Below are 43,391 nucleotides of genomic sequence, written 5' to 3' on the forward strand. Positions count from 1 at the left end.
TGCCATGAAAATGCCTGAATTCCTTTATGAACTGGAACTTAGGCTCTGTAAGACATAATTCCTCCTCGCAAGGTCAAAATCAGCGAACGTACAGGAAGAATGCCGTAGCTTTCTTCACGCAAAATACTGCCAACAATGTGTACTTTCCCTTTGCCTTCGTTGGCAGCATAGAACAGAAGTACAGGCGCATCAAATACCACAGCATCAGCTTTTTTTGTTTGCAGAGCATTGTAAGCTTGCTCAATTTTGGTAACTTCTAAAACTGAAATCTTATGTTCTCGGAGATATGCAGAGGCTGTGCTACCGGCGGTTGTGGCCACTACCTTACCAGGTAAATCGTCTATACTCTTAATATCTCCCTGAAGCTGTTGTACTGTCAATGAGGTAGTAGCACTGGCTGTAAAGTAGGCAACGAAAAGCACTCCAATGAACATCCAGACAATACCTACTAAGCGTCCCAGTACTCCTTTAGGCATTTCGTCAGCTTGGGTTGCTAATGTGGCAGCTGCCCACCAACAAGCTTTGAAAATACCAGGAAAGTATGATTTGGGAATCATCCCATCTTTATGATGCCGCTCAGATAACCAAATAATATGGGCTGCTAGGACAATTAATACTAGAGCAATGCCTATTACCTGCAAGAGGCTAGTAGAGAAAAATAATGGCAAAATATTTGGGAAGGCATTGTTGTTGGTTTCTGAGTTTCTTACCATAATTTGCAGCCCCCCAGCCAAAATAGGTAATGAGAAATCAAAATTATGCTGGCGTTCGGCTGTAATGGAAATAGCTCCAATCCCCAAATTAGCTTTGTTGTCTTTAATAGCAGAAAGCAGTTCTGGCACAGAAGAATATTCAATAAATTTAGACTCTACACCTATTTGCTTGGCGATACTGCGCCAGAGGTCGATACTAAATCCTGATAACTCACCTTTGTCTGGTATCACCAAGGGCGGTATAACTCGTGTAGCTACTAATAATGGTTGTTGGAGTTGTGGTTTTTGAGCCAGTCCTGGGGATGCTATTAACAACAATGCCAGAATCCCACCTATTAATCCTATGCAGCTATACAGGGCTAAGGAACGCCTGGTTTTGTTTTTACGGTCATATCTGCCTATCGGGTTTTTTCTTTGAGCTATAATTTGGGGAAATCTAGTAGCGATCGCATTTCTCATCAGAATTTTCTAGGGGTTGTATGCAAGTCTATTTCTCATCCCCACTCCATATCAAATATCATATTTATCATCCCCCTAAAACCAGTGATTGCGAATTAAGCATAGCCTAATGAAGCGATCGCAATGACAAATTATGTTTTTACACATTTGGGATGCTCCCCTGTAAGCCATATTCGCCAAGTTCTCGACCAATATGATTTAGACGCGTATCAGCTTATTATCTTTCTTGCTGTACAGCCCTCTAGATGGATTTCTTTATAAATTATTTATTTTAAAATACTACCTAGAGGTTGAGTCAACTATAATTATTGTGTCTAATCCACTTTGTAGAACTCGCGTTGTCAAAACAAACCTCTATCTTTTGAGCAATAGCTTTGAGATCAGCTTTTAGCATAGATTTGGGCTTATATCTGCTTAATTTTTCCTCTGGCGCGCGCGTTTTAGTTTTAGCAAAGTGAGCAACATGAATGTAGACGATTTTAGTCAAGAAATAGAAACATTTAGCTCACGGGTGACAGGATTATTGCAAAGCACTGCCAGTGAGCCTAACCCGCAACAAGAGCTAACGGCTGAAGCTTTTGAAGAACTTAAAATCACTTTGGAAGAACTGAAAATTGCCTCCGAGGAACTACAAGCAACGCGAATGGTAGTCGAGAAGGAGCGTCAGCGCTACCAAGAATTATTTGATTTTGCGCCTGATGGTTACTTGGTAACTGATACGAATGGTATTATCGGGGAAGCTAACCTTGCTGCTACCATACACCTCAATGTTTTACAGCGATTTTTGATTGGCAAACCGCTACTTACTTTCATTGCCAGGTCAGATCATCAACATTTTTTTAATTACCTAACTCAGTTGCAGCATCTCGACCGGGGCGGGGAATGGGAAGTATGTTTACAACCACGGGAAAAAATCTGTTTTGATGTTGCTTTGACAGTAGTTACTGTCCGTAACGAGGAAGGTAAGCCAGTTGCTCTGCGCTGGCTAATGCGCGACATTACCAAGCGCAAGCGTTTAGAGTCGGAGCGCGAAGAGTTATTTGCCAGCGAACGAGCCGCCCGAATTTCAGCCCAAGCAGCACAGAGGCGTTCTAATTTTTTGGCTGAAGCAAGTCGTGTATTGGCATCTTGTTTAGACTACCGGATCACTTTAACCAGCGTCGCGCAATTGGCAGTGCCTACCCTAGCCGATTGGTGTATTGTAGATGTCGTTGAAAATAATTCGGCAGTCTTCAATAACCCAGTGATAGCTGCATCTGAACCGCAGAAGGAAGCAATAGTAAGAGAATTGCGACAACGCTATCCAATTGCTGTTGATGCTGATTATGCGCCAGCGAAGGTTTTACGAACTGGTAAGTCGGAACTGGCTACAAACATTATTGAGTCGTCATTACAGAGAAATGCATCAAACGAAGAACACCTGAGTCTGCTGCACCAACTCCAACTTAAGTCTCAGATGACTGTGCCATTGCTGGTGCGTGAACGCAAGCTGGGGACAATTGTATTTGCATCTGCACAACCAGGACGGCATTACACTATTGTAGACCTGGCAATGGCTGAAGAACTTGCCCAACGGGCAGCGTTTGCCATTGAAAATGCACAGCTTTATCGGCAAGCCCAGGAAGCTAACCGAATTAAAGACGAGTTTTTAGCGATCGTTTCTCACGAACTTCGGACACCTCTTAACTCTATGCTGGGTTGGGTTCAAATTATCCGTAATCGAAAATTGGACGAGGCAAGTACCTTTAAGGCACTGGCGACAATCGAGCGCAATGCTCAACTCCAGAGGAAATTGATCGAAGATATCCTGGATGTTTCCCAGATTATACAAGGTAAAATCCGCCTAAATCTCCGTAAAGTTGACCTGGTAATTGTAATTAACGCAGCGATTGAAGCTATATATCCCACATCTGAAATTAAGGATATTCGAGTTGAGTCTTACCTTGATTCCTCAGTAGGTGAAGTTATAGGTGATTCAGAACGCCTGCAACAAGTCGTCTGGAATTTGCTCTCTAATGCTGTCAAATTTACACCCAGTGGAGGACGAATTGAAGTACATCTAAAGCAGGTAAACTCAAATGCCCAGATAACTGTGTCTGACACAGGTAAGGGAATTAATGCTGACTTTCTACCTTTTATATTTGAGCGCTTTCGTCAAGCTGATAGCACAACTACTAGAGCCGAGGGTGGTTTGGGGCTGGGACTGTCAATTGTGCGCTACATACTAGAAATGCACTCAGGCATTGTCCACGCAGCTAGCGAAGGAGAAGGACGGGGAGCAACATTTACAGTGCTGTTATCCACCATAGAATCGCAACAAGAGGAGCAAATTAAAGAGAGGGAAGTAAAAGCCGATAACCTCTTAGCGCTCAGAGGCTTACAAATACTTGTTGTGGATGACAATAGCGATACACGCGATTTAGTTTCCTTTATTCTGGAACAGTCTGGTGCAGAGGTGATATCGGTTAGCTCAGTAGCGGAAGCTTTAGAAGCGCTGGAACGATTGGAACCAGATGTTTTAGTCAGTGATATCGGAATGCCAAATGAAGATGGTTATGCGCTGATTCGCAAAGTGCGAATCAGCGAAGTAGCTCGATTCAAAAAAATTCCAGCTGTAGCACTGACGGCCTTTGCTAGAGATGAAGAGTCGAAGCTGGCTCTGCAAGCTGGATTCCACGTTCATCTCTCCAAACCAATCGAGCCAGAAAAGTTGGTGAGTGTGGTGGCGAACCTGGTTAAAGGCAGCTAACAAGTTTAATGTACAATTAAGCTTTTGGTAAAACCTGCCGCTAATATAGCAAATGACCTAACCCCAGTAGGGGCATGGCATTGCCATGCCCCTACGGTAATATATATAGCGGTTGTCGTTCATGTGAGGTACACCCGTAGGGGCAATTCATGAATTGCTCCTACACCTTGCGATGTAATTTTGTACCGCATCTGAATGGGAACCGCTATCAATACTACTCGGATAAGACTAAAAACCTTGTGTAGAGACGCGAAATTTCGCGTCTCTACAGGTCTAAGGGACTTCCAAGAAATAAATTACCCAATCTTGTGGGGTGGGCATCTTGCCCGCCCTTGTATATGGGCGGGCAAGATGCCCACCCCACAAGAAGTAGTTGAGTATTTTTTTATTTGGAAGTCCCTAAAACACTATCGAAAAATCCAAAAACCGAGCAGTATTGGAACCGCTATATATCAGGGTTTCCGTGAATTGGTATGATTTATAAGTTGCATAAAAAAAGGAGGTAGTGACTAACTACCTCCTGACAAATTAAAGCTTGGATGGACTGAGAAATGCTTTGACAGCAGGCGAGAAACTCAGCTAACTGCTCAAGAACATAATCAAGACCACTCCCAGGATAATCGATCCACCGCCAAGGATGAATGACCAAAAGCGATGGTAACTATTAACAATGGTGCCATTTTCACTTTGAAGTTGAATCAAATCCATCCAAGGTGCAATACCTCGACGGAACCAACCTACCGCCCCAACTTGTTCGCCAATCAAGCTTTTGACTCGTTTCATCCCAAACAAGAAATTGCCGATAGGGCCAAAGCGTGAGGCGTAACGCAGATAAAGCATCCCACTACGATCCTGAATTTTTAAATCGGAACCAAATTTATAACCAGCATCGCCACGACCAATTAGTTGACCTTTAAGTTTTGCTGGTTGTCCACGCAACGGACTGGCGTAAGGGTCTGACATCAGGGTGAGAATATCGGTTTCTGCTGCTTGTTTGTAGTCGGGGAACATCACCAAGGCTTTAACAATAATCCCCATCCCTAAGCCAATTAGTGGCGCACCAAATGCTAAACCTGTGTTTGGCGAACTTGACCACAGAATCACACCCATTACCAAGCCAATTAAGAAACATATAGTTTCAGCACCATACAGCACAACATCTAAAAAGAAGTTACTGTAAAGCCTACTCTTACTCAGAGTTTTGCCTTCTTTGATAACTCGCCCCATATCGAACTCAGTCGGTAAACCCAACTGTTCGGCATAGGTGCTTAATGCACGAACTCGTTTCCCTGTCAATGGATGAGTAGAATTTAATTCCATCCACCAGCCCCAAGGGTTAAACATATCCCACAAAAAGACGCGACCAACTTTTTGGGGATCGGATGCAAGACGGTAGGCGGTTCCTGTGGAAGCGGCGGCTTTATGGTCATAGATACCCAAGGCGCGAGTCCCTTCAATTAAACGGCTGGGTTCTTGTGTCCGTGAACCTTCTTCTAATATCCCGTAGGCAATCTTCACCAAAGCGCGGGATAATCCATTGGGATTACCTGTACTTTCTGCTGCAAAGTGGTCAGCAAAATATTCTCGTGTGCGAGAGAGGTACAGCAGTAAGTAAGTACCAATGAGATAAAACACGTAGGCGACTAAGGCAGCAGTTTGCATAGCATCTTTAATTTTGCGATCGCCACCACGCCCTAATCTTATAGCTGTGCTGTAAATCAGGTAGGAAATCTGCACTAAGGTAGAAGCTACTGTCATCACTGCGAAGTCCCAGTGGACGATATGCCCCAATTCATGGGCGTAGACGGTAGCAATTTCATCGTCATCCAGGTATGTGAAAAGTCCCTGACTGACTACTAAACGGGCGCTATTAGGTAATGAGCCATAAGTAAAAGCCGTGGGGTTTTGGTCGTTAATGATGCCCAAACGGGGCGTTTTTAGCTTTTTATGTTCACAGACTTGGCGAATAACTTTAGCGGTCTCTGGACTGAGGCTTTCAACTTCTGCTAACTCTACCCAGCGAGTTTGGTAAAGCCAGCTTTGGGTTAAGTCCATGAGAAATGGAGACAAGAAAAAGGCGGCGATATTAAAAACTAGAGTAATACCAATAGCGATCGCTAGTCCTTGCTGGGGATTGTCGCTACCCAAAATAAATACTAAACTCAAACCTAAAGCGAAGACCATGCCAAATAGCAAGGTCATGGTGACACCAGAAGCTAACGCCAAACTACCACCCACACCCCCCATCGCTAACTTCATCCCAGTAGTGGCGGCGCGACCGGCTTTTTGATTGGTGTTAGATGGCGTTTGGCCCAAGGATTGACTAGCTTTTTGCGCCCAACTGCGAGCCTGTGGGTTTTCACTCATGATTAACTTTTGACACAGCATCTTAGCTTTTTCGATTTCGCCTGTGGCTTGATAGGCTTTGATCAGCCACATCTGTGCTGAAAGATAATCTGAGGAATCACGTTCAACGCAATCGCGGCAGAATTGTTCGAGTAATTCAACCGCTTCTTGATAACGTTTCTGTTTTAAGGCATCTAATCCAGATTGCAATGACATAAAATCTCCCTAGCAAAGGAGTGGTATTTGATCGATCAATACTCAATAGATCCAGCGATCGTCATCACAATTTCGTAAAAATTAAAATATTGGCAGTATAAATTACTTACTTAAGGAAAAGACTAGAGAAACATACATTATGATGTCTCTCTAGTCTCCGGTACGCATAAATCATTTTTAAGACTTTCAAATAAGCTCTGTAACAATACTTATAATATTTTAAATGCTGTAAGTTTAGTACCTTTAATTTGTTTGTGTTCGATAATTATAGAATAAATGTTTTGAACCAAGTTTTGCTTCACCCGATTGGAGTAATCATTGATTACCCAGATGGTTCACCCGATTGGGGGAAGACGATAAGCAATGATGAACTGACATTGATAAAATGAGGAAAAGGTAAAGATTTGTACTATGACTATTCTTAACATTGCTTCTGGGCTAATTGCGATCGCAGGACAAACCCGCCAAGCTGCAAGTAAATTAGCGATTCTCTCCACTGAGGCAAAAAATCAGGCACTTGTTGCGATCGCTGAAGCTTTAGAATCAGCTAGAGATGAAATTTTACAAGCAAATGTTGCTGATTGTGAAGCTGCTGATGCTGAAGGAATTCCCCAACCGCTTTACAAACGCTTGCAGTTGGATGAACATAAATTAAGAGATGCGATCGCAGGGGTACGAGATGTTGGTAAGCTAGCCGATCCTATCGGTAAACTACAGATTCACCGCGAAATTGACACTGGTTTAATTTTGAAGCGAATTACTTGTCCTTTAGGTGTTTTAGGAATTATTTTTGAAGCCCGTCCAGAAGCAGCGATTCAAATTGTTTCTTTAGCGATTAAATCGGGTAATGGTGTGATTCTCAAATGTGGAAAAGAAGCGGTGCGTTCTTGTGAAGCAATAGTTAAGGCAATTAAACAAGGATTATCTCAAACTGCTGTTAACCCTGATGCGGTACAGTTGCTCACAACTAGAGAAGAAACTCTAGAACTTTTGAAGTTAGATAAATATGTAGATTTAATTATTCCCAGAGGTTCTAATTCTTTTGTGCGCTTTGTGCAAGAAAATACACGGATTCCAGTATTAGGCCACGCTGATGGAATTTGTCATCTTTATATAGATAAAGCAGCAGATATTTCTAAAGCAGTTCCGATTACAGTAGATGCAAAAGCCCAATATCCGGCTGTTTGTAATGCGATTGAAACTTTGCTAGTTCACCAATCAATTGCTAGAGAGTTTTTGCCAAAAGTTGCTGAGGCTTTGCAAGAACGGCATGTAGAATTAAGAGGTGATAAACGCACTTTGGAAATTTTATCTAGCATTGTAGCTGCAACAGAAATAGATTGGGAAACAGAATACAGCGATTATATTTTGTCTATTAAGATTGTAGACTCTATAGAAGGTGCGATCGCACATATTAACGAATATGGTTCTCGTCATACTGACGCGATTATTACTGAAGATTCAACATCTGTAGAAACTTTCTTTGGATTGGTAAATTCAGCTAATATATTCCACAATTGTTCTACCAGATTCGCTGATGGTTTCCGCTATGGTTTCGGTGCAGAAGTAGGAATTAGTACGCAACAAATGCCACCGCGTGGCCCTGTTGGTTTAGAAGGATTAGTGACATATAAATATCAAATGACTGGTGATGGTCATATTGTAGCTACTTACACCGGGGCGAATGCTAAAGCTTTTACTCATCAAGATTTAGTGTAAAGTATTCTCAGATATAGGAATCCGGTTTGATTTCTGAAAATATACGTAGGATGTGTTAGCGACAGCGAAACGCATCAAACCCTTGAGAATAGTGCGTTACGAACTCCGTTCTAACACACGCTACAATACCTAATTTCGTTCAGAAATCAAATAGTAATCCTATAGTACGCTATGAAAACAATAGAATTACACTTTTACCTACCTACTTAACTATCACATAACTAAAAAAAGTGGGTATTAGCGGTTGCATCTTACAGAGAATTCTTTATGACCGTTATGAGTGAAACTGTCTATATTGAAACCAGCATAGTAGGATATCTAACTGCTAGGCCCAGCAACAACTTGATTCTCATGGCAAATTTGGAAGCTACGCGCGAATGGTGGGACACTCGCCGAAATCATTTCAACCTCTATATCTCCCAAGTGGTTTTGGATGAGGTGGCGCGAGGTGATATTGAGATGGCGACTAGGCGACTTGAGATAGTCTCTGATTTTCCATTACTCGAAGTAAATAAAGCTGTACAAGATTTAGCAGCGCAATTTCTCACAAGAAGCAATCTTCCACCCAAAGCTGCTGATGATGCACTTCATATTGCTGTGACTACAGTTTACGGTTTGAACTATCTGTTAACGTGGAATTGTAAACATATCGCTAATGCTCAGATGCAGAAAAAATTATCACAGATTAGTCTTGAAGCTGGATACGAGCTACCGACAATTTGTACACCTTATGAATTAATGGGAGAGTAAAAATGTGGAAAGATGAAGTTCTGGAAGAGATTTACAGAATTCGAGAAGAACATGCCAAGTTATTTAACTACGATTTACAGGCAATTTGTGATGATTTGCAAAAGAAGCAAGCTGCTAGTGAAAGGCAAATAATCTCAGTACCACTCAAACAACCAATTCAGCAGTCTAACAAATAGCTGCACCCAACCCCAGTAAAAAACCTGAAATGGTGCGTTACGGAAGCCCTAACACACCCTACAGCTACTAGAAATACATCTGATAAATCGGTGTATTTTTTATGTTAATAGTTTTTCTGAGTTGTCAAAAGTTTTAATTGGGCCATGCCATCGGTCATCATTTAAAAAAACTTCGTCAAAGGCTCCATTAGTGTATTGATTAATTACCTTGCTCCAAAAGGCTTGTGCGCCTAAGTTAAAAGCAGTCTGCCGTACCTCCCAACTGCCAGGAAACTGGTCGAAAATTTGAGTAGCTACCTGTTCACCAATACCCTGGCTTCGATACCTTCTGAGGATAAAAAACTCGGCAATAGACATAGCATGGTTATCTTGATGAAGGTAGATGTGCTGATTAACAAGTACAAACCCTGCCAGCTTCTCATCAACTTTAACCAAAAATGAGTGTCGCTCAGGTTCTGTCCAATAGTAATCAAGATATCGATAGCCAAACAAGCCGGAAGCATCTACATCTTTAGCTTCTATTTCACTCAGGTCATACTGATATAGTTCCATTAAATTACACAGTACTGACTTTTGTTGTTGAGTAACTTTTACAACTTCGATTTTCATAAAGCATTACAGTTTAAACTATCTGTTAACGTGGAATTGTAAACATATTGCTATGCTCAGATGCAGAAAAAATTATCACAGATTAGTCTTGAAGCTGGGTACGAGCTACCAACAATTTGTACAACTTATGAATTAATGGGACATCGGTGGCTGATAAATTAACCATTAAACTAACGCTTTCAGTAACGCCTGAAGTTTCAGTTGCACCTCTGCAAATTCTTTGTCAGGATCAGATCCCGCGACGATACCAGCACCAGCATACAATCTCGCGCGATCGCCATCAATCAATGCTGAACGAATTCCCACAATAAACTCGCAGTTACCCTGAGAATCTATCCAACCCAGAGGCGCAGCATACAAACCTCTTTCAAAGTTTTCATAACGCCGAATTTCCGCACAGGCTACATCTCGTGCTGCACCGGCAACGGCTGGTGTAGGATGCAATTGAGCGACAATCTTTAATGGATGTATGTTTGCAGGAACTGTAGCGCTGATTGGTGTCCATAAATGCTGGATATTCGATAATTGTCGCAGCCGGGGTGCTAATATTTGGGGTAATAAACCTAGCTGGCATAGGCGTTGTGTAATGAAATCAAGCACCAGTGAATGTTCGTGCTTTTCTTTTTGACTATTAAGCAAGCGATTGGCATTAGCTGCATCTTCAGCAGGGGTTTTACCTCGTGGTGCAGAACCAGCTAAAGCATCAGTAATTAACTGTTGATTATTAATACTAATTAATCTTTCTGGACTTGCACCAATAAAGTTTTGTCCTTTGCCATTACTTATAGAAAAAATATAACAATTAGGATGTATTTGTCTAAGATTATTTAAGGATTTAACTAAGTCAAAGTGATTGCTTGATTTTACATCTAATATATCTGCGAGGACAATCTTGCTTAAATGACTAGACTTAATTTTCTCCAAAACAGATACTACTGAACGTTTAAACCCAGTAGCATTAGTGACAGATTTCTTGTAGAAGTTTGCTGGAAAACTATCAATATTAGCAGAGTAATATTCTAAAGATTGGATAAATTCAATTTTATTTTGCACATTCTCCAATAACCTTGGAATATTTACATTTTCATTGATAATTATATTTGTTACTAATATACAACGTTGATTTTTAACAGCTACTTGCCAACGGGGAAGAAAGATGGTAGCAGATGGAAACGGATAATCTATTTGGGCATTTTTATCAAAAAAGCTGAAATAACAAAAAAAGTGAGGGCCAGAAAAAGGTTGGTTAACGTTACCAAAGTTAATTATATTTTTTAGACAAGATTTGATAAAATGTTCAGCTTGAGTAAAACGATCTATACCATCAATTTGTAATTTTGCCACGGCATCAATTGCTGCGATCGCTTCTCCTTTACCTTTGTCCTCAAAGTAAAAATTTATTTCATTTGCTTGTGTTAGTTTATCTAATACAAGTAGAGGGTCAACTAAATCGATCTCCTGAGAGATACTGACAATTTGCCTGCAATTACTTTTGACGCACTTTTCTTGCACTGCTACCAAAAATTGATATAAATCTTTGTGTACAAAGAGGTTGCTACGACATGGTGAAACTGTCATGGATCTATAGTAAATTTTTTTTAAGTTAACTTCCTAAAGTGTAATTAATCGTGGTCGTATTTCTACAGGTGACATATTAAGTTATCATTTCACCAACGGAGGATTTGCGTTGTTTATGGTGTTCTCAGACCCTGACAAGCCAGTTATAGCCCAAGCCTGGAACGTGAGACTGCAATGATAAAGCTACCATTCCAACAGTTAAAAAGCCCAAATTATAAGTTTTTTAACTTTTGAATGCGTGAATGCCTGACTTTTGCGTAACGGTGCGTCTCTTTAAATTATAAAATCTCAAGTGTAAGTAATTTTCTGGCAATTTAATTAATTACGACTAATGACAACCAAGCAGATTTTATATCCCAACAGTAAGTTATGGATGGCAGCGATTAAACCGCCAATGTACAGCGTTGCCATTATGCCCATTTGGGTAGGAACAGCAGTAGCATTCGCCGAAACTAAAATTTTTAATAGTACAGTATTTTCTACTTTTATAGCTGCGGCAATCTTAATTCTTGCCTGGGAAAATATCAGTAATGATGTCTTTGATTCGGAAACAGGCATCGATCAAAATAAGCACCATTCTCTGGTTAACTTAACAGACAATAAGTCATTAATATTTTGGATAGGAAATTTGTGTTTAGGTTTGGGGTTGCTGGGCATACTAGCGATCGGTTTTTGGCAACAAGACCTAACTGTTATCGGCATCATTTTACTATGCTGTGGTTTAGGCTATATGTACCAAGGACCTCCCTTTCGCTTAGGATATCAGGGTTTAGGCGAGATTCTTTGCTTTTTTGCTTTTGGCCCCTTAGCAGTGGAGGCAGCATATTACAGCCAAACCCAAACTTGGTCAATGACAAGTTTAGCAGTCTCAGTCATTGTCGGGATTGCCACAACCTTAATTTTATTCTGCTCACACTTTCACCAAGTTAAGGATGACATAGCCGCAGGCAAGCGATCGCCTATCGTCCGTCTCGGAACTAAAAAAGGGGCCCAACTCCTAGTTTGGTTTACTGCTAGCATTTATCCCCTGACGTTGCTATTTGTGCTATTGGGAATTTCTCCACCTTGGACGTTATTGAGTTGGGTAAGTTTACCCTTTGCTGTCAAACTATGCCGCCATGTCCAAGAAAATCACAACCAGCCAGACAAAGTTAGTAACTGTAAATTCATCGCCGTAGCCGTGCATTTTTGTGCTTGCTTGCTGCTTGGACTGGGATTTATGCTTTAATGGCATGGAGCATTGGGCATGGAGCATTGGGCATTGGGCAAAGGGAGAATGACTAATGACTAATGACTACAGATTTGAATTTCGTCCTTATCAGCGAAGATTTGTGCAATCGGTTACCACCAATCATGGTAATTGGGATATTCGTAAAGGTATTATTCTCCGGCTTACCGATGAATCAGGTAAAGTAGGCTGGGGAGAAATTGCTCCCATTAGCTGGTTCGGTTCTGAAACCCTAGAACAAGCCTTAGATTTTTGTCGCCAACTCCCAAAAAAAATCGCAGACGAGATAATTTTCTCCATTCCAGATGAGTTACCTGCTTGTCAATTTGGCTTTGAGTCAGCTTGGGAGTGGGGGAGTGGGGAGTGGGGAGTGGGGAGTAGGGGGGATGGAGGGGATAATTTTATCACTCCTAACTCCTCCCTCCTAACTCCAAACTCCTCACTCCTAACTCCTAATTCACTCTTTTTCAGTGCTTTATTACCAGCTGGGGAAGGAGCTTTAAATCAATGGGAAACGTTGTGGGAGGAGGGATATCACACGTTTAAGTGGAAAATTGGTGTGTATGCGATCGCTGATGAGCTAGAAATTTTTGAGTCACTGATATACACCTTACCAGACTTTACCAAACTGCGATTAGATGCTAACGGTGGACTCAGCTATGAAGAAGCTAACTTATGGCTGCAAACTTGCGACAATTTTAAGGCGAATACAGAACTATCCTTAGAAATTGAATTTATCGAACAACCGTTACCCGTTGAGCAATTTCAGCAGATGTTGGAATTGAGTAAGAGTTATGAAACTGCGATCGCAATAGATGAATCTGTTGCTACACTTGGGCAACTCGCCGCCTGTCATCAACAAGGTTGGCGAGGGATTTTTACGATCAAGCCTGGGATAGTTGGATCTCCATCTCGTCTGAGAAAGTTTTGCCAGCAGCATAAAATTGATACTGTATTTTCATCAGTATTTGAAACTGCGATCGGTAGACTTGCAGCACTCCAACTAGCGGCGGAATTATCCCGAAACAATAGGGCAGTTGGTTTTGGCATTGACCATTTTTTTGAACAAGAAGAAACATGGCTTCAAAGTCTATGGAAGGACTTTTAAACTATCTTAATAACCTGGCTCAAAATGATTGGCTTATCGGTTATAATAGCCGTCAATTTAATCAAATAGTTCAAGACTTATATTTAGAACTAACACAATTATCAGCACATGGAATCCCACCAAAAATCATCTTAGCCGAACGCGAACCATTACGGTTTATAGCAAGTTTTATTGCCGCTTGTGCAGCTAATTGCCCAGTTTTTCTTTGTAACCCCGACTGGGTAAAACAAGAATGGCAGCAAGTCTTTGATTTAGTAAAACCAGATATTATTTGGGGAGTAGGTAATAGGGAGTGGGGAATAGGAAATCGAAATTGCGAAGAAATTACTATCATATCCCCCTCATCCCCCCACTCCCCACTCATCATGATTCCCACAGGTGGTTCATCTGGGCAGATTAAATTTGTCATCCATACTTGGGAAACTCTCATCGCATCTGTACAAGGATTTACAGAATACTTTCAACTAAAGCGAGTCAATTCTTTTTGTGTATTGCCGCTATATCACGTTAGCGGTTTAATGCAATTTATGCGCTCTTTCACCACCGGAGGTAAACTGGCTATTCTGCCATTTAAAGCATTAGAAACAAGTCAAATATTCAACATTAAACAATCAGAATTTTTAATATCTTTAGTCCCAACGCAGTTACAAAGACTCCTGCAAAATCCAGAATTAACTCAATGGCTATCTCAATTTAATACTGTACTTCTGGGAGGTGCGCCAGCATGGAACGAACTATTAGAAAAAGCTAGATTTCATCGCATCCGGTTAGCGCCTACTTATGGTATGACAGAAACAGCCTCTCAAATTGCTACCCTCAAACCCGATGATTTTCTCAGGGGTAAAATTAGCAGTGGTGAAATTCTTCCCCATGCAAAAGTAACTATTCGCAATCAGCAAGGCGAGATTTTAAATTCCAATCAAATCGGAAATATCACGATTTATGCTCAATCTTTAGCCCTTGGCTACTATCCGATAACTAGAGAAAATCAAGCAGATTTCCAAGTAGATGATTTAGGTTTTTTAGACGAGCAAGGTCATTTAAATATTGTCGGACGGAACAGCGACAAAATTATTACAGGTGGAGAAAATATTTACCCAGCAGAGATTGAATCAGCGATACAAGCAACTCAATTGGTTGTCGATATTTGTGTCATCGGCATCCTAGATAAACATTGGGGACAAGCCTTAACAGCGATTTATATTCCCAAAAAATCAAATACCTCTGCCTTAAAAATCCAAACTCTACTCCAAGACAAACTCAGCAAATTTAAAATTCCCAAATATTGGATTCCCCAGCAAAACTTACCCCGCAACTCCCAAGGTAAAATCAACCGCCAAAAATTACAGGAAATAGCCAAAGAATTCCTCCAAAATCCCATCACATAATCTCTCTCGCCTTTCTTCTCTCTGCGCCCTCAGCATCTGGGCGCTTCGTCTCCAACCACTGAATAATCTCATCAGGTAATTCCTGTTTAGTTGTACTACTCACATTAATACAAACATGCTTAGTAATAGCCTTAGCAACCACCACCTCAGCCACTGTAATTTCGTAACTAATTTCAAACTTATCACCACCTATTTTTTGAGGAATTAAACTAATTAGCAACTTGTCTCCCGCAAACATAGGGCGCAAAAAATCGACACTAGCATGAACAATCGGGAAAGCTACAGATGGATTAGTAAAAAAATCTTTAAGATTAATACTTGATGCTTCTAAAGATTCTTCATAAGCTTCATGGCAAATACCCAAAACATTACCAAAATAAACTACTCCAGCAGCATCAGTATCTTGAAAGCGAACCGTGCGGTTATAAGTAAAAGACATTTTTTATAGTTAAATATTGAAAAAACAGCAGGTTTATCGACTGTACAAACTATAGCGGTTCCCAATTGCATAGAATACAGACCTAACAAGAACAGCCCCTTCGCTTTTAGCGTTGGGAAGTAAGATTCAAAGCCTCTCTGATTTTAGGCTACGGTGTACACACAAGTCTGAAATAGCTGATTAACCAAGGTTTTACCCCATCCTAACCCTCCCCGATATATTGGGGAGGGAACTAGATTTATTGTTTCCCCCCTTATAAAGCTACGGTCTACACACAAGTCTTGTCGCAGCCATATCTTTATAGGGATAAATTCCATCTGTGAACTACCCCAACTTACCGAGTACGGTTGAAGTTGGGGCTTCTGTAATCACAGGGGAGTGCCTAAACTTAGACTTTCGCCCAAGAGTAGGACTTACCTTCCCTCCTACAGCAGAGACGGCTGAACCTTCCGCCTTTATCATTCTGATACCCTCTGCTCTAATATTTGCTGCGGCGTTCCCATCACGATCGTGATGAGTACCACAATGAGGACAAGTCCACTCACGGACTTCCAACGGCATCTCACCTATTTGATAGAAACAATTAGAACAGAGTTTGGAACTAGGGAACCATCTGTGTTTTCGTCGTCGCCCGGCTATCCATCCCCTGAGCTATAGACGGATGGGGAATTCCGCCGAATTCGTTAAAGACGGGGTATTCGTAAATCTCGTACTGCGTTTCTATCCCGCCTCGGAATAAATTCCGAGTCTCATAGCTGAAGTCCACGCTTTGTGGACTCAACGAACAATTTAGTCCACTTAGGGACTGACAAGAAATAAATTATTCCAATAAACGAACCTTATTAGACACAGAGAACGCAGAGAGAAGAAATAGAGAGAGTTTTTGCGTCGGTTTTGGAACATTTTTTTATTTGGAAGTCCCTTAAGTGGACTTCAGCTAAAAGCCAAAGAACTTAGGACTTACGCACTGTACAAACGAAACCTCTTGTGTATTGACGTAAATAGGTCGTTTCAGCCTTTTAAAAACCACCTGCGATCGCAAAAAAGTGGTTGAAAAATCTAGTCAAAAGCGTTGAAAAGCATATCTGCTATTTTGGTCTTTCTGTCAATGCGTAAGTCCTAGAACTAAAGTTCTAGGCGGGATGTCGGTTAAAATGCTACTCCTGGTTATAGTTCACAAGTACTAATGAACTTGTGACAGTTAGGGTGCCGAAGGTGGGTTGCATGATTAGCTGACTTTTCACGGTATCGGAAAAACCTCACTTCTATTTCTCTCTTCTTAAAGGAAGAGAGACTTTGAATTTTGCCACTTAGAGTGTCGGGAAGGAGGTTAAGGGGTTAGGTTTTCGTGGACTTTTCCACATAAGGTGAAAAATCAGGCATGATTAGCCTATATTGCAAAGGCTGGACGATGATGTATCCAAGGGTTAGCTGCTTCTAATTGTGCTGCTAGGCTCATCAGTGTGGCTTCAGCCGCAGGTTTACCAATTAGCTGCACACTCATGGGTAAACCATTACTATCAAAGCCGACAGGAATTGCGATCGCAGGTTGTCCAGTTGCATTCGCAGCCGGACAAGGGGCAACCCACTCAATAATATTTTGGAATGTCTCTTCTGGACTCAAAGAAGCCCATTCCCCAACGCGGATAGGTGAATGTAAATAAACTGGCAATACCAGCACATCCACGCTATCGAAAAACGCTACAATTTGCCGTGCTACTATCTGCATTTGAGAAACTGCTTGCAGGTACTGGGCAACAGAACCTGTGCGGGCAAATAACCAGCGATTCACTGGCTGCATGGCTTCAACCGGAAGTCCTGATGCAGCTACCCCAGCTTGCCAGACGATTTGAAATGGTTCAACTAAGCCGCTAAAATCTGGAGATTTCTGTTCAACGTGGTGGCCGAGTTGTTCTAATAACTCAACTGTTTGGCGGACTCCTTGCTGACAATTGGCGTCAGCTTCTCCCAAAGGAGAAATGCTAGTTTCAAAAGCAATTCGCAAAGCACCGAGTTTTGCCCCAGTGGCGGCGAGAAATGATGGTTCGGGATCTGGCAACCAGTAAGGATCGCCTGTTGTATAGCCAGAGATGGCATCCAAAAGGGCAGCAGCATCAGCCACAGTCCGGGCGATCGGGCCGTTGACGGCAATTCCGGCGAGGCGTTCGCCTACGGGTGCTTTACTCACCCTGCCCCTGGATGGCTTAATTCCCACCAAACCACAACAAGCCGCAGGCCCCCGAATTGAACCACCGCCATCAGAACCTTGAGCGATCGCACATAATCCCCCTGCTACCGCCGCCGCCGCCCCACCACTGGAACCGCCAGGGGTGTATTCTAAATTCCACGGATTTCTAGCTGGGGGAAAACCCATAGGTTCACTGTATGGAAACGAACCTAATTCAGAAGTGGCTGTTTTACCGAGAATAGTAAACCCAGCTTGCTTAATCCGCGTCACAACCCCATCATCATAATTAGGGATATTATTCAGTAATGCTGGATTTCCATAAGTGCAAGTAATATCTGCTACAGCATTAAGGTCTTTAATGGAAATCGGCACACCAAAAAATGGCGGTAGTTCTGAAGTAGTTGTCAATAATTCTGTTTTGGCTTTGGCATCTGCAATCGCTAATTCTGCCGTGACTGTAAAATAGCTTCCTAATTGGGGATTCAACCGCCCAATCCGTTCTAAATATATTTCCACTAACTCTAGCGGTGATACTTCCCGGCGACGAATTAATTGCGCCAACTCTAGTGCTGGGGTAAATGCTAAATCAACTTCATTCATAAGTTAGTGAATGGGTAGTTTTGGCCTTCTCTGGGATTTTTAAACTTAAATTGTTACTTTAGCAGGATTTGCGGGAACTATACATTTTATAGCTGCTGAGATTTGCCACTTAAGGAGCAGGGGAGGGGGGATGAGGGGGATAAGGAGAATTGGGGAGGGGAAAGAGTTGTTGCAAGTTCTTACCTCTTTAGGACTTAGGCAAGAGTTACGGAATAACGAACCTTATTAGGCAAAGAGTTGCCAGTGCGCCCTTGCGGGTTAAGAGACTTGAAGCAACTGGCGCGACACGGAGAAATAAGAGTTTGAGAGATATTTTGCGTAAGTCCTACTCTTGTCCCCTACTTCCTTGCCTCTTTTTCAAGCCATTTTAATTGTTTCGCACAAACTTTCGACAAATCCCTAAAGGGTATCTATGGCTAACCTAGAAATACTTGTTAGTGAATTGCCAACACTGATTCAGAATCTAAAACTGACTATTGGCGATTCTAATCAAATTATGGAGCAAATTATCCTGATCAATAATATTCAGGAACAACTACGGAATATTAAGAAATTAATTGCTCAGGAATTGAAATTTGAGAATATCAAAAATTCTGCGATCGCTACACTTCCTCGAATAGTTACTGTAGCTAGCTTGTTTATACCTAGTGTGGGATTAGTAGATCCTGCGATCGCAGGAAAATTTGGCCTCTCAAAAACTCAAATTTCCTTAACTGAACTAGAATCAAAAATTGATGTCTGGAGCGAATGGGGCTATTTTTTGCAAGCAATAGCTACTGATCTTCTCAGCGATCTTCAGTTGGTCAATCAACTAAATTCTGATATTAATCATTTCAGTCTCCGCGCCCAATTTCAGGTTATTGCTGAAAGTTTAAAGATTAACTTCGACTTTAGTAACTCTAAAATTTTACAAGGCCAAATTTACAAAATTAGCAATTATCAAAAGGAATTGTTAGAGTTGCAGGAAAAATTAAATTATATTTTTTATACTATCAAAAATAGTCATAATTTATTAAATATTTTATTAGGCGTGTCTGCTTTTTATGGTAAATATGGGTTTGCTTTAGAATGGTTAGATGATGACCACGAATTAATTATATCGAGTCAGGGAAAATTTCAAGAGCTGACAGATATTCTCAATGATTGTGATTATTTCCAAGAGCAAATTGCTGCTTTAATTATCCAGGCTGACACTTTAAGGGAACAGGCAGAACAAGCCCTAAAAAAGATTGAACAGGAAAGTAGTAAAGAGCCAATTATTAGCCAGGATGTAGAAATAGCAACAAAGTTTTCGACACAAAAAATAGTCCGTTCGGCTTTGTTCATAGCCTCAAGTTTACTAATCTTGGGTTTTGGTGGTTGGAAAATTAAAGAGCAAAAGATGAGTCTAAGTTTAACTCAAGAAGAGAGTGCGATCGCAAAGTTTAAATCTGCTCAAAAATTTGGTCTGGAGGCTGCTTCTTTAGTTCAAAAACCACCACATCCTCTAAAAGTTTGGCAACAAGCACAAAACAAATGGCATCAGGCAATAATCTTGTTAGATAGTATTCCTAATGAAACATCAGTTTCTGCTCGAGCAAATAAGAAATTGGCTTACTATCAAATTAACTATAAATCTATCACTCAAAAAGTGTTAATTGAAAAAAAAGCCTTAGCAAACTTAGAATCAGCCCAAAAACTAGCAACAGAAGCTAATTTATTTGCCCAAAATCCACCTCACTCGCTACTAATTCGCCAGCAAGCAAAAGATAAATGGAAACAAGCAATCAATTTATTAGAAGTGATTCCAGAGAGTACGTCTATCTCTATACAGGCTAAACAAACACTTCCTATTTATAAAACTAACTATGCGGCTATCAGATAAATATAGCCCTTATAAGTAAACCGCGTCTATCTTGAAACCTGTAGTTCTTCAGTGATGAAAAGGATTTGCCCTCATCCCCCAACCCCGAATCCCAAAATTGGGATTCGGGGAGCCAGAATTTCAAAGTCCCTCTCCCATATCTGGGAGAGGGATTTAGGGTGAGGGCAAAAACTACGGTTCTCAACTTAGATGAGGTTTAAGTGGGTCAAATTAAATATAAAACCTCATCCTCAATCCGGCTTCCACCATGAGCGACTAACGAACCTGTTGGGTAAAGACTTACGCAAAAAGGCACTGAAAGCCTTGATTTCTAGTAGGGGCAATTCATGAATTGCCCCTACATTTCCTACTTTAGCGTAAGTCCTACAAACAATAAAAATTACAGCTTAGAACGGTCAGTCAAAATCTCATAACCAGTCTCTGTTACCAACACTGTATGCTCAAACTGAGCCGACAAAGAATTATCCATTGTGACTGCTGTCCAACGGTCAGATAATGTCCGGGTGTGTCTAGAACCTGCATTTAAAATTGGCTCAATTGCCAGCGTCATCCCCGCACGGAGTTTAACATTTGGCATCTCGCGGGTACGGTAGTTGAATACTGAAGGTTCTTCGTGCAGATTACGACCGACACCGTGTCCAGTGAATTCTTCGACTATACTAAAACCGTTAACTTTTACATGGTCTTCAATTGCTCCAGCTAAGTCAAGTAGATATGCACCCGCCTTAACTTGTTCAATGCCCTTATATAAAGCTTCTTCTGCTACGCAAATTAATTTAGCAGCTTCTTGGGTCACTTCACCGACAGCAATTGAAATGCAAGAATCACCATGAAAGCCTTGATAATAAGCGCCTGTATCTACTTTTAATACATCCCCCACGCGAATCACTTTCTTGGGACTAGGAATGCCATGCACTGCTTCATTGTTAATACTGGAGCAAATAGAACCTGGAAAACCGTGATATCCTTTAAAACTCGGTGTTGCACCCATTTCGCGGATACGTTTTTCTGCATAAACATCTAAATCACCCGTGGTCATTCCTGGCTTTACTAGCTCGGAAATTTCTTTTAGGACAGTTGCCACAATTGTCGCTGATTGCCGCATGATTTCAATTTCACGCGGCGATTTAATTTCAATTCCTCGGCGCTGTTTTTTTGATGTTCCAGACTGAGTTGTTTGAGGAAGTAAGTTACTGAAAATGTTCATAGGTTAATAATTACTGGTGGCTCTGACGCTGAAGTATCAATGCTTTCTCTACATTAATTGAGAAATAATATCTATAATTTAAATTATTTTAATCCCTGATAGGGATTCTTCCATTTTAGCCGCTAACGTATATATAATAACACATTCGCCTACTCCTGATATGTTGGGCTTGAATCAAAATCGCCATAACTTATTATTTTCTGCACCTATGGGACTGAGATAAATTATCTTTAATTGAAACATTAGATCGCTGTCAAATACTTAGTGGAATAATTTTTAATTCTTGATGACAATTTCTCCAGTCATACCTGCTTCCGTATGTCCGGGTATTGGACAATACAAGCTATAAGTAGCAAATTTCAGAGGCGAATAGGTATTTTGCCTCAGCACCTGGCTTGAGTTCTAGTTCGTGAATGGCTCCTTTAATTTCTACTTTGCCTGCTTGGACTTTTTCTGTCCAGATGCCATCGACAAAATCTTTAGCAGTAAAATAGTGCTTCAGTTGGCTAGGATTCAGTTAACCACAAATGATATAAGTAGGTAGGCAAGATAAAACCAAACTATGTAACGAAAAGTAAAATCTCTATACTTGGCTCGTAGTTGCGCCCTCTTGCGCTTTAGCGCAACTACGAGCCAGTGATGATTATTTGCGCCCACTTACTTAGCAGTCCTAAATCATTTGTGAAAATTATATATCTCTTTTTTCTTTCTTCCCTTTGCGCCCAACTCTTACGAGACACTCTCGCGTTTGCGTACTTTGCGGTTCGTTTTCAAATTTTATATTTTTCACGAATCAAATAGGACTGCTATAGCATTTACCAATATAATTAATCAATTTCCTTCCAATCCAAACTGCTTATGACTTCGTATCCTCCCTTTATTCCTCAATCTGACCCTCCCCTTCCTCCTTGGGAAACCCTACCAACGATGTATGATTTACCAAGTGACAACCCAGAGGAACCAGGTTTGCCAGACGATTTTCACTTTTTACAGCCTTTACTTTTATACTTAACTTTTCAACCCACTATCTGGAATCCAGAATTAGTTTACAGCGCTGCTGATCTTAATATTTACTATGATCTCCAGTATCCTTTATGGTACAAGCGCCCTGATTGGTTTGGTGTGGTAGGAGTATCAAAACTCTACAAAGGGGAGGACTTGCGTTTAAGTTATGTAACTTGGCAAGAACCAGCAAATCCTTTTGTGGTAGTAGAATTATTATCTCCAGGTACAGAAGCGGAAGATTTAGGCATGAAAAAAAGCGCAGCCGATAAACCTCCTAGCAAATGGGAAGTTTATGAAAGAATTCTGCGGATTCCTTACTATATTGTTTTTAGTCGCTACACTGATGAACTCCAAGCTTTTCAGCTAATAGGCGGTCACTATGAACCGATGAATTTGACTAAGGGACGTTTACCAATGCCAGAGTTGGGTTTAAGTTTGGGATTATGGCAGGGGTCATTTCGAGACATTCCCAAGCTGTGGTTAAGGTGGTTTACCTTAGCAGGAGAATTAATTCCACTACCCACAGAAGAAGCGGCTACGGCTAAAGAAGAAGCGGCTACGGCTAAAGAAGAAGCGGCTACGGCTAAAGAAGAAGCGGCTCAAGCAAGACAAAAGGCAGAACAATTAGCAGAACGTTTGCGTCAGCTAGGCGTGAATCCTGATGAGCTAGATTAATTGTTGTCATTTGTCATTTATCCCCAATTAGCGAATACTCTTATCTGCTAAAACAGATGGGCCAGCAGTGACGACCACGATTTTATCTGGGTGGAGTAACTCACGAGCCGCTTGATTAACTTGGGTAAAAGTGACTTTCTGGATTTTGTCAGTGAAGGAGTGCAATTCTTCTTTATCTAGTCCATACACCTCATTCATCAGAATTGTATCTGTTAATTGCTCTGGGTTTGCCAAAGAAACATTGTAGTTGCTGATAAGCGTGCGTTTAGCTGTTTCTACTTCCAGCCCGGTAACGCCTTGTTGATGAATTTGCTGTAGTATTTCGCAGGTACTAGCGATCGCTTTACTGCTATCTTCAGGACTAGTTTGCATTTCTATCAAAAATGTGCCTGCATTCTTTCCGGCTTGGAAGGAGCTATAAATTCCATAGCTCAAACCTTGGCGATCGCGCACTTGAGCACCTAGTCTACTAGATAATGTATCGCCTCCCAAAATCTGGTTCAATACTAAGGCTGCATGAAATCGAGGATCATAACGGTTAATGCCTGTGTAACCCATATATGTCACAGCTTGGGCTTTACCTGGTAAAGCTGGGTTGACACTGACTATTTTTTGTGGTAACGACACTGGAGGATATTTTAATGTCGGTGCTTGGCCGCTAACTTCCCAGTTACCAAACTCATTTTTAATCAGCGATCGCACAATGTCTAGATCAAAATCTCCCACCAGCGCCAACACTGTCGTATCTGGACGATAATGTTTAGCTTTGAAATCAATCACATCCCGGCGCTGAATCTGCTGTAAACTCTCCTCTGTGGGAAAAGTATGTAAGGGGTGTTCTTTTGGGTAAATGGACTGAACAAATATTCTTCTGGCTACTTCTGATGGTTCATCTAATTCTAGTTGCAAGTCAGTTAAAGTTTGTTGGCGATGCAATTCCAACTCTTTGATTGGAAAGGTACTATTTTTAACAACATCTGCCAATATCTCAAGCAGTATCGGCAAATCAAGAGCTAAACTATCACCTTCGATATGCACCCCTTCGCGGTAGGTTTGAAAGTGGAGACTCGCCCCTCGTTCTGCCAAGAGTTTGGCAATAGTTAAATCATCCTTGCTATTAGTACCATTTAGCAAATTGTCTGCTACAAAAGCAGCCAGTCCAGCTTTATTCTCTCGATCAAATTCCGTCCCGGCTTGAATGTGTCCGCTCAAGGTAACGGTGGGAGTACTACGATCGGGTAACAGTAATAACCGCAATCCGTTGGTAAATTTAAATTCCTGTGGTAACACTTGGGCGATTGCATCTGTAACTAAATCCACAGGCGGTAAGTATTTCATCACCTCAGAAGGAAGCACAGGTACGCCAGGAGAAAAATTCTCTTTAGTTTGGGCTGAGCCTGGTTTGTCACCAACTTCTGTTATCTGCTTCTGGGTTGGTTCAAAAAAGCCTACTGTTTTGGCTTCTTTTTTGAGATATTTGTTAATCACAGCGACAACATCCGTCGGCTTCACCAGACTGACAGCTGCCAAATAGCGGTCTGTGTAGCGATAATCACCAACAGTTGTCTCATCAGTGCCTAAGCGCATTGCTTGAGAGGTGATATCACGGTTACTTAAAATTACATCTGCTGCTAATTGGGTTTTGGCTCGTTCTACTTCTTCAGATGTCACGCCTTTTTCTGCTACATTAGCGATCGCGCTACTCAACATTGAGTCAATTTTCTTCAAATCTTGTTTAGAACCAGCCGTCACCAACACTTCATACCAGCCAGATTCTCGCAAACTAGTAACAGAGGCTGTAACTTCACTAGCTAAACCTGATTCCACCAATGCCTGATAAAGTCTAGAATTGCGTCCCTCTGTCAAGATGTAATCCATCACATCCAGTGCCGGTACATCTGGTTGATTTGCATCTGGTAGCGGATACACAACTTGTAACAGCCGTCCTGCTCCCGCTTCTCGCAATATTATGGGGGATGAGGGAGATGAGGAAGAAATAACTCCTGCCCCCTGCTCCCTGCCCCCTGCCCCCTGCCCCCTGGTTACTTTGCCAAACACCTCTTTAATTGTTTCCAGGGTATTGGCAGATTGAAAATCTCCAACAACTACTAAGACGGCATTATCGGGACTGTAAAAATTGCGGTAATATTTTTCTACTTGCTCAACTTCAAATTTCTCGACATCAGCTTTCGTGCCACCTACAGGCAACCCATAAGCATGATTGGGAAACACTGCCTTCATAACGGCGCGGTTGAGGCGATATTCGGGGCTATTTTCGTAACCCTGCAACTCAGAAATTACTACCCGCTTCTCACTCGCCAGTTGTTCTGGCTCAATCTGGGAATTTTGCATCCTGTCTGCTTCCAGCACTAAGAGCGCTTTCAGCTTGTTTCGTTCCACAGTACCGTAATATGCAGTTTGATCGTAGCTGGTGAAAGCATTGGAATCACTACCTAAAGCACTAAACAAACGGCCAAATTGAATTGGACGGTTTAGAGTGCCTTTAAACATCATGTGTTCTAACTGGTGGGCAATGCCATTCACGCCCGGTTCTTCGTTGCGTGAACCAACCTTGTACCATACCTGCACCGTTACTACTGGCGCAGTATGCACTTCCTTTGTCAGGACAGTTAGACCATTCTCTAGCACTGTCTTACGGACATTTTGTGTCAGTGTTGAGGGCATTATTCTTTTTGCTAGCAAGGTTGATTGATATTTTTCTTTATTAAATATGGCTGCATGTTCGCTAGTAGCAGGTTTATTGCTTAACAAAAAAACTGCTACTAGCCATAAGCTTAAAAATAATAACGGCAAGCGATATTTATAAAATCGGAAAAATCCATACATGTATTTAGCAGATATATCTGTAAATTCAGTTACATGATGTTCGCCAAATCACCCATAATAAACAGTTTGTAGTGGGGACTTCAGTCCCCAAAGCCAGGACTAAAGTCCTTACTAGGAACATTTTTTATTCAGCTTGATTCACCGGACATGATATTATAAAGTTATTTTGGAAAGTGGCGATAGTTTAATCTGTCCAAAAAATCTGTTACCTCAGTAACAATACAGAAAAACAATATATTAGCAAGAAAGGTAATAAAAAAGCTAAATTATGGGAGTTTTGCTAAAACCCGAATGAATTCCAGAGGTAAGCCATCGGTATCGGCAATGAAAGCCACTTCGTAAATGCGATCGCCTATTTGCTGTTGTGTCGGTTCTAAAAGTACCTTCAACGGTTGTAATTCTTCAGGTTGGCTCTCAGATGCCACTAATACACTTTCTTGTAAATTTGTCAACCAGCTAGGTAAATCTGGTGTAATTTCAGTTAAATCGAACGAGAGATGATAATATCCCACATAATGCTCATCTGCAAAAGCATCTGGGGCTGGTTTTGGTTCGGGAATTTGGATCAGTTCAATTCTGCCGCCCAATCCTTCCATCCAGCAAGCTAGGGTGTAGCCTGTAGTAAAGCGTTCTGAGATTGTAAACCCTAAATGTTCGTAGAAAGCGATCGCTCGATGAATATTGGCAGTCCGAATAGAAGCGTGATGCATAACAAAAGTTAGGAGTTAAGAGTTATGAGTTTATGAATTGAATTTAACTCTTAATACCAATTCTTTGTGAAATTGGACAAAATCAAGCTTAGTGAGACAAGGTGCTTGAGGGGTATAACTCCTAACTCCTAACTCCTAACTCCTAACTCCTAACTCCTAACTCCTAACTCCTAACTCCTAACTCTATTCAAACAACCTGAAATAAGGGTAGCGTACAGGGACACCAGGCTCTTTTTCCAAGTCAAAATTGATCACTTCCCAACAGGGATCATCTGAGGTATCGGGGCTAAACTCCACGGGTAAGCCGTATAAACGCGCAGCAGTAACTTCTGGTTGTCCAGAACGCCAAGGTGTGCTGCGTTCCAAGTAGCCACTCATCAATTCCTGATAGCGTCGAGCAATAATTACTCTTGTTGCTCGAAAGCCTTGGGTATAGAGCTTATCTAATGCTTCGTGAATTTCAAACCGAATACCATCGGGATGAGTATGCTGTCTATACCATTCATTATTCCACCTCCGCCAATGACGCCCCGATTGCAAATGGACTAACTCTCCATTTTTAGGATTAGCTTCAAACGCGCCATGACGCGTACACAAATAGGTATCTGTTAATGTCAGCGCCGGAATAGTCTGGCGACAATGGGGACACTGTATTTCAGGCCCAAACATCGGGTACTGCAAGCCTGGATTCATCATGAAGTGCATACAAACATAATTTTGTCTTCACCAGCATTAGTGTATTGTATTATACACTAATACTCCATCACTTTGGGTTACTTGGTCACTGCTGCACAGACACGGAGTTGCGGCAGCCACAATGCTCACTAGTGTTTGCCTCAGTGTAGAGGCTTGACGCTGTGATATCCTAGTTGTGCAACCAGCCTCAAAGGTTGGAGTTTCTCCAGTGTTCCTGGGTACCATATTCATATTCTATCGTGTCTACCGTTTCTTACTGGACATCTCCTGATTTTTCTCAAGCTGCCTTCATCGCAGCCAATGCTGTTGTTATGGGTTCGGTAAATATAGCAGCAGGGGTGAGCATTTGGTATGGAGCAGTGGTTAGGGGAGATGTAGAACGAATTGAAATTGGCGAATGCACAAATATTCAAGATGGTGCAATTTTACATGGCGATCCTGGTTTTCCCACAATTTTAGAAGATCATGTCACTGTAGGACATCGCGCTGTGATACATTCCGCTTACATTGAGCGTGGAAGTTTGATTGGCATAGGCGCAGTGATTTTAGACGGGGTAAGAGTGGGCGCTGGTAGCATTATCGGTGCTGGTGCAGTGGTAACTAAAAATGTACCGCCTTTGTCCCTAGTTGTCGGCATTCCTGGCAAAGTACAGCGCCAAGTAACAGAAATTGAAGCCGCAGAACTCATTGAACACGCTAAACGTTACCAAAAATTAGCTTTAGTTCATGCTGGGAAGGGTACTGATATTGGGTTTAGCAAGGCTTAAATAATTCGTAATTCGTAATTCGTAATTCGTAATTCCTAACTAATGCCCCTCTTCCCAATGTCCAATGTCCACTGCCCAATGCCCAAGGTCTCTCTTCCCAATGCCCAATACCCTATAATTTAAACATTCTTTACATATCTACTTGGAAAAGTTGCCCACTTCAGCTAAAAATAAAAATGAGAGCAGTTGACAAAACTTTAATTTCTACTTAAGAGAGGGGTTCTAGATATGGATATCGATTACCGTATAGCGATCGTTTTAGCACCAGTTGTCATTGCTGCTAGCTGGGCAGTATTTAATATTGGCGCTGCGGCTTTAAGACAAATTCAAGGCTTTTTGGATAGAGAAGCTTAAATTCATTAATTAATCGGGGATGGGGCATGGGGCATTGGGCATTGGTTATTTCTCCCTCATCTCCCTTATCTGTCTCATCCCCCCACTCCCCACTCCCCACTCCCTTCTTTGAACATCGATTCTGTAATACAACCCCTGCAACGCTTTGGTGTCCATCTGGGACTCGATCGCATCCTCAGCCTTTTAGCAAATCTTGGTAATCCTCATCACCAAGTCTCGGTAATTCATGTTGCTGGCACTAATGGTAAAGGTTCAGTTTGTGCCTATCTTTCCTCAGTACTTACTGAGGCTGGTTATCATACAGGACGATATACTTCCCCCCATTTAGTTGATTGGACGGAACGTATTTGTCTGAATGAACAGCCAATTTCTTCTGAGGAATTGAGTCAATTATTCCAACAAATCCAAGCGGTTATTCGCCCTGAAGATGAATCGGCAACTCAATTTGAAGTAATTACGGCAGCGGCTTGGTTATATTTTGCCCAGCAACAAGTTGATGTAGCTGTGGTAGAAGTTGGACTAGGAGGGCGACTAGATGCTACAAATGTGTGTTTGGAACCCCTCGTTACGATCATCACTTCGATCAGCCGGGAACACTGGCAGCAACTTGGCCCTACGGTTGCTGACATTGCTAGAGAAAAAGCTGGTATTCTTAAACGTGGATGTGCCGTTGTGGTTGGAGCATTGCCACCTGAGGCAGAAAAAGTTGTGCGATCGCGTGCTTTAAAATTACAATGCCCGATTTTTACTCCTCAACCCGCCCGTCAAATCGCTACAGGATGGGCAGAATATCAAAATATCCAAAATTCAAACTTAATTAAATACCCTTTGCCATTAGCCGGACAAATTCAATTAGCAAATTCAGCTTTGGCAATAGCAGCTTTAGAAATTCTCCAACAAACAGGTTGGCAGATTTCTGAAGCAGCCATAACTAACGGTATGGCAAAAACTAAATGGCCTGGGCGGATGCAATGGACTACCTGGAACAACCATAAATTATTACTTGATGGCGCTCATAATACCGCCGCCGCCCAAGTTCTTCGCCACTATGTCGATAGCTTAGACGCAGTTAACCCCAAACCCGTCAATTGGGTTATGGGAATGTTTTCCGATAAGGATCATGCTGATATTTTTACCGCCTTATTGCGGCCAGGCGATCGCCTTTTTTTAGTACCAATCCGAATAGAATCTTGGCCAGGTAGAACTTCTGGCGATTTAGACTACTTAGCCAACCTAGCTTATAATATTTGTCCCCAATTAAGCGATCGCCAAATCCATCCAGATTTGTTCACAGCACTAGAAACCGCAACCTCAACCACAGAAAACTTAATCGTTTTATGTGGTTCCCTTTATCTAGTAGGCGATTTCTTAGCAACCGCTCAGACTCAGAGAAGTTAAGTAAGTGGGCGCAAATAATCATCGCTGGCTCGTAGTTGCGCCCTCTTGCGCTTTAGCGCAACTACGAGCCAAATACAGAGATTTTACTTTTCGTTACATAGTTTGGTTTTATCTTGCCTACCTACTTAGAAGTTTTGATTAAAAAACTCCTAACTCCTAACTCCAAAATCCTAACTCCTAACTCCTAACTCTACCTTTGATCCCACTCTTGCGCCGCATCCTCTACAGCTTTATCTACAGTCTTCTGCTCTAACATTGCTGCTTGCAAGTTTTCATAAACTGCCTTTTGCAATTTGTTGAAATCTTTCAAAGTAGGGGTTAATATTTCTGCCTTTGGCAATTCTTGAGCGCTCATGACTCGCGCTTTTTCTATTGTTGAAGCATTAGCTGGAACATCTTTAAAGTAACTATCAGATAATGCTTTGATTGTGGAAGGTAGGACATTTGCAGCTTTCGCAAAGGCTAACTGATTTTCGTCATTGGTAACAAATAAAGCAAACTTAACAGAAGCATCTGGTTGTTTGCTATCACGGGGAATAACCATATTCATCACCGCGACATTTTTCTTACCTGTGTCACCAGTGAGTTGAGGTGCAATTCCCGTAGCTTGAGCAATTTTCGGGGCATTGTTTGCGATCGTTTTCAAGAACTCTGGCCCAGAAGCTAGAAACGCAGTCTCTCCAGATTGATATAAATCGATTGCGTGGCGATGTCCTTGCGTCAAAACTTCTTTAGGAAGTAACCCTTTTTTATACAAGTCTACCCAATACTGAAACGCTGCCTTACCTTGTGCTGAATTAAACGCCGCTTTCCCATCAGCATCTATTAGAGTAACTCCCATTTGCACGAAAGATTCTAGCACTTCACCAGAATCTTGGGGTACGAAAGTCGCAAAAAAGGCATATTTGCCAGTTTTAGCTTTAATTTGTGGCGCTACTTCTGCCAATTCTGCGTAGGTTGCAGGTGGTTTATTGATACCTGCCTGTTTTAATAAATCGGTGTTATAAATGGTTAGCCGTGTGGTGAGATACCAAGGAATCCCAAAACTCTTGCCATTAAGCGTACCAGATTGCCAGATATTGGGTAGATAGGAGGAACGTACATCGTTTGGGACTTTCGCATCTAAATCTAACCACGCATTTCGTCCTGCAAGTTGGGAAGCAAAACCCGGATTCAGGTTAACTACATCAGGTGGCGTTTTTGCTGAGACAGCTGTTAATATTTTGTTCTCCATCGCCGCCCAAGGTACATCTACCCAGTTAATCTTTATACCTGCATTTTGCGATTCAAAATTCGCAATTAGGTTTTTGAAGTAGTCGGTGAATTGAGGTTGGAGTTGCATCGTCCAAAACTCAATAGTTGCCCCGCCGGAAGTAGCCTGTTTTGTAGCTGTACCAACATTACTTGTGCTGCAACTTACAATCCAAGTGGTTAATAAGCCAAGTAGTGTAAAAGCAACAAGTTGTTTAAATTTTCGTAATTGAATCATTTTCCCAGTATTTTTACGCTTGCTCAGTGTGAAAAGCTTAGATCAAAATTGTCGAGACTATAGGCTACATAAATTATCCGTAGAGACGTAATATATTACCTCTCTACGTACAACAAATTTAAATTTTCAATTTAGCAGTCCATCGGGCATAACTGTGGTAAAAAGCTTCAAAAGTCTGTTTGGCAAATCAAAAAAAGGAGTCGGCATTGAACTTGCTCCCGAACGGGTGAATGTAGTTCAGCTACGCAAGCAGGGTCAAGGCTTGAAACTTGAAACCTTTACATCGGTAGCAGTTCCAGATGGTGTAGTTACCGATGGTCAAATCACCGACCCCGCAGCAATGGCGCAATTAATCCAGCAGGCGCTAAGTGAGAGCAAAATCAAAACTTCTCGCGTTGCCACTGGTGTACCAGGGCGAGATTCTATCGTTCGGATCATACCAGTGCCAGCAGAGTTAGATGATAAAGAACTGCGAGAAATGGTTCTCAACCATGAAGCAGGTTTATATTTACCCTATCCTCGTGAAGAGGCTGATGTAGATTATCAGAAACTTGGGTATTTTGTAGATGAAGATGGCATTGAAAAAGTACACGTCCTCCTAGTTGCCACCCGTAAGGAGATAACGAATACCTATATAAGTACATTCGAGCAGGCAGGATTACAAATCGATGTTTTAGAAATTAACAGTTTTGCTCTGATTCGGACTATTCGTGAGCAATTGCGACAATTTGGGCCGCAAGAAGCAGCAGTACTAGTTGATATAGAGTTCGACAGTACAGAAATTGCCATCATCGTTAACGGAGTGCCGCAATTTTCGCGCACAGTCCCAATCGGCACTTTGCAAATGCAAACTGCCTTAGCAAGGGCAATGAGCTTACCCACATCACGAGATATGGAACTGTTACACGGAATGGTGATTCCCCCAAGTTCTCTAGACGGCGGGAAAACTGGGGTTACTGAAATCAATCCTGGTATGGCAGCCATATTGAGAGTATTGGGAGAACTAACGGATGAACTGCGCCGTTCCATCGATTTTTACCTCAATCAAAGTGAAAATTTGGAGGTAGCGCAGATTATATTAGCTGGCCCAGGAGGTGGACTTCAACAGCTAGATGAATTCTTTACCCAACGATTGAGTTTGCCAACTACCCAAATAGATCCAATCGGGGCTTTGTCTTTGGAAGTTGACACTGATAAATATCCACAGGTGCAACGCTCTGGTTTGGCGATCGTACTTGGTTTAGGAATGCGGGAGGTGTAACAAAATGTACAGCTTAGATGTTAACTTTCTTAAAGATCGCCCAGAATACCAGAAAAAGCCTGAGAGAAAGGGAGGAATATCCCTAAAGTTTCCTACGGGGGATTTGACACTACTGTATGTGGGAATTGCAGTAGGTGTAGGTATTCCAGCTTTTTTGGGAATTGGTTGGTGGTTGTTGCAAGGGAAAATTGTTGAATTAGATGGTCATTTAGCACAACTAGACCAAGAAAGCAAAAAGTTAGATACAGAAATAGGAAATATTAATAAAATCAAAGATGAGACGAAGGCAATTAAAGGGGAAACCCAAGCTTTAGTTACTGTATTTGATCAAATTCGACCTTGGTCAGCAATGCTGCAAGATTTGCGCGATCGCATTCCAGCAGCAGTGCAAATTAAGAGCATCAGGCAAACCCCACCGATTGTGCCAGAGGCAGGGCAGCCACGAACCAATCCCGCCGGGGGATTACAAATTATCGGATTGGCTCGTTCTTTTAACGATGTCAATGATTTTTTATTGAGTTTACAACAGTCTCAATTCTTGAAGCCCACAGAAAACAGAATTGTGACAGCAACGTTAGTAGATGCTCCCTTACCACCAGGCATGGGTAAACCTTTTAATGCTGTAACAATTAAGCTGCCCCAAGTAGTTGAATACACTATCCAATCAAGTATGAACGATGTTCCAGCTTCGGAATTAATCCAGGAATTGGAAAAAAAAGGCACAGTGGGGTTAGTGACTCGAATTCGTAGTATGCAACAAACAGGAGTCATTTCAAAATGACGCTGAGTGATGATTTAAATTTTGCCGAACAAAGTGGGGAATTCGAGCAGGCAACGCCAGCATCCCCTATGCTATTTGGTATTGCTTTCACGCCAAAAATTATTGGCATCATAGTGGCGGTAATTGGTTTAGCATCAGCAGGTTATATATTGTTAAACCTTCTGATGCCAGCTTTGGAAAGCTATCAGCAACAGCAAGTCAAAACCTCTGAACTGCAAGCGCAAATTGACCAAAAAAAAGCCAGTATCAAAGAGATTGCCAAAGTTAAAGATGAGCTAGCACAGGCAAAACAGCAAAAAGTTCAGGTTTTAGGTTTATTCGCTAACGAAAAAAGCTTAGATACATTGCTGTTGGATATGAACCGCTTAATTGAGTCTGGTAATACTCCAACTTCTATGAATGTAGTCAGAGCCAAACTGAAGAAATTTGTGCCAGTTTCCCAAAAACCAGAACCAGTTACCGATGGAACTCTAGGACTACAGGTTGACGGTAAGCTGCAACGCAGCAATATCAATGCTGAAATTACAGGAACTTATGAGCAAACACAATCGATAATTCGTAACATTGAGCGTTTACAGCCTTTGTTAATAATTAAAGATTATCAATCAACTTTGGCTCCAGTAGAGTCAAAATCCGAATTGGATAAAACGCCGGCGCAGGTAGGTCCAGCAGCGATTAATACATCATTCCAGTTACAGGTATTAATGCCACTTACTCCAGAAGAAATAGCCGCAGCAGCAGCCGCAGCAGCTAAAACTGCTCCGAAAAAGTAGTTAGGAGTTAGGAGTTAGGAGTTGGGAGTTGGGAGTTGGGAGTTGGGAGTTAGGAGTTAGGAGTTGGGAGTTGGGAGTTAGGAGTTGGGAGTTAGGAGTTGGGAGTTAAGTAGAGCAGCGTGAATAATTCAAGGTTTGTAGTGAGTTAGCGCGGTGTTGGGGGTTTCCTCCATGAGCGACTAACGAACCCGTTGGGTGAGGACTTTAGTCTTCATAAGATGGCTGAAAAGGTCACTACGAAATCATCTTAAGATTTTTGAAATTACTTAATTTAGTTTGATTTATTCTCGCCAACTTACTTATCATTCGTAACTCTTCACTCCTCACTTTTAACTACTTTTTCTCAACTTTTCAGAATTGTTTGTAAACAAGGTTTTATAAGGTGAGGAATGAACTGTGAAACAGCTTCACGGTAATAGTTTTATATTAGGTACTGCCGCTTTTGTATTTTTGGCAGCTCAACCAGTTTCGGCACAAATGACTCAAGTTACTAATGTACAGTTAAATCCAGTTAACGGTGGAATTAGCGTTGCTTTAAAAACTTCTTCGGGGTCGCGCCCCCAAGTTTTCACTACAAAAAGAGGTAAGACTTTAGTCGCAGATATCATCAATACTCAATTACGCTTACCACAAGGTAAGAGTTTTCGTCAAGATAGCCCAGCAGCAGGAATTGCATCTGTTGAGGTTAATCAGCTTGATGCCAATAGCATCCGGGTGACGGTAACGGGCAGCAACAACACACCTAGCAGTCAACCTGTGGTGCGATCGCAAAATGGAATTACACTCAGCTTTAGCCCATCTGCTGGCACTATAGCATCAGCACCAATGCCAACAGCGCCAACATCCACAGCACCGCCTGTTAGTACTCCAGCCCAACCTGGTCAAAAGCCGAATGTTCTGGTTCCTAACCCACAAATCACCATTGACGGACAACCGGCACAATCGTCTGGCTCAGGTCAAACTGTGAGTCAGGCTCCACCTTTCTTACCTAGAGCCGTCGCTCCACCAGTGGGAGATATTGCCATCTCTAATACTGATGCTTCTCCTAGCAGCATTGACTTAGGAACTCAAGAACGTGTACCCCGTTTAGTGCTGCGAGATGCGCCGGTGCGTGAGGTTTTGTCACTGCTTGCTCGTGCTGCTAATTTGAACCTGGCTTATATCGGAGGCGAGCAAGGTGCTGGTGCTGCTGCTAATGCCCAAGGAACCTCTCAAACAATCTCGTTAGATATAGAAAACGAGCCAGTGCAAGATGTGTTTAACTATGTCTTGCGTCTGAGTGGTTTGGAAGCTAACCGCAGTAATCGCACAATTTTTGTTGGGCCTAAACTACCTAATTCTACCCGTGACATGATTATGCGTAGCCTGCGACTTAATCAGGTGTCAGTGGGAGTCGCCCTGAACTTTTTGGTCGGCTTGGGAGCAGAAAGTGCCGTCAGCCGCGAACGACAAGTTACCAGCGTTAATGCTGTGCCTGTTGGGGCTGGAGCTGCGCCTATCACCCAAACTCAGACGACCACAGAAACCAGAGTTGAAACTCAACGTGTTACTTTTACAGACTCTAACCCATTACTGAGAGGTTTACAGGCATTAGGAGATGAGCGTACTAATTCTCTAACCTTGATTGGTTCTCCCCGGCTAGTTGAGATGGCGATGGCTCAACTAACTCAGCTTGATATCCGCCGTCGTCAAGTCGTAGTCAACGTCAAGATTATCGATGTTAACCTCTTGAATACCCAAGATTACAACACCAGCTTTTCCTTTGGGGTTGGTAACAACTACTTTACTAATGATGGCGGTGCAGCATCTCTAAATTTTGGCGGTTCCAGACCAGCTACTAGTGTTGAAGCGAGAACCAATATAAGCGGTGGTACACCTGTTACTGGTAATCCTTATAGTGGTAATAATACTTTCCTGGATTTAAATAACTCTACCGCTCCTATTCCAGGAACTGGAGTAGGCGACAGAACAATTGTGAATGGGCAGTTAACAAGCAATGTACCAGGACAAGCTCAATCATTCTTTAACTCTCGAGCAGGGGTTTCAGGGAATCCATTTCAAGCGGGTTTGACAAACGTTACCCAGGGAACACCAAATGTAACCACTATTACAGATATTCCTGCCGTTGCTGGTACTGCTGGTACTCCTGCCGTTCCTGCTGTTGTTAATGCACAAGGTATTGTGGTTGTTCCTGCCGTTCCTGCCGTTGCTGCTACTGCTGGTACTCCTGCCAGTAGAGTTACTACGTTCGCACCAGGAGTTTTGGGAACAGCAACATCTGCTCTACCATCTCTGTACCAGTTCCCCAAACGTCTTCTCACTAGTTTGCAAGCTCAGATTACAAATGGCAACGCCAAGATTTTGACAGACCCGACGTTAATTGTGCAAGAAGGTCAAACGGCTAATGTCAACCTGACTCAGGAAGTGGTAGGCAATATTAAAAGGGAAATCGTTCGTGATGCGAATCTTGCTACAGAAACGATTTCAGCAGAAAAAGACCGAGTGGGTTTAACCCTAGCTGTCAAAATTGAGCGGATTGACGATAACGGTTTCGTCTCTCTATCGGTAGCTCCTGTTGTCAAAGCACCCCAAGCTCCAGCTACTATCAACGTTGGAGGAGGTGGTAGCCAACAAATATTCTTGGTATCTGAGCGATCGCTTAATTCCGGCTTGATTCGCTTGAGAGATGGTCAGACGCTCATTCTCTCAGGTATTATTCAAGACACAGACCGGACTTCTATCTCCAAGATTCCCATCTTGGGCGATCTTCCCCTAATTGGTGCGTTGTTTAGAAGTACAAACAGACAGAACCAACGCAATGAGGTAATTGTATTGCTCACACCTCAAATTATGGATGACACTGATAACTCCTCCTACGGCTATAACTATACCCCCAGCCCAGAGGTGCGGCAAATCCTTGAACGTCGGGGGTTGAAGGTTCCTGGCAGGTAATAAAGATAATGAGCAGGTAAGTTACATTTGTCAAAGGCTCAGATCCCCGACTTCTTTAAGAAGTCGGGGATCTTCTTATTCACGAATTCTCCGCGCAGAGCAGATAAGCGGCTTAGGCGTTGGCGAAATGCTGTTCTCCAGATGTTTCTTGGGTAGAAAAATATCGTTGGGATGCTTTGACTAAAGAACAAAAATAAAAATTTATTCCCTTATGTTTTGATTTTGTAATTGAGATACTTTCGCCTAATGACAGCTTGAAAAAAACTCAGAACAAGATGCAAGAGTATATCGACAATGGTTGTCGTCTAGGTTGGTTGATCAACCGAAAAAAACAGGAAGTAGAAATTTATCGTCCAGGACAAGATGTGGAAGTTTTAAAATTTCCTCAAACTATTTCCGGGGAAAATGTTTTACCTGGATTTGTACTCAATATACATCTCCAAAAATTAAATATGCGTAATCTGAAACCCTTGTAGAGACGCGAAATTGCACTTCTCTACGAGACGCTCCGCGAACGTGCCGCTACGAAGAAAGCGTCTCTACATTCATTTCGGGAGATGTCTAATATACAAAGAATTTGCTAAAAGGTTCGATGTGTGAATTTCAGTTCTCATATACTATAGCGGTGTGCAGTTCAGTGAGATACAAAAACTTTGCTGAAATGATTTGACAGCAAGGACTTTGGTGTTCTCATCCAATCGATAACCGCTATATAAAAAGATTTGAAAAAATAGGGAGCATCCACATTGTAAATATAAATATCTCTAAGAGGATGTTTTAAAACTGTTCAGCTTGAAAAATCTGTTCGGCTGTTAAATTCAATTCAGGGAAAGTAGGCGAGACGATGCGATTATTACCTCTAAATTGAGTAACTTGGTATTCTCCATCGATTAATTCATAAATTGATATAGTAGGCTGTTTGGGGTTGCCAGTGAACTTTTTAGCGCCTAGACCGAGATAATCTACAACCCAGTATTCAGGAATTTCAATACCCTCATACTTACCCTGTTTTGTGTAATAGTCATCATCCCAGTTGGTACTAACTACCTCAACTACTAAGGGAATTGATGCTGCAAGACTTACAGTTGATTGTTTTTTCCATAGCGGCTCATTCACTAAATTAGGGCGATTGAGTAATAGCACATCTGGGGAATAGGCAGATTCCGAATTAGTTGGTTTAATGAGCGCAGTTTTGGGGATTGTATAAGGGAAATTTAATCGGTCAAATTCTACTGTTAGTTTTCTTGCTACAAAACCAACAATATCCTCATGGTCTCCTACTGGTTGTGCCATTTCAACAATCACTCCATCATGTAATTCATATCTTCCACCTTCGGGTCGCCACGCTGCAAAATCTTCAAAGGTTACTAGTTTTGGTATGGCTTGAGTCATAATTTATCACCCCTATTAGTCGTTTCGCTCATATCGCTTTTTTCCGTTCAGCCTTAACAGTAATATTAAAGGGTAGAGTACTCGAAATTTGTTGCAAAGAACTAAACTATGGCGGCAATAACAACATCCGCAGAAAATCGGGTTTTACTCCAAAACATCAGCTGGCAGACATTTAAAACCATGCTGGCTGAAATGGGTTCAGAACGTAATTCCCGATTTGCTTATGACAATGGAACTATAGAAATTATGACCCCACAAATGCCGCACGAGAACTCAAACCGTGTAATTGAAGGTTTTGTTGTTGTCCTGTGCGAAGAATTGGGTTGGGAAATTAAACGCGCTGGTTCATTAACTTTAACGCGAGATGATTTAGAGAAGGGAGCCGAGCCAGATAGTAGCTACTATATTCAAAATGAAGCGTTAGTTCGAGATAAAGAAAATATTGACATCGCCACCAACCCACCCCCTGACCTGGTGCTAGAGGTAAAATATTCCAGGTCTGCAATAGACAAGCTGAGGCTTTATGCTGCGATGGGAGTCCCGGAATTTTGGCGCTATAACGGCAGTGTATTGCGAGTCTACACCCTTGCAGGTGGACAATATTCAGAAGTCCAAACCAGCCCTAGTTTCGCGCCTGTGTCGGTGAAGGAGATTCCTCGGTTTATTCAAGAAGCGAAGAAGAATGGGGAAATTGCTACTACCCGCGCTTTTCGGGCTTGGGTGCAACAGAAAATTTCTAGTGGGAAACAGTAAATATTAATTAATCTCAGCAATAACTCTTCACCATCGGTAAGAAATCCCAACAAATACTAAGCATCCTCTACCTCATCACCATCCTGTTTTCTTGGCAATGGGGGTTTGTACTAGGTATTTTTTCCTACTTTTGGGGTGTTTTTGAGTGAAACAACACCCTAAAATTACAAAAAAACCTGAAATCTATATAAATTAATGGTTTCATCTATCCACATCAGGCTACAACACCTTAGAATGATTCATTGAAAAGTCGAGCCGATGGGATGTACAGGCGTTTTGAGTAAAGCTACTCCCAAAGGATGATTTTTGTATTTTCGCAAACAAAGATTTCAGTACAGATGCATCAGGGTGCATCCGTAAAGAATCTCAAGTAAACCTTCAGGAGTTTGACATGAACAAAGGTGAATTAGTTGATGCCGTAGCTGAAAAAGCTAGTGTTACCAAGAAACAAGCGGATGCAGTCTTAACTGCCGCTTTGGAAACGATTATTGAAGCGGTTTCCTCTGGTGATAAGGTAACATTAGTGGGATTTGGCTCATTTGAATCACGGGAACGTAAAGCCCGCGAAGGTCGCAACCCGAAAACAAATGAAAAAATGGAAATTCCAGCGACGAGGGTTCCTGCCTTCTCGGCAGGAAAACTGTTTAGAGAAAAGGTAGCACCCCCAAAAGCATAGGTTCTGTCTTCGGGAACCCTTTTTTAATGCGGCAACCTGCACACGGGGGAAATTTAGCCTGGGCAGCAGCACTGGCTGGCTGTCCCCCTGATGCTATTCTGGATTTTTCTGCTAGCATCAGCCCGTTGGGGCCTCCAAATAGCGCGATCGCTGCTATACTGTCCCAAATTGGTAATCTTCAGCACTATCCAGACCCAAACTATAGTGAACTGAGACTAGCTCTCAGTCACTTCCATCAATTGCCGCCTGAGTGGATTCTGCCGGGTAACGGCTCCGCAGAATTACTTACTCTCATAGGTAGGCAATTAGCCCAATTAGCCGCGACAATTCTAATCACTCCAGCCTTTGGCGACTACTACCGAACCCTGATGGCGTATAACGCTAATGTGCTGGAGTGTCCTTTGTCATTGGTGAGCCAGTGCGGTCTTGAGGGTTTCCCCCATGAGCAACTGCAAAGCCAAAGCGTCACTGGTCATTGGTCATTGGTCATTGGTCATTTGTCATTGACAAAGGACAAAGGGCTATTGCTGAATAATCCCCACAACCCAAGCGGAAAGCTGTTTTTGCGGGAGTCTATTTTGCCCTACTTGGAGCAATTTGCTTTGGTGGTGGTGGATGAAGCATTTATGGATTTTGTGCCGCCTAATGAGGAACAAAGCCTGATTCAGGTGGTGCAGGAATATAGAAATTTAGTAGTATTGCGATCGCTAACTAAATTTTACAGTCTTCCTGGACTGCGATTAGGATATGCGATCGCCCACCCTGACTGCCTAGCTAAATGGCAGCTATGGCGTGACCCTTGGCCTGTAAACACGCTAGCGGCGGCGGCGGCAATTGCAGCACTTCAGGATACGGAGTTTCAACAACAAACCTGGGCATGGCTACCACCTGCACGAAACCAACTCTTTCAGGGTTTGGCTGAAATCCCAGGTTTACAACCCCAAGTAAGCGCTGCTAACTTTTTACTGGTTGAGTCTCAACAGTCTACTTCGCAGTTACAGCAACAATTACTCCAGCATCACCAGATTTTAATCCGCGATTGCCTTAGTTTTAAAGAACTAGGCGATCGCTTTTTCCGGGTTGCTGTACGTTCCCACTCTGATAACCAACGCTTACTAACAGCGCTAAAAGAGAGTTAGGAGTTATAAGTTATAAGTTAGGAGTTATAAATTTAAGAAGGATTTTAACTCCTAACTCCAAACTCCAAACTCCAAACTCCTAACTCCTAACTCCTAACTCCTAACTCCTAACTCCTAACTTTAAATTCACGTGACCGTTGACTACGATGTTGTAATTATTGGCGGCAGTCTTGCTGGATACTACGCTGCTCTTGCTGCAACCCAACTACATGCTACAGTTGCCCTGGTGGAACCTAAAGTAGACTACGGGTTTACTAATCACCATGCTCTTACCGAAATTGGCAAACTGGCGCAGAAGTTGAATGATGCAGATAGTTTTGGCATTCGTGCTACACACACTGATACCTCACAAAAATGCCACATATCTATGGCATGGCAAGAAGCTATGCTGTATGCTCAATGCGTCGCCTCAAATCTCAAAGAACAGCATTCTCCAGCCATCCTAGCCGCGCAAGGAGTCGATGTTATTGTTGGCAGTGGTCAATTTCAATCTTCACCACAACTGACTTTTGCCGTTAACAATCGCCTATTACGCGCCCGTACCTATTTGCTTGCCAGTGGTTCGCGTCCAGAAATTCCAGATATTGAAGGATTGCAAACCACTGGCTACCTCACGCTATCTAATATTTGGCAATTTTTACAGGGAGGGACATTACCCAAAAATTGGGTAATTATCGGCGGAATTCCCCAAAGCATTGAAATTGCTCAAACTTTAGCGCGGTTTGGTTGCAGTGTGACGCTGGTAGTCAAGCATCCATATCTTTTACCCAATATTGACCCTGAGATAGCCATATTGCTTCAGGCACAGTTGGAAGTCGAAGGTGTGCGCGTCTTCACTGATAAACCAGTGACTCAGGTGAGGCTAATTGAGGATAAAAAATGGATTCAAGCAGGAGATAAAGCTATTGAAACTGATGAAGTTTTAGTAACGACTGGACAACAGCCGAATATTGAATCTCTAAATTTGGCAACAGTAGGTGTAAAATGGCATCGGCGTAGCTTGGTAGTTAATGATAAACTGCAAACCACTAACCACCGCATTTACGCCTGTGGTGATGTAATTGGTGGTTACGACTTTGCCAATATCGCTAATTATGAAGCAAAAATTGCCCTGAACAATGCACTGTTTTTCCCCAGGTTACGAGTAGATTATCACTTCATTCCTTGGGGAATGTTTTCTGTGCCGATGGTGGCGCAAGTGGGTTTAACAGAAGCCCAGGCAAAACGCCTTTTTAATCGAGATAAAGTTTTAGTTTTGCGACAATATTTTAAAACAGTGGCAGCAGCCCAACTTCGGAACGAAACCACTGGTATGTGTAAATTAATTGTCCTAGACAACGGTGAAATTTTGGGAGCTTCGATATTGGGGGCAGAAGCTGGAGAGTTGATTAATTTGATTGCCTTGGGAATGTCCCAAAAAATTAAAGTCAAAGATTTAGCAAATTTATCTCCTGTCTATCCGAGTTTTTCAGAAATTCTGGAACAAGCTGCAAGAGAGTGGAGTAAGCAAAGGTTAAATAGCAATATTGCTTTGCAAGAGTTTTTAGAAGGCTTCTTCCATTTCCGTCGCAATTGGAATTTGTGAGTGGGGATTGACACTCCCAGCCCTAAAGGGACAGGGATTCTTGAAGACTCCACAAACGAAGTTTCAATGGTGCTGACAAAGACACCCTACTGATTCCACTGAGATTAAATCCCAATTTCATCGCTACTTTGCGGATAATGTTGGCCGCTCCGTTACAATCAGCGTTTACTTTGCAACCATTTGCAGTCCGATATAATCCACGATTAACTCTCTTTCCAGATGGTTGCCACCCTTCAGGTTTCGCACCGAATGTAGGTATCAGATCACCATCTAACAATGAAGATTTAGAAGTGTAGCTTTCTTCTGTCTCTACAAAATTAATCCCATAGTATTCACAAAGTTGAGCAATCCTATCTTTAAGTCTAGCAGTGGGAATCTGCACAAATTTTTGATTATTTTTGGAGCCAAGGTTTATCTCTTGCCGTTGTCCTTTGTTCCACCCAAAAACTACTGTGCCGATTTCATTTTCTAGGCAATGCTTAATTACTTTACGGGCTGCCTTGTTTACACCGTCACGGACTTGGCGATTTCGTTTCTCAGTGATGTGTGCTAGAAGTTTCGACTAACCCAAGCGTATTGGCTTTTAGTCCACTTTAGTGGACTTGCGCTAAGCTGTTGCGCCTTTAATTTGCACTAATATTTTTTCAACATGGTTGTGGGGTGGGCATCTTGCCCGCTCTGATTGTGCAAGTTGTATACACAACAGCTTATAGAACCCATTTGACATCTTTTACTGTGTTGAAGTAAAGTGAGCGCAAAAGTTGTATAAAGTAGTAATGCCATACTCTAGCAGCCTCACAG

The 43,391-nt window shown here is 42.1% G+C and carries 33 protein-coding genes and 4 pseudogenes; 21 read left to right on the plus strand and 16 right to left on the minus strand.

The window, feature by feature from the left end; genetic code table 11:
- Positions 1 to 38: 38 nt before the first annotated feature.
- A complete protein-coding gene (locus tag V7K32_RS27925; RefSeq protein WP_334998090.1) occupies positions 39 to 1,172 on the minus strand; it encodes a transporter substrate-binding domain-containing protein in 1,134 nt (377 codons plus the stop codon).
- Positions 1,173 to 1,635: 463 nt separating this feature from the next.
- On the opposite strand from V7K32_RS27925, the gene V7K32_RS27930 reads away from it, so the two are divergent.
- Positions 1,636 to 3,921 carry a PAS domain-containing hybrid sensor histidine kinase/response regulator gene (locus tag V7K32_RS27930; protein ID WP_334998092.1) on the plus strand — a complete coding sequence of 762 codons (2,286 nt, stop codon included), beginning with the start codon at positions 1,636 to 1,638 and terminating at the stop codon, positions 3,919 to 3,921.
- Between the two features lie 579 nt (positions 3,922 to 4,500).
- Here V7K32_RS27930 and V7K32_RS27935 read toward each other — a convergent pair.
- The gene (locus V7K32_RS27935) at positions 4,501 to 6,483 is read right to left on the minus strand and encodes a zinc metalloprotease HtpX (protein ID WP_334998094.1); all 1,983 of its coding nucleotides are present in this window, start codon (positions 6,481 to 6,483) and stop codon (positions 4,501 to 4,503) included.
- Between the two features lie 411 nt (positions 6,484 to 6,894).
- Here V7K32_RS27935 and V7K32_RS27940 point away from each other — a divergent pair, with 411 nt between their 5' ends.
- From V7K32_RS27940 to V7K32_RS27950, 3 genes are all read left to right on the plus strand, one after another.
- The gene (locus tag V7K32_RS27940) at positions 6,895 to 8,202 is read left to right on the plus strand and encodes a glutamate-5-semialdehyde dehydrogenase (protein ID WP_334998096.1); all 1,308 of its coding nucleotides are present in this window, start codon (positions 6,895 to 6,897) and stop codon (positions 8,200 to 8,202) included.
- A gap of 276 nt (positions 8,203 to 8,478) precedes the next feature.
- Positions 8,479 to 8,952 (plus strand): type II toxin-antitoxin system VapC family toxin, encoded by a 474-nt coding sequence (locus V7K32_RS27945; protein WP_334998147.1) that lies wholly within the window; start codon positions 8,479 to 8,481, stop codon positions 8,950 to 8,952.
- 2 nt (positions 8,953 to 8,954) lie between these two features.
- Complete coding sequence (locus V7K32_RS27950) at positions 8,955 to 9,128, plus strand: hypothetical protein (RefSeq protein WP_334998098.1); 174 nt, start codon at positions 8,955 to 8,957, stop codon at positions 9,126 to 9,128.
- Positions 9,129 to 9,227: 99 nt separating this feature from the next.
- On the opposite strand, the gene V7K32_RS27955 is transcribed toward V7K32_RS27950, so the two are convergent.
- Together V7K32_RS27955 and V7K32_RS27960 are read right to left on the minus strand one after the other, a co-directional pair.
- Positions 9,228 to 9,737: a GNAT family N-acetyltransferase gene (locus tag V7K32_RS27955; protein WP_334998100.1), complete on the minus strand. Its 510-nt coding sequence runs from the start codon at positions 9,735 to 9,737 to the stop codon at positions 9,228 to 9,230.
- A gap of 165 nt (positions 9,738 to 9,902) precedes the next feature.
- Entirely contained in the window at positions 9,903 to 11,315 is a 1,413-nt protein-coding gene (locus V7K32_RS27960; protein WP_334998102.1) for an isochorismate synthase, read from the minus strand.
- 331 nt (positions 11,316 to 11,646) lie between these two features.
- On the opposite strand from V7K32_RS27960, the gene menA reads away from it, so the two are divergent.
- The 3 genes from menA to V7K32_RS27975 are packed head-to-tail and all read left to right on the plus strand — an operon-like array spanning position 11,647 to position 15,039.
- A complete protein-coding gene (gene menA, locus V7K32_RS27965) occupies positions 11,647 to 12,543 on the plus strand; it encodes a 2-carboxy-1,4-naphthoquinone phytyltransferase (RefSeq protein WP_334998104.1) in 897 nt (298 codons plus the stop codon).
- 55 nt (positions 12,544 to 12,598) lie between these two features.
- A complete protein-coding gene (locus V7K32_RS27970) occupies positions 12,599 to 13,651 on the plus strand; it encodes an o-succinylbenzoate synthase (protein ID WP_334998106.1) in 1,053 nt (350 codons plus the stop codon).
- Complete coding sequence (locus V7K32_RS27975) at positions 13,636 to 15,039, plus strand: 2-succinylbenzoate--CoA ligase (RefSeq protein ID WP_334998149.1); 1,404 nt, start codon at positions 13,636 to 13,638, stop codon at positions 15,037 to 15,039. Before V7K32_RS27970 ends, V7K32_RS27975 begins: the two co-directional genes overlap by 16 nt.
- Here the strand turns inward: V7K32_RS27975 and V7K32_RS27980 are convergent.
- From V7K32_RS27980 to V7K32_RS27995, 4 genes and pseudogenes are all read right to left on the minus strand, one after another.
- On the minus strand, positions 15,032 to 15,478 hold the full coding sequence (locus tag V7K32_RS27980; protein WP_334998108.1) for an acyl-CoA thioesterase: 447 nt from the start codon (positions 15,476 to 15,478) through the stop codon (positions 15,032 to 15,034). The two genes, V7K32_RS27975 and V7K32_RS27980, sit on opposite strands and share 8 nt — an antisense overlap.
- Positions 15,479 to 15,802: 324 nt before the next feature.
- Positions 15,803 to 16,093: pseudogene (locus V7K32_RS27985) on the minus strand (zinc ribbon domain-containing protein); the annotation flags it as partial.
- Positions 16,080 to 16,259, minus strand: a complete 180-nt coding sequence (locus V7K32_RS27990; protein WP_334998109.1) for a hypothetical protein — start codon at positions 16,257 to 16,259, stop codon at positions 16,080 to 16,082. The pseudogene V7K32_RS27985 and the gene V7K32_RS27990, both read right to left, overlap by 14 nt.
- A 609-nt stretch (positions 16,260 to 16,868) precedes the next feature.
- A complete protein-coding gene (locus V7K32_RS27995) occupies positions 16,869 to 18,266 on the minus strand; it encodes an amidase (RefSeq protein ID WP_334998111.1) in 1,398 nt (465 codons plus the stop codon).
- A gap of 412 nt (positions 18,267 to 18,678) precedes the next feature.
- Between V7K32_RS27995 and V7K32_RS28000 the strand changes: the two genes are divergently transcribed.
- The gene (locus tag V7K32_RS28000; protein WP_334998113.1) at positions 18,679 to 20,130 is read left to right on the plus strand and encodes a hypothetical protein; all 1,452 of its coding nucleotides are present in this window, start codon (positions 18,679 to 18,681) and stop codon (positions 20,128 to 20,130) included.
- 379 nt (positions 20,131 to 20,509) lie between these two features.
- Here the strand turns inward: V7K32_RS28000 and map are convergent, their stop codons facing one another.
- Both map and V7K32_RS28010 read right to left on the minus strand, forming a co-directional pair.
- Positions 20,510 to 21,337 (minus strand): type I methionyl aminopeptidase, encoded by an 828-nt coding sequence (map, locus tag V7K32_RS28005; RefSeq protein ID WP_334998115.1) that lies wholly within the window; start codon positions 21,335 to 21,337, stop codon positions 20,510 to 20,512.
- A 276-nt stretch (positions 21,338 to 21,613) separates the two neighbouring features.
- Positions 21,614 to 21,851 (minus strand): annotated as a pseudogene (locus V7K32_RS28010) (sulfocyanin-like copper-binding protein); the annotation flags it as partial.
- Between the two features lie 344 nt (positions 21,852 to 22,195).
- On the opposite strand from V7K32_RS28010, the gene V7K32_RS28015 reads away from it, so the two are divergent.
- Positions 22,196 to 23,017: a Uma2 family endonuclease gene (locus tag V7K32_RS28015; RefSeq protein WP_334998117.1), complete on the plus strand. Its 822-nt coding sequence runs from the start codon at positions 22,196 to 22,198 to the stop codon at positions 23,015 to 23,017.
- A 27-nt stretch (positions 23,018 to 23,044) separates the two neighbouring features.
- Here the strand turns inward: V7K32_RS28015 and V7K32_RS28020 are convergent, their stop codons facing one another.
- The 3 genes from V7K32_RS28020 to V7K32_RS28030 all read right to left on the minus strand — a co-directional run bounded on the left by V7K32_RS28020 (position 23,045) and on the right by V7K32_RS28030 (position 27,270).
- The gene (locus V7K32_RS28020; RefSeq protein ID WP_334998119.1) at positions 23,045 to 25,864 is read right to left on the minus strand and encodes a M16 family metallopeptidase; all 2,820 of its coding nucleotides are present in this window, start codon (positions 25,862 to 25,864) and stop codon (positions 23,045 to 23,047) included.
- Between the two features lie 266 nt (positions 25,865 to 26,130).
- Positions 26,131 to 26,574, minus strand: a complete 444-nt coding sequence (locus V7K32_RS28025; RefSeq protein WP_334998121.1) for a VOC family protein — start codon at positions 26,572 to 26,574, stop codon at positions 26,131 to 26,133.
- 183 nt (positions 26,575 to 26,757) lie between these two features.
- The gene (locus tag V7K32_RS28030) at positions 26,758 to 27,270 is read right to left on the minus strand and encodes a TIGR02652 family protein (protein ID WP_334998124.1); all 513 of its coding nucleotides are present in this window, start codon (positions 27,268 to 27,270) and stop codon (positions 26,758 to 26,760) included.
- A 239-nt stretch (positions 27,271 to 27,509) separates the two neighbouring features.
- On the opposite strand from V7K32_RS28030, the gene V7K32_RS28035 reads away from it, so the two are divergent.
- The 3 genes from V7K32_RS28035 (at position 27,510) to V7K32_RS28045 (ending at position 29,789) form a co-directional block, all read left to right on the plus strand.
- Complete coding sequence (locus V7K32_RS28035) at positions 27,510 to 28,037, plus strand: gamma carbonic anhydrase family protein (protein ID WP_334998126.1); 528 nt, start codon at positions 27,510 to 27,512, stop codon at positions 28,035 to 28,037.
- Positions 28,038 to 28,265: 228 nt separating this feature from the next.
- Positions 28,266 to 28,391 carry a photosystem II protein Y gene (locus tag V7K32_RS28040; RefSeq protein WP_012411301.1) on the plus strand — a complete coding sequence of 42 codons (126 nt, stop codon included), beginning with the start codon at positions 28,266 to 28,268 and terminating at the stop codon, positions 28,389 to 28,391.
- 108 nt (positions 28,392 to 28,499) lie between these two features.
- Positions 28,500 to 29,789 carry a bifunctional folylpolyglutamate synthase/dihydrofolate synthase gene (locus tag V7K32_RS28045; protein WP_334998128.1) on the plus strand — a complete coding sequence of 430 codons (1,290 nt, stop codon included), beginning with the start codon at positions 28,500 to 28,502 and terminating at the stop codon, positions 29,787 to 29,789.
- A 190-nt stretch (positions 29,790 to 29,979) separates the two neighbouring features.
- Here V7K32_RS28045 and V7K32_RS28050 read toward each other — a convergent pair whose 3' ends face one another.
- Entirely contained in the window at positions 29,980 to 31,278 is a 1,299-nt protein-coding gene (locus V7K32_RS28050; protein WP_334998130.1) for an ABC transporter substrate-binding protein, read from the minus strand.
- Positions 31,279 to 31,432: 154 nt separating this feature from the next.
- Here V7K32_RS28050 and pilM point away from each other — a divergent pair, with 154 nt between their 5' ends.
- From pilM to V7K32_RS28075, 5 genes and pseudogenes are all read left to right on the plus strand, one after another.
- Positions 31,433 to 32,539 (plus strand): type IV pilus biogenesis protein PilM, encoded by a 1,107-nt coding sequence (gene pilM / locus V7K32_RS28055; protein ID WP_334998132.1) that lies wholly within the window; start codon positions 31,433 to 31,435, stop codon positions 32,537 to 32,539.
- Positions 32,540 to 32,543: 4 nt separating this feature from the next.
- Positions 32,544 to 33,320, plus strand: coding sequence for a PilN domain-containing protein (locus V7K32_RS28060; protein ID WP_334998134.1), 777 nt, complete (start codon positions 32,544 to 32,546; stop codon positions 33,318 to 33,320).
- Positions 33,317 to 34,093, plus strand: coding sequence for a pilus assembly protein PilO (locus V7K32_RS28065; protein ID WP_334998136.1), 777 nt, complete (start codon positions 33,317 to 33,319; stop codon positions 34,091 to 34,093). Before V7K32_RS28060 ends, V7K32_RS28065 begins: the two co-directional genes overlap by 4 nt.
- Positions 34,094 to 34,489: 396 nt before the next feature.
- Positions 34,490 to 37,045 carry an AMIN domain-containing protein gene (locus V7K32_RS28070; protein WP_334998137.1) on the plus strand — a complete coding sequence of 852 codons (2,556 nt, stop codon included), beginning with the start codon at positions 34,490 to 34,492 and terminating at the stop codon, positions 37,043 to 37,045.
- A gap of 134 nt (positions 37,046 to 37,179) precedes the next feature.
- A pseudogene (locus tag V7K32_RS28075) lies at positions 37,180 to 37,521 on the plus strand (Uma2 family endonuclease); the annotation flags it as partial.
- A 301-nt stretch (positions 37,522 to 37,822) separates the two neighbouring features.
- Here the strand turns inward: V7K32_RS28075 and V7K32_RS28080 are convergent.
- Complete coding sequence (locus V7K32_RS28080) at positions 37,823 to 38,437, minus strand: Uma2 family endonuclease (protein WP_334998139.1); 615 nt, start codon at positions 38,435 to 38,437, stop codon at positions 37,823 to 37,825.
- Between the two features lie 108 nt (positions 38,438 to 38,545).
- Here V7K32_RS28080 and V7K32_RS28085 point away from each other — a divergent pair, with 108 nt between their 5' ends.
- The 4 genes from V7K32_RS28085 (at position 38,546) to V7K32_RS28100 (ending at position 42,590) form a co-directional block, all read left to right on the plus strand.
- A complete protein-coding gene (locus V7K32_RS28085) occupies positions 38,546 to 39,190 on the plus strand; it encodes a Uma2 family endonuclease (RefSeq protein WP_334998141.1) in 645 nt (214 codons plus the stop codon).
- Positions 39,191 to 39,581: 391 nt separating this feature from the next.
- Complete coding sequence (locus V7K32_RS28090; RefSeq protein ID WP_010998076.1) at positions 39,582 to 39,866, plus strand: HU family DNA-binding protein; 285 nt, start codon at positions 39,582 to 39,584, stop codon at positions 39,864 to 39,866.
- Positions 39,867 to 39,892: 26 nt separating this feature from the next.
- Complete coding sequence (gene cobD, locus V7K32_RS28095) at positions 39,893 to 41,005, plus strand: threonine-phosphate decarboxylase CobD (protein WP_334998143.1); 1,113 nt, start codon at positions 39,893 to 39,895, stop codon at positions 41,003 to 41,005.
- A 130-nt stretch (positions 41,006 to 41,135) separates the two neighbouring features.
- Positions 41,136 to 42,590: a dihydrolipoyl dehydrogenase family protein gene (locus V7K32_RS28100; RefSeq protein WP_334998145.1), complete on the plus strand. Its 1,455-nt coding sequence runs from the start codon at positions 41,136 to 41,138 to the stop codon at positions 42,588 to 42,590.
- Between the two features lie 22 nt (positions 42,591 to 42,612).
- Here V7K32_RS28100 and V7K32_RS28105 read toward each other — a convergent pair.
- Positions 42,613 to 43,152, minus strand: a pseudogene (locus tag V7K32_RS28105) (IS200/IS605 family accessory protein TnpB-related protein); the annotation flags it as partial.
- Positions 43,153 to 43,391: the final 239 nt, after the last annotated feature.

This window comes from Nostoc sp. (genome assembly GCF_036917635.1).
Taxonomy (GTDB): domain Bacteria; phylum Cyanobacteriota; class Cyanobacteriia; order Cyanobacteriales; family Nostocaceae; genus Nostoc.

Excerpts from the sequence above, each read along its gene's own strand:
- V7K32_RS28090 (WP_010998076.1), top strand. The coding sequence starts at position 39,582 with ATGAACAAAGGTGAATTAGTTGATGCCGTAGCTGAAAAAGCTAGTGTT.
- V7K32_RS27925 (WP_334998090.1), bottom strand. The coding sequence starts at position 1,172 with ATGAGAAATGCGATCGCTACTAGATTTCCCCAAATTATAGCTCAAAGA.
- V7K32_RS28015 (WP_334998117.1), top strand. The coding sequence starts at position 22,196 with ATGACTTCGTATCCTCCCTTTATTCCTCAATCTGACCCTCCCCTTCCT.
- V7K32_RS28080 (WP_334998139.1), bottom strand. The coding sequence starts at position 38,437 with ATGACTCAAGCCATACCAAAACTAGTAACCTTTGAAGATTTTGCAGCG.
- V7K32_RS27940 (WP_334998096.1), top strand. The coding sequence starts at position 6,895 with ATGACTATTCTTAACATTGCTTCTGGGCTAATTGCGATCGCAGGACAA.
- V7K32_RS28085 (WP_334998141.1), top strand. The coding sequence starts at position 38,546 with ATGGCGGCAATAACAACATCCGCAGAAAATCGGGTTTTACTCCAAAAC.
- V7K32_RS28040 (WP_012411301.1), top strand. The coding sequence starts at position 28,266 with ATGGATATCGATTACCGTATAGCGATCGTTTTAGCACCAGTTGTCATT.
- V7K32_RS27945 (WP_334998147.1), top strand. The coding sequence starts at position 8,479 with ATGAGTGAAACTGTCTATATTGAAACCAGCATAGTAGGATATCTAACT.
- V7K32_RS27935 (WP_334998094.1), bottom strand. The coding sequence starts at position 6,483 with ATGTCATTGCAATCTGGATTAGATGCCTTAAAACAGAAACGTTATCAA.
- V7K32_RS28030 (WP_334998124.1), bottom strand. The coding sequence starts at position 27,270 with ATGATGAATCCAGGCTTGCAGTACCCGATGTTTGGGCCTGAAATACAG.
- V7K32_RS27930 (WP_334998092.1), top strand. The coding sequence starts at position 1,636 with ATGAATGTAGACGATTTTAGTCAAGAAATAGAAACATTTAGCTCACGG.
- V7K32_RS28065 (WP_334998136.1), top strand. The coding sequence starts at position 33,317 with ATGACGCTGAGTGATGATTTAAATTTTGCCGAACAAAGTGGGGAATTC.
- V7K32_RS27955 (WP_334998100.1), bottom strand. The coding sequence starts at position 9,737 with ATGAAAATCGAAGTTGTAAAAGTTACTCAACAACAAAAGTCAGTACTG.
- V7K32_RS28020 (WP_334998119.1), bottom strand. The coding sequence starts at position 25,864 with ATGTATGGATTTTTCCGATTTTATAAATATCGCTTGCCGTTATTATTT.
- V7K32_RS27950 (WP_334998098.1), top strand. The coding sequence starts at position 8,955 with ATGTGGAAAGATGAAGTTCTGGAAGAGATTTACAGAATTCGAGAAGAA.
- V7K32_RS28000 (WP_334998113.1), top strand. The coding sequence starts at position 18,679 with ATGGCTAACCTAGAAATACTTGTTAGTGAATTGCCAACACTGATTCAG.
- V7K32_RS27975 (WP_334998149.1), top strand. The coding sequence starts at position 13,636 with ATGGAAGGACTTTTAAACTATCTTAATAACCTGGCTCAAAATGATTGG.
- V7K32_RS27980 (WP_334998108.1), bottom strand. The coding sequence starts at position 15,478 with ATGTCTTTTACTTATAACCGCACGGTTCGCTTTCAAGATACTGATGCT.
- V7K32_RS28060 (WP_334998134.1), top strand. The coding sequence starts at position 32,544 with ATGTACAGCTTAGATGTTAACTTTCTTAAAGATCGCCCAGAATACCAG.
- V7K32_RS28050 (WP_334998130.1), bottom strand. The coding sequence starts at position 31,278 with ATGATTCAATTACGAAAATTTAAACAACTTGTTGCTTTTACACTACTT.
- V7K32_RS27995 (WP_334998111.1), bottom strand. The coding sequence starts at position 18,266 with ATGAATGAAGTTGATTTAGCATTTACCCCAGCACTAGAGTTGGCGCAA.
- map (WP_334998115.1), bottom strand. The coding sequence starts at position 21,337 with ATGAACATTTTCAGTAACTTACTTCCTCAAACAACTCAGTCTGGAACA.
- menA (WP_334998104.1), top strand. The coding sequence starts at position 11,647 with ATGACAACCAAGCAGATTTTATATCCCAACAGTAAGTTATGGATGGCA.
- V7K32_RS27960 (WP_334998102.1), bottom strand. The coding sequence starts at position 11,315 with ATGACAGTTTCACCATGTCGTAGCAACCTCTTTGTACACAAAGATTTA.
- V7K32_RS28025 (WP_334998121.1), bottom strand. The coding sequence starts at position 26,574 with ATGCATCACGCTTCTATTCGGACTGCCAATATTCATCGAGCGATCGCT.
- cobD (WP_334998143.1), top strand. The coding sequence starts at position 39,893 with ATGCGGCAACCTGCACACGGGGGAAATTTAGCCTGGGCAGCAGCACTG.
- V7K32_RS27970 (WP_334998106.1), top strand. The coding sequence starts at position 12,599 with ATGACTAATGACTACAGATTTGAATTTCGTCCTTATCAGCGAAGATTT.